At 60.1% G+C, this 56,085-nt stretch carries 59 protein-coding genes (2 of these 59 cut by a window edge); 24 read left to right on the plus strand and 35 right to left on the minus strand.

Annotation, left to right across the window (positions count from 1 at the left end; all coding sequences use genetic code 11):
• On the plus strand, positions 1-433 hold the 3' portion of the coding sequence (locus tag QEZ52_RS15835) for an alpha/beta fold hydrolase (RefSeq protein WP_406645420.1). 449 nt of this gene lie to the left of the window's left edge; 433 of the gene's 882 nt are visible here — the last part of the coding sequence; its start codon lies off the left edge, out of view; the stop codon is at positions 431-433.
• Positions 434-473: 40 nt separating this feature from the next.
• Here the strand turns inward: QEZ52_RS15835 and QEZ52_RS15840 are convergent, their stop codons facing one another.
• The 4 genes from QEZ52_RS15840 to QEZ52_RS15855 form a co-directional block, all read right to left on the minus strand.
• Entirely contained in the window at positions 474-1,244 is a 771-nt protein-coding gene (locus QEZ52_RS15840; RefSeq protein ID WP_406645421.1) for a hypothetical protein, read from the minus strand.
• A gap of 55 nt (positions 1,245-1,299) precedes the next feature.
• Positions 1,300-1,815, minus strand: a complete 516-nt coding sequence (locus QEZ52_RS15845; protein WP_406645422.1) for a DUF805 domain-containing protein — start codon at positions 1,813-1,815, stop codon at positions 1,300-1,302.
• 104 nt (positions 1,816-1,919) lie between these two features.
• Positions 1,920-2,528, minus strand: coding sequence for a carboxymuconolactone decarboxylase family protein (locus QEZ52_RS15850; RefSeq protein WP_406645423.1), 609 nt, complete (start codon positions 2,526-2,528; stop codon positions 1,920-1,922).
• A gap of 79 nt (positions 2,529-2,607) precedes the next feature.
• Positions 2,608-4,014 (minus strand): pyridoxal phosphate-dependent decarboxylase family protein, encoded by a 1,407-nt coding sequence (locus tag QEZ52_RS15855; protein WP_406645425.1) that lies wholly within the window; start codon positions 4,012-4,014, stop codon positions 2,608-2,610.
• A gap of 381 nt (positions 4,015-4,395) precedes the next feature.
• Here QEZ52_RS15855 and parE point away from each other — a divergent pair, with 381 nt between their 5' ends.
• From parE to QEZ52_RS15885, 6 genes are all read left to right on the plus strand, one after another.
• On the plus strand, positions 4,396-6,354 hold the full coding sequence (parE, locus tag QEZ52_RS15860; RefSeq protein WP_406645426.1) for a DNA topoisomerase IV subunit B: 1,959 nt from the start codon (positions 4,396-4,398) through the stop codon (positions 6,352-6,354).
• Entirely contained in the window at positions 6,351-6,917 is a 567-nt protein-coding gene (locus tag QEZ52_RS15865; protein ID WP_406645427.1) for a hypothetical protein, read from the plus strand. Before parE ends, QEZ52_RS15865 begins: the two co-directional genes overlap by 4 nt.
• Before the next feature lie 704 nt (positions 6,918-7,621).
• Positions 7,622-8,368, plus strand: a complete 747-nt coding sequence (locus QEZ52_RS15870) for a hypothetical protein (RefSeq protein WP_406645428.1) — start codon at positions 7,622-7,624, stop codon at positions 8,366-8,368.
• Positions 8,369-8,595: 227 nt separating this feature from the next.
• Positions 8,596-9,000: a PaaI family thioesterase gene (locus QEZ52_RS15875; protein ID WP_406645429.1), complete on the plus strand. Its 405-nt coding sequence runs from the start codon at positions 8,596-8,598 to the stop codon at positions 8,998-9,000.
• A gap of 18 nt (positions 9,001-9,018) precedes the next feature.
• Positions 9,019-9,681 carry a DNA-3-methyladenine glycosylase I gene (locus QEZ52_RS15880; RefSeq protein WP_406645430.1) on the plus strand — a complete coding sequence of 221 codons (663 nt, stop codon included), beginning with the start codon at positions 9,019-9,021 and terminating at the stop codon, positions 9,679-9,681.
• A gap of 67 nt (positions 9,682-9,748) precedes the next feature.
• Positions 9,749-10,441: a hypothetical protein gene (locus QEZ52_RS15885; protein ID WP_406645431.1), complete on the plus strand. Its 693-nt coding sequence runs from the start codon at positions 9,749-9,751 to the stop codon at positions 10,439-10,441.
• Positions 10,442-10,581: 140 nt separating this feature from the next.
• Here the strand turns inward: QEZ52_RS15885 and QEZ52_RS15890 are convergent, their stop codons facing one another.
• Genes QEZ52_RS15890 through QEZ52_RS15900 form a run of 3 tightly spaced genes read right to left on the minus strand, consistent with a single transcriptional unit; the run spans position 10,582 to position 11,859 of the window.
• A complete protein-coding gene (locus tag QEZ52_RS15890) occupies positions 10,582-10,989 on the minus strand; it encodes a cytochrome c (RefSeq protein WP_406645432.1) in 408 nt (135 codons plus the stop codon).
• Positions 10,986-11,405: a c-type cytochrome gene (locus QEZ52_RS15895; RefSeq protein ID WP_406645433.1), complete on the minus strand. Its 420-nt coding sequence runs from the start codon at positions 11,403-11,405 to the stop codon at positions 10,986-10,988. Before QEZ52_RS15895 ends, QEZ52_RS15890 begins: the two co-directional genes overlap by 4 nt.
• Positions 11,406-11,433: 28 nt before the next feature.
• Positions 11,434-11,859: a c-type cytochrome gene (locus QEZ52_RS15900; protein ID WP_406645434.1), complete on the minus strand. Its 426-nt coding sequence runs from the start codon at positions 11,857-11,859 to the stop codon at positions 11,434-11,436.
• Between the two features lie 140 nt (positions 11,860-11,999).
• Here QEZ52_RS15900 and QEZ52_RS15905 point away from each other — a divergent pair, with 140 nt between their 5' ends.
• Together QEZ52_RS15905 and QEZ52_RS15910 are read left to right on the plus strand one after the other, a co-directional pair.
• Positions 12,000-12,434: a DMT family transporter gene (locus QEZ52_RS15905; RefSeq protein WP_406645435.1), complete on the plus strand. Its 435-nt coding sequence runs from the start codon at positions 12,000-12,002 to the stop codon at positions 12,432-12,434.
• Positions 12,435-12,593: 159 nt separating this feature from the next.
• Positions 12,594-13,097, plus strand: coding sequence for a hypothetical protein (locus tag QEZ52_RS15910; protein ID WP_406645436.1), 504 nt, complete (start codon positions 12,594-12,596; stop codon positions 13,095-13,097).
• A gap of 115 nt (positions 13,098-13,212) precedes the next feature.
• Here QEZ52_RS15910 and QEZ52_RS15915 read toward each other — a convergent pair whose 3' ends face one another.
• Entirely contained in the window at positions 13,213-13,896 is a 684-nt protein-coding gene (locus tag QEZ52_RS15915) for an ABC transporter ATP-binding protein (RefSeq protein WP_406645439.1), read from the minus strand.
• Positions 13,889-15,175, minus strand: a complete 1,287-nt coding sequence (locus tag QEZ52_RS15920; RefSeq protein WP_406645440.1) for a lipoprotein-releasing ABC transporter permease subunit — start codon at positions 15,173-15,175, stop codon at positions 13,889-13,891. The genes QEZ52_RS15915 and QEZ52_RS15920 overlap by 8 nt, the downstream gene beginning before the upstream one ends.
• Positions 15,176-15,220: 45 nt before the next feature.
• On the opposite strand from QEZ52_RS15920, the gene QEZ52_RS15925 reads away from it, so the two are divergent.
• Both QEZ52_RS15925 and QEZ52_RS15930 read left to right on the plus strand, forming a co-directional pair.
• Positions 15,221-15,388 carry a hypothetical protein gene (locus QEZ52_RS15925; protein ID WP_406645441.1) on the plus strand — a complete coding sequence of 56 codons (168 nt, stop codon included), beginning with the start codon at positions 15,221-15,223 and terminating at the stop codon, positions 15,386-15,388.
• Between the two features lie 119 nt (positions 15,389-15,507).
• Positions 15,508-15,885, plus strand: coding sequence for a hypothetical protein (locus QEZ52_RS15930; protein ID WP_406645442.1), 378 nt, complete (start codon positions 15,508-15,510; stop codon positions 15,883-15,885).
• 27 nt (positions 15,886-15,912) lie between these two features.
• On the opposite strand, the gene proS is transcribed toward QEZ52_RS15930, so the two are convergent.
• On the minus strand, positions 15,913-17,319 hold the full coding sequence (gene proS / locus QEZ52_RS15935; protein WP_406645443.1) for a proline--tRNA ligase: 1,407 nt from the start codon (positions 17,317-17,319) through the stop codon (positions 15,913-15,915).
• A 170-nt stretch (positions 17,320-17,489) separates the two neighbouring features.
• Between proS and QEZ52_RS15940 the strand changes: the two genes are divergently transcribed.
• The 5 genes from QEZ52_RS15940 to QEZ52_RS15960 all read left to right on the plus strand — a co-directional run bounded on the left by QEZ52_RS15940 (position 17,490) and on the right by QEZ52_RS15960 (position 23,429).
• On the plus strand, positions 17,490-18,854 hold the full coding sequence (locus QEZ52_RS15940; protein ID WP_406650523.1) for an FAD-dependent oxidoreductase: 1,365 nt from the start codon (positions 17,490-17,492) through the stop codon (positions 18,852-18,854).
• Positions 18,851-19,828: an isopenicillin N synthase family dioxygenase gene (locus QEZ52_RS15945; RefSeq protein ID WP_406645444.1), complete on the plus strand. Its 978-nt coding sequence runs from the start codon at positions 18,851-18,853 to the stop codon at positions 19,826-19,828. Before QEZ52_RS15940 ends, QEZ52_RS15945 begins: the two co-directional genes overlap by 4 nt.
• Positions 19,829-20,043: 215 nt before the next feature.
• A complete protein-coding gene (locus tag QEZ52_RS15950; protein WP_406645445.1) occupies positions 20,044-21,117 on the plus strand; it encodes an AI-2E family transporter in 1,074 nt (357 codons plus the stop codon).
• Positions 21,118-21,798: an HdaA/DnaA family protein gene (locus QEZ52_RS15955; RefSeq protein WP_406645446.1), complete on the plus strand. Its 681-nt coding sequence runs from the start codon at positions 21,118-21,120 to the stop codon at positions 21,796-21,798.
• An 80-nt stretch (positions 21,799-21,878) separates the two neighbouring features.
• The gene (locus QEZ52_RS15960; RefSeq protein ID WP_406645447.1) at positions 21,879-23,429 is read left to right on the plus strand and encodes a Ppx/GppA family phosphatase; all 1,551 of its coding nucleotides are present in this window, start codon (positions 21,879-21,881) and stop codon (positions 23,427-23,429) included.
• A 13-nt stretch (positions 23,430-23,442) separates the two neighbouring features.
• On the opposite strand, the gene QEZ52_RS15965 is transcribed toward QEZ52_RS15960, so the two are convergent.
• The 7 genes from QEZ52_RS15965 to QEZ52_RS15995 form a co-directional block, all read right to left on the minus strand.
• A complete protein-coding gene (locus QEZ52_RS15965; RefSeq protein ID WP_406645448.1) occupies positions 23,443-23,823 on the minus strand; it encodes a hypothetical protein in 381 nt (126 codons plus the stop codon).
• Positions 23,824-23,868: 45 nt separating this feature from the next.
• Positions 23,869-24,879, minus strand: a complete 1,011-nt coding sequence (locus tag QEZ52_RS15970; protein ID WP_406645449.1) for an endonuclease/exonuclease/phosphatase family protein — start codon at positions 24,877-24,879, stop codon at positions 23,869-23,871.
• A gap of 1 nt (position 24,880) precedes the next feature.
• Complete coding sequence (locus QEZ52_RS15975; RefSeq protein WP_406645450.1) at positions 24,881-25,564, minus strand: DnaJ family molecular chaperone; 684 nt, start codon at positions 25,562-25,564, stop codon at positions 24,881-24,883.
• A 9-nt stretch (positions 25,565-25,573) separates the two neighbouring features.
• Positions 25,574-26,095 carry an N-acetyltransferase family protein gene (locus tag QEZ52_RS15980; protein WP_406645451.1) on the minus strand — a complete coding sequence of 174 codons (522 nt, stop codon included), beginning with the start codon at positions 26,093-26,095 and terminating at the stop codon, positions 25,574-25,576.
• Positions 26,092-26,694 carry a VOC family protein gene (locus QEZ52_RS15985; RefSeq protein WP_406645452.1) on the minus strand — a complete coding sequence of 201 codons (603 nt, stop codon included), beginning with the start codon at positions 26,692-26,694 and terminating at the stop codon, positions 26,092-26,094. The genes QEZ52_RS15980 and QEZ52_RS15985 overlap by 4 nt, the downstream gene beginning before the upstream one ends.
• Before the next feature lie 182 nt (positions 26,695-26,876).
• On the minus strand, positions 26,877-29,006 hold the full coding sequence (scpA, locus tag QEZ52_RS15990; RefSeq protein ID WP_406645453.1) for a methylmalonyl-CoA mutase: 2,130 nt from the start codon (positions 29,004-29,006) through the stop codon (positions 26,877-26,879).
• Positions 28,969-29,904, minus strand: a complete 936-nt coding sequence (locus QEZ52_RS15995) for a hypothetical protein (RefSeq protein WP_406645455.1) — start codon at positions 29,902-29,904, stop codon at positions 28,969-28,971. The genes scpA and QEZ52_RS15995 overlap by 38 nt, the downstream gene beginning before the upstream one ends.
• 177 nt (positions 29,905-30,081) lie before the next feature.
• Here QEZ52_RS15995 and QEZ52_RS16000 point away from each other — a divergent pair, with 177 nt between their 5' ends.
• On the plus strand, positions 30,082-30,525 hold the full coding sequence (locus QEZ52_RS16000) for a DUF4174 domain-containing protein (RefSeq protein ID WP_406645457.1): 444 nt from the start codon (positions 30,082-30,084) through the stop codon (positions 30,523-30,525).
• 4 nt (positions 30,526-30,529) lie between these two features.
• On the opposite strand, the gene QEZ52_RS16005 is transcribed toward QEZ52_RS16000, so the two are convergent.
• The 8 genes from QEZ52_RS16005 to QEZ52_RS16040 all read right to left on the minus strand — a co-directional run bounded on the left by QEZ52_RS16005 (position 30,530) and on the right by QEZ52_RS16040 (position 37,436).
• Entirely contained in the window at positions 30,530-31,054 is a 525-nt protein-coding gene (locus tag QEZ52_RS16005) for a hypothetical protein (protein WP_406645458.1), read from the minus strand.
• 4 nt (positions 31,055-31,058) lie between these two features.
• Positions 31,059-33,104, minus strand: coding sequence for an acetyl/propionyl/methylcrotonyl-CoA carboxylase subunit alpha (locus tag QEZ52_RS16010; RefSeq protein WP_406645459.1), 2,046 nt, complete (start codon positions 33,102-33,104; stop codon positions 31,059-31,061).
• A gap of 122 nt (positions 33,105-33,226) precedes the next feature.
• Positions 33,227-33,430: a hypothetical protein gene (locus QEZ52_RS16015; protein ID WP_406645460.1), complete on the minus strand. Its 204-nt coding sequence runs from the start codon at positions 33,428-33,430 to the stop codon at positions 33,227-33,229.
• 475 nt (positions 33,431-33,905) lie between these two features.
• Positions 33,906-34,262: a hypothetical protein gene (locus QEZ52_RS16020; protein ID WP_406645461.1), complete on the minus strand. Its 357-nt coding sequence runs from the start codon at positions 34,260-34,262 to the stop codon at positions 33,906-33,908.
• Positions 34,263-34,331: 69 nt separating this feature from the next.
• Positions 34,332-34,469: a hypothetical protein gene (locus QEZ52_RS16025; protein WP_406645462.1), complete on the minus strand. Its 138-nt coding sequence runs from the start codon at positions 34,467-34,469 to the stop codon at positions 34,332-34,334.
• Between the two features lie 226 nt (positions 34,470-34,695).
• Positions 34,696-35,067 carry a DUF6497 family protein gene (locus QEZ52_RS16030; protein WP_406645463.1) on the minus strand — a complete coding sequence of 124 codons (372 nt, stop codon included), beginning with the start codon at positions 35,065-35,067 and terminating at the stop codon, positions 34,696-34,698.
• A gap of 104 nt (positions 35,068-35,171) precedes the next feature.
• Positions 35,172-35,606, minus strand: a complete 435-nt coding sequence (locus tag QEZ52_RS16035) for a cupin domain-containing protein (RefSeq protein ID WP_406645464.1) — start codon at positions 35,604-35,606, stop codon at positions 35,172-35,174.
• Positions 35,607-35,903: 297 nt separating this feature from the next.
• Positions 35,904-37,436 carry an acyl-CoA carboxylase subunit beta gene (locus QEZ52_RS16040; protein WP_406645465.1) on the minus strand — a complete coding sequence of 511 codons (1,533 nt, stop codon included), beginning with the start codon at positions 37,434-37,436 and terminating at the stop codon, positions 35,904-35,906.
• Positions 37,437-37,619: 183 nt separating this feature from the next.
• On the opposite strand from QEZ52_RS16040, the gene QEZ52_RS16045 reads away from it, so the two are divergent.
• The 3 genes from QEZ52_RS16045 to QEZ52_RS16055 all read left to right on the plus strand — a co-directional run bounded on the left by QEZ52_RS16045 (position 37,620) and on the right by QEZ52_RS16055 (position 40,934).
• Positions 37,620-38,831, plus strand: coding sequence for a multidrug effflux MFS transporter (locus QEZ52_RS16045; RefSeq protein ID WP_406650526.1), 1,212 nt, complete (start codon positions 37,620-37,622; stop codon positions 38,829-38,831).
• A 70-nt stretch (positions 38,832-38,901) separates the two neighbouring features.
• Positions 38,902-40,290 (plus strand): short-chain fatty acyl-CoA regulator family protein, encoded by a 1,389-nt coding sequence (locus QEZ52_RS16050; protein WP_406645466.1) that lies wholly within the window; start codon positions 38,902-38,904, stop codon positions 40,288-40,290.
• 92 nt (positions 40,291-40,382) lie between these two features.
• On the plus strand, positions 40,383-40,934 hold the full coding sequence (locus QEZ52_RS16055) for a DUF4274 domain-containing protein (RefSeq protein ID WP_406645467.1): 552 nt from the start codon (positions 40,383-40,385) through the stop codon (positions 40,932-40,934).
• A 142-nt stretch (positions 40,935-41,076) separates the two neighbouring features.
• On the opposite strand, the gene QEZ52_RS16060 is transcribed toward QEZ52_RS16055, so the two are convergent.
• The 6 genes from QEZ52_RS16060 to QEZ52_RS16085 form a co-directional block, all read right to left on the minus strand.
• Entirely contained in the window at positions 41,077-41,316 is a 240-nt protein-coding gene (locus QEZ52_RS16060; RefSeq protein ID WP_406645468.1) for a YdcH family protein, read from the minus strand.
• 143 nt (positions 41,317-41,459) lie between these two features.
• Positions 41,460-43,115: a choline dehydrogenase gene (betA, locus tag QEZ52_RS16065; RefSeq protein WP_406645469.1), complete on the minus strand. Its 1,656-nt coding sequence runs from the start codon at positions 43,113-43,115 to the stop codon at positions 41,460-41,462.
• Positions 43,116-43,253: 138 nt separating this feature from the next.
• Entirely contained in the window at positions 43,254-44,714 is a 1,461-nt protein-coding gene (gene betB / locus QEZ52_RS16070; RefSeq protein ID WP_406645470.1) for a betaine-aldehyde dehydrogenase, read from the minus strand.
• A gap of 24 nt (positions 44,715-44,738) precedes the next feature.
• Entirely contained in the window at positions 44,739-46,247 is a 1,509-nt protein-coding gene (betC, locus tag QEZ52_RS16075) for a choline-sulfatase (protein WP_406645471.1), read from the minus strand.
• Positions 46,244-46,816 carry a choline-responsive transcriptional repressor BetI gene (gene betI, locus QEZ52_RS16080; RefSeq protein WP_406645473.1) on the minus strand — a complete coding sequence of 191 codons (573 nt, stop codon included), beginning with the start codon at positions 46,814-46,816 and terminating at the stop codon, positions 46,244-46,246. The genes betC and betI (QEZ52_RS16080) overlap by 4 nt, the downstream gene beginning before the upstream one ends.
• Before the next feature lie 140 nt (positions 46,817-46,956).
• On the minus strand, positions 46,957-48,165 hold the full coding sequence (locus QEZ52_RS16085; protein WP_406645474.1) for a BCCT family transporter: 1,209 nt from the start codon (positions 48,163-48,165) through the stop codon (positions 46,957-46,959).
• A 163-nt stretch (positions 48,166-48,328) separates the two neighbouring features.
• Here QEZ52_RS16085 and betI (QEZ52_RS16090) point away from each other — a divergent pair, with 163 nt between their 5' ends.
• A complete protein-coding gene (gene betI, locus QEZ52_RS16090) occupies positions 48,329-48,904 on the plus strand; it encodes a choline-responsive transcriptional repressor BetI (protein WP_406645475.1) in 576 nt (191 codons plus the stop codon).
• Positions 48,901-50,076, plus strand: coding sequence for a benzoate/H(+) symporter BenE family transporter (locus QEZ52_RS16095; protein WP_406645476.1), 1,176 nt, complete (start codon positions 48,901-48,903; stop codon positions 50,074-50,076). Before betI (QEZ52_RS16090) ends, QEZ52_RS16095 begins: the two co-directional genes overlap by 4 nt.
• Before the next feature lie 82 nt (positions 50,077-50,158).
• On the opposite strand, the gene QEZ52_RS16100 is transcribed toward QEZ52_RS16095, so the two are convergent.
• From QEZ52_RS16100 to QEZ52_RS16110, 3 genes are all read right to left on the minus strand, one after another.
• Complete coding sequence (locus QEZ52_RS16100; RefSeq protein WP_406645479.1) at positions 50,159-51,154, minus strand: DUF1036 domain-containing protein; 996 nt, start codon at positions 51,152-51,154, stop codon at positions 50,159-50,161.
• Positions 51,155-51,227: 73 nt separating this feature from the next.
• Positions 51,228-52,133, minus strand: a complete 906-nt coding sequence (locus QEZ52_RS16105) for a DMT family transporter (protein ID WP_406645480.1) — start codon at positions 52,131-52,133, stop codon at positions 51,228-51,230.
• A 109-nt stretch (positions 52,134-52,242) separates the two neighbouring features.
• On the minus strand, positions 52,243-52,851 hold the full coding sequence (locus tag QEZ52_RS16110) for a LysE/ArgO family amino acid transporter (RefSeq protein ID WP_406645481.1): 609 nt from the start codon (positions 52,849-52,851) through the stop codon (positions 52,243-52,245).
• A 92-nt stretch (positions 52,852-52,943) separates the two neighbouring features.
• Here QEZ52_RS16110 and QEZ52_RS16115 point away from each other — a divergent pair, with 92 nt between their 5' ends.
• Complete coding sequence (locus tag QEZ52_RS16115; RefSeq protein WP_406645482.1) at positions 52,944-53,828, plus strand: LysR family transcriptional regulator ArgP; 885 nt, start codon at positions 52,944-52,946, stop codon at positions 53,826-53,828.
• A gap of 129 nt (positions 53,829-53,957) precedes the next feature.
• On the opposite strand, the gene QEZ52_RS16120 is transcribed toward QEZ52_RS16115, so the two are convergent.
• The gene (locus QEZ52_RS16120) at positions 53,958-54,698 is read right to left on the minus strand and encodes a YebC/PmpR family DNA-binding transcriptional regulator (protein ID WP_406645483.1); all 741 of its coding nucleotides are present in this window, start codon (positions 54,696-54,698) and stop codon (positions 53,958-53,960) included.
• A gap of 121 nt (positions 54,699-54,819) precedes the next feature.
• Here QEZ52_RS16120 and QEZ52_RS16125 point away from each other — a divergent pair, with 121 nt between their 5' ends.
• Positions 54,820-56,085 carry the 5' portion of an SLC13 family permease gene (locus tag QEZ52_RS16125; protein WP_406645484.1) on the plus strand. Its footprint extends 507 nt past the window's final position, so only the first 1,266 of its 1,773 coding nucleotides appear in the window; its start codon is at positions 54,820-54,822; its stop codon lies beyond the right edge, outside the window.

Below are 56,085 nucleotides of genomic sequence, written 5' to 3' on the forward strand. Positions count from 1 at the left end.
CCTGCGCCAACCCGGATCCGAAGACATTCTGGCCGCCGACGGGTTTGCCAAGCTTCTGGACCTGTTTTCGGCCAATATGGATTTGTCCTGGCTCACCGGCGCGCGGCTCGCCAATTACCGACAGGCCTGGGGCGACGCCACTCAGTTGAATCGCATGATCAACTGGTATCGGGCCTCGCCACTGCGGGTCGCAAAACCCGGAGAACCGCTGACCGACCTGCCGGACTTTCCGGTGGATCGCCTGCAAGTGCGCTGTCCACATCTGTTGCTATGGGGCGACGCAGACACCGCGCTGCGCCCTGAAACCACTCAGGGGCTGGAGGCGTTTGCCGCCGACCTGACACGGGTCACCATTCCCGGTGCAGATCACTGGTTGCTGCATCAGAAGCCGGAACAGGTGGCCCAGGCGGTGCTGACGTGGGTGAACACCTGACCCACACCAGCGCCCCCGCACTCCGACGCTGCCCCGTGTGTCAATTGCATTGATCATACCGATAGTCGCCAAATTCGAGCCAATGGTCACCGCCATCCTGAAAGATCAGAAACTCGGACCTGTCCTGCCCCAGCAACGCAACCACAAACCCCTGTGGCGGTTGGGCATTTCCAAAATAGCTATAGGCCGTCATGGCTTTGGTTGTTTCCCCGTTGACGGTGACCCGAGCATCCCAATCGTCCGCCGGGTTCGCGAGGATCAGATATTCGATCTGACGCTTTACGCCGCCACCACCGCAATACACCACACCTTCGGGGGCTTCGTAGGCAACAGTCTCCTGCGGGCTGTCATCACAGGCCGAGCGCAGCGATTTGATCGCAGCCCCAGATCCGTTCAGGTCGAACAGACCATAAGACATCTCTGTTTCCTGCCCGGATAGATTGACGGACATATGCGCCGCCATCTGATCCATCACGAACGCATGGTCTGCCTTGTCCCACAGAACGATATCCACCACATTGCCGTCACCCACCCGCAGATCGGCATTGTCCTGCCCAACCTGAAAGGCCGCGATTTCAACGGCACCAGCCGTCAGGAACCTCAGGGACAGCCCCTGTTTGGCGGCGATGTCCTGAGTGGTCTTGTCGCCCGCAGGCGCAAAGCGGATGCGGTCACAGCCCAACTCCAGGGTCGACTGGCCGGCCTGAACAAACGCCATGGGACTGGGTCCGGCGCTGAACCTCCAATCCGCAAATACAGGAGATGAGAATGCCACGGTCAGCGCAACGGTGGTCAGAATACAGGTTTTCATGAGAATGCTCCGAACGAGATCAAATGGTCATTGGCGCGGGCCCCAGCCCCTTGGGTCAGACAACAGCGGGCCCATAGTCGTTGGCTCCCTCCTGTGATGGACGGGTCAGCCACCAGATCATCAGGATCGAAAGACCGAGTTGCAGTGCGAAGACAAGCCCCACGCCGATCACCACCAACATGCCTGCTGGCCCCGTCAAGGCGTCAGGCGTGTCGGCATATGGCCCAAACCCCGAAAGAACGACCAGGCCGCTGAACAGAAGGATCACCATCATGATACCCAACCCTGTCGGCAACAACAGATACCAACCGGGCCGCCCCGTGTCCTGCAGGCGACGCCATCCCGCGGCAAGCATCGGGAAAGCAACACCAAGCTGAAAAACCGGAGCCATGACCCGTCTCCCCTCCTTGGTTTCGGGATCCACGCCAAACAGCGCAGCGTCAAGCCCGGCCAAAACCGTGCTGATTACCAGCACGAACAGGACAAACCACCAATATTCAGACCGCACCGCCCGCCCTGAAAAGACGAAATACTTGCGAAAACAGATCCTGGTTGCATCAAAAACAGTCATTCCGAAATCCCCTCTGACAAAGCGGGGTATGACCCGCCCACTCCCAAATCGCGCCACCCACAGAATTGGTGCCACCGGACATCACCGGCCCCCTGCATCAGATCCTAACTGTGGCCCCAATCGTCAGGATCCTCGGATTTGTTTGGAGACAGCCCCAACACATCACCGGCCGTCGAACACCCCAACCCCAGAACCGTCCGGTTGGCATAACAGAAATAGGCGGTTACCTGGTTGATCTCCAGAATCTCGCCATCCCCCCACCCGGCATCACGCAGGGCAATCACATCGGCCTGCTCCATATCTTCCGGCGTGCGCGCCAATTTGGCGGCATAGACCATCGCCGCCTGTTCGCGTGCATCCAGCGGGGCCTGGGACGGGGTGTTGTGGCGGATTGCCGCCAGAATGGCCTGCCCGCGCGCCTCATCCCCCAGCAGCCTTTGCAGGCCTGCAAAATGATGACGCACGCAATAGTCACAGCCGTTGCGTTCCGACACCCAGACACCCAAGGTCTCCAGAAACCATTTCGGGATCGTATTGCCGGTGTGGTGCAGCACGTTCTTGTACAACACCATATGGCCTTCCATCGAATGCGGTCGCAGGGAATGCGCCATCATGATGTTGTCGACATTGTTGTCAGGGCCGGTGACCCGGGCATACAGCTTCTTCAGCTTGCCCGTGGCCTGTTCAAAGGGGATGGTTCTGATCCAGCTCATGCGTGGCTCCCTGATGGTTTGGGGGCCAGCCTAATCGACGTGCCCCGTCTGGCAACAGGAATGCCACGTCATTTGGCGCTCAGCGCGCGGCCAGATCCGCCACGGCCGCCAAAGCAGCTTCCACATCCGCAGCCCGGGTGCGGTGATTGGTGATCGCCGCCCTCAGCATGACCACGCCGTCCACCCGCGTCGTGGAAAAGACCGCTTCGCCGGTTTCCTGCAGGGTCTGGGCGATATCCGCGTTCAAGGCCGATTGCGCCGCCGCCTCCAGATCCGCACGCGCGGTGAACACACAGACATTGGACACAACCTGTGCCCCCATCGCCATCTGCGGAGCCGCCGTGACCCGGTCGGCCATATAGGCCGCCATCCGGCAATTGTCGGTAATGGCCGCCGCAAAGGCCGCCTCGCCATGCATTTCCAGCGCGGTCCAGACCTTGATCGCCCGATTGCCCCGCGACAGGTCGATGCCATAATCGCAATACCACGGGTCCCCCCCGGCCAATCCCCGATCCGCCCCCTCCAGATAGGCCGGCCGCGCCGCAAAGGCGGCCCGCTGGTCAGCGACGTTGCGGATCAGCGCAATGGCACAGTCATACCCGACATACATCCACTTGTGAAAATCCAACGCAATACTGTCGGCCCGTCCTAACCCATCCGTCAGGCTGTACCAGGGGTCCTCGGCAATCCGGGTCCAAGCCCCAAAGGCACCATCCACATGCAGCCAAAGGTTCTGTTCAGATGCCAGATCGGCCAACATGTTCAGATCGTCAAACAGCCCCAAATCCACCGACCCGGCCGTGCCCACCATCAGGAAGGGAACCGCACCGGCGGCGCGATCCTCGGCCACCATCCGGGCCAGCGCCCCGCCGTCCATCTGGCCGTCCATCAAAGGCACCAACCGCAGGTTGTCCGCGCCAATTCCCAGCAATTCCATTGCCTTGCGGGTTGCGTTATGCACCCCCTGCCCGGCATAGGCCGTCAGGCGCGTGCCCTGCTGCCCGGTCTTGCGCACCTCGGCCATGGCCCGCACCCGCGCCGCCTGAAATGCAATCACCGTGGCTTGCGAAGTCCCGGCCGTCAGGACACCGCCCGCCTGCTCGGGCATTCCCATCTTCGTCCGGGTCCAGTCGACAACCGCGCGCTCCATATAGACCGCCCCATGATCGCGCCCCCCGACATTGGCGTTGATCGCAGCCCCCGCCATGCCCGCAATCAGATCCGATGCCAATCCGCTGCCCTGGACCCAGCCCCAGAACCGTGGATGGATATTGCCGCCATGATAGGGCAGCACATCGCGGGTGATCCGATCCACGACATCGCCGCCTTCGCCCCGAATGGCATATCCCTGCTGCACGGACTCGGGCACTGGTTTCCACGGACGATCCCGCACCTGCTCCAACTGATCCAAAGACGCCTCCAGCATCCGATGCGCCTGCCTGCGAAACGCCTGCCAGTCTTTGGGGTCCATACCGTCCTGATCCACGCGCCTGTCCTCTGCCTGTGCCTATGGTCCCGCTGATCTAACGTGACAGCCGCGGGGATGCACCCCGGTTCGCAGCACCTCGCAGATTTTGCAGGCCTGTTTTCAAAAATTGAAATATCGCGACCATGGCCCCGCTCCCCCGCGCGCTCCCCTGGCGCGCACCCCCGCGCGCTCCCCTGGCAGGACGCGCAAACCGCTCCTGCATTCATCTTGCCAAAAAACTCCGGAGCGCGAGGCAGAGCCTCGCAAATGCCGACGCCGCCCGGGGCGCAGCCGCTCTGGGTCCGCAGGTTATCCACAACACCTCGCGTCCCCCTTCCCCCCACCCACGACACCTGCCATAATGCAGCTCAAACAAGATCCAACAATGAGCAGCCCGCAATGCCCGAAGATCTCCTGTCCGGAGCCTCCCCCGACACCTATGACGCCTCCTCGATCGAAGTCCTGGAAGGCCTTGAACCGGTGCGCCAGCGCCCGGGCATGTATATCGGCGGTACCGATGAACGGGCCTTGCATCACTTGGTTGCAGAGATCCTCGACAATTCGATGGACGAAGCGGTCGCGGGCCACGCCAACCGGATCGAAGTCGAGCTGCACGCAGATTACGCGGTCACCGTGCGGGACAACGGACGTGGCATCCCGATCGACCCGCACCCAAAGTTCCCCGGCAAATCCGCGCTCGAAGTGATCCTGTGTACCCTGCACGCGGGCGGCAAATTCTCGGGCAAGGCCTATCAGACCTCGGGCGGTCTGCATGGGGTCGGCTCGTCGGTGGTGAATGCGCTCTCTGATTCCCTTGTTGTCCAGGTGGCCAAGAACAAAGAACTGTTTGAACAGCGTTTTTCCCGCGGTGTCCCGCTGGGTGGCGTCGAAAAAATCGGTGCGGCTCCCAATCGGCGCGGCACCACCGTGACCTTCCATGCCGACGAACAGATCTTTGGCTCGCACCGGTTCAAACCCAAACGCCTGATGTCCCTGGTCCGGTCCAAGGCCTATCTCTATTCCGGCGTTGAAATCCGGTGGAAATCCCACATCGACGACGGCGAAACCCCGACCGAGGCGACGTTCCATTTCCCCGGCGGGCTCAAGGATTACCTCAGCGAAGTGCTGGGCAAGGCATCGACCTATGCCGTCGTCCCCTTCTCGGGCAAGGTCGAATTTCGCGAAAAATTCGGCGAAGCGGGCTATGTGGAATGGGCGATCAACTGGACGCCCGCGCGCGACGGGTTCATCCAATCCTATTGCAACACCGTCCCCACCCCCGAAGGCGGCACCCATGTCGCCGGCTTCTGGAACGCGATTCTCAAAGGGATCAAAGCCTACGGCGAATTGGTCAACAACAAGAAGGCCGCCCAGATCACCCGCGACGACATGTTGACGGGGGGCTGTGCGCTGGTCAGCTGTTTCATTGCCAACCCGGCATTTGTGGGCCAGACCAAGGACCGCCTTTCGACCGAGGCCGCCAACAAGATGGTGGAAAATTCGGTGCGCGACCATTTCGACAACTGGCTGGCGTCTGATACCAAATCCGCCGGGGCGATCCTCGACTTTCTGGTGTTGCGTGCCGAAGAACGTCTGCGCCGCCGACAGGAAAAAGAGACCCAGCGCAAATCCGCCACCAAACGTCTGCGCCTGCCCGGCAAGCTGACCGATTGCACCTCCAAGGATCGCGCCGGCACCGAATTGTTCATCGTCGAGGGCGACAGCGCGGGCGGGTCGGGCAAGGGCGCGCGCAACCGGGTCAATCAGGCGCTGCTGCCGCTCAAGGGCAAGATCCTGAACGTGTTGGGCGCGGCCAGTTCGAAACTGACCACCAACGCCGAAATCAACGACCTGTGCGAGGCCTTGGGCGTTGGTCTGGGCACCAAATTCAAGCTCGACGATCTGCGCTATGACAAGATCATCATCATGACCGATGCGGATGTGGACGGCGCGCATATCGCGTCGTTGCTGATGACGTTCTTCTTTACCCAGATGCGCCCGCTGATCGACGGCGGCCACCTGTATCTGGCCTGCCCGCCCCTGTTCCGCCTGACCCAGGGCGCGAAACGGGTGTATTGCCTGGACGAAGCCGAACGCGATGAATGGATGGAAAAGGGTCTGGGCGGCAAGGGCAAGATTGACGTTTCGCGCTTCAAGGGTCTGGGTGAAATGGACGCCAAGGACCTAAAAGAGACCACCATGGACCCCAAAACCCGGAAATTGATCCGGGTCACGATCGACGAGGACGAACCGGGCGAAACCGGCGATCTGGTCGAACGTCTGATGGGGAAAAAGCCCGAACTGCGGTTCCAATACATTCAGGAGAACGCGCGGTTTGTGGAGGAGTTGGATGTTTGAGTCACACCACTATTACCGCAACTCAAAACCTGATTGAGTTCAATAAGTTGGTTAATTCTCTACTAGGGGAACCTTGGCTTGCCATTGCCGAGTTGGCACTTGCCATTGCAATAGTAATTTTTGCCTATCGTCAATTTCGCATATCCAAAGCAGCAGTTGCGGTTTCGCTGTATGATAAACGGTTTAAAGTTTATGAGGCGTACATTCGCTTTTTGGATGAAGTAATTTGGCATAATTCTGTTTCTGATGAGTACTTCAGAGAACTTCAGTATCAGAAACATCACGCCAGGATTCTCTTCGGAAAAGAGATTGAAGAATTATTATCGGACGCAAGAGAAATCGGACGTAACTACAACACCGAATACAGTAGCCTGGCCAATGGCGGAGCTGAACTACAGAGGATGAAAAGTCGACGCGCAGATGAAAGTGAGATAGACAATTTCAACGCAGAATTGACTAAATATCGCAACCAAAAGCAAAACATCGAGGATCAGGCAAAGGAGCTGCAAAGTAGAGCTGTGGAAAAATTTGCTACATTCTTAGATTTATCCAACCTTTCCTGAATTAATTTCGACAACCTTTCTGAGAAGGAAAGAGGCCCGCGCCTGACCTTGGGGAGGCGCGAATGCGCCTTCCCGGGGGGAAGGTCAGGCGCGGGACGTGCCGCTGCGCGCCACGCCCCAGGTGGATTACTGCTAACGCCGCTATTTAATTTGCACTGTCGTGTGCGAAGGGCTCCGCCCGTCCACACTTCAAACCGTCCCCCGGACGGTTTGCCGCTTCGCGGACCAGTGTGAACTCCCGGGGGGAAGGTCAGGCGCGGGCCGGGCCACTGCGTGTCGCGCCCCAAGTGGTGCGGGTGATAACCATTCGCCCTCATCCACTCGGACGGCGCCCAATCTGCCCTCTCCGCAAGGCCCTCGGATCAACGCAGGCAACGCACGCTTCGTTAGCGCTTTGCTGACCTCTGGCGCGCAGGATCATCGGCGTTGCAACACCGGTCGGGACTGGCACCCCGGCCATTCATGGATACCGGGGTCTGCCTGATCGGCGGGACCTCCCGGATTTCGAAATCACGGGATGGGCTGACACCCCATCATTCATCCAGACCGGCGGCGCCGCCTTTTTTGCCTCTCCCCGCTCCCGAACATCTCCCCCCCGGCAGCCCATGGCTGAGACCGGGGCGCACCGTATGACCAAAAACCGCATACCCAAATTATTGTGAGCCCGGTTGCACATGCGCGCGCAATGCCGGAACATCCGGCACATGACATTCATTGCCAATAACCAACTGCCGCTGCTGTTGATGTTTTTCATCACCGGGCTGATCGGCACCGCATTTCTGTTTCGCAAACCCGCGGGGCATAAATCGTGGAAGCTCGCCGATCTGGTCTGGGTCGTGCTGGGCGGCTTTGGCGCGTTGGTGGCGGTGCTGGCGGGGCTCTACAAGGCCGACAGCTCGCGGCTAGACCGCCAGATCGACGTGGCCTATGCCGCCACGGCCGCCTTTGACCGCGACGCCGCCCGGTTTCGGTTGCGGTTTTGTGATCCCGCCTATGACGCCGATATCGCGGTGCTGTGTGACAAGGTCGAATTCCTGTCGGCCTCGACCGCCAAGAATTCCGAACTGCCGCTGTTCATCGCCGTGACCGACGAGGTCGCCCCATTGCAGGGGCTGACAATTCTGTTGAGCGGGTCAGATGAGGGCATGGACGATATGGAGGACATGGTTGCCGCGTTTGACCCCAATCAATTCCTGGTTTTCACCACGCTGGATGAACCAACCCAGGCAGCCGTCGATAATCTGCGTCGCAAGGTGCCAGCCATTGCCGGCGATTATATCATTCTGGCGCGCTCCTATGACGAACTGGTGATGCAGGTGGCCAAGCTCAAGGACGAATGGGAATACCTGCAGGACAACGCCCATATCCTGCTGTTGCAGATCATTGCCCTGTGTCTGGTCAGCTTTGCCGCGCCGTTTCGATTGGGAAAATCCATTGTCGAATTGCGCTGATCCCGCCAGTCGCCCCCAGACATTGCCAGCCGGCACAGCCACGCCCCCCCGTCCCAAAGGTGATTTTGCACGCTCTGAGCGCGATGGGGATAAATCCTTGAACATGGGTGGGGTTTTCTGCGACGTTGCAGGCAATCGCCAGACGCATACGGGACCACAGCAGCAAATCGCGGCACCAACGGCCAGCGGCGATAGGTGCGACAAGGCCGACAAGGGATGGGACACAGATGACACCACAGGATCTGCAAATCTTTCTGCAAGAAAATTTTGCCGCGTGGGTACAGGCGCTGGATCTCACCGTGACGCAGGCCACCCCCGAGGGTGTCACCCTGTCGATGCCGATTACCGACAGTCTTGCCCGGGTGGGGGGCATTGTCTCGGGACAGGCGCTGGCCGCGCTGGCGGACACATCCATGGTGCTGGCCGCCATCGCCCATACCGGCGAAGCACGCCCCATCGCCACCACCGATCTGCACACGCAATTCCTGCGCCCCGGTGTCGGATCTGCAATCGCGTGCCACGCCAAAGTGGTGCGGGCCGGGCGGGCCCTGATTTTCACCCGCGCCAGCATGAACAGCGCCGACAGTGGCAAACCGGTGGCCACCGCCACCGCCACGTTCTACGTTCCCTGAACGCGAGAGGCAGGATTGATGCGTGATTTTGACCAGATCTTTGCCATTTCGGCAGACCGCCACGGCGGGCCAGAGAGTCTGGAAGCCAAGCTGACACGCCCCCGCCCTGTCCAAGAGCTGGCCCAGTTGCCCGAGGCGCATTGGCTGGCGACACTGACCAAATGCGTGTTTCAGGCCGGGTTCAACTGGAAGGTCATCGAACACAAATGGGCCGGGTTCGAAGCCGCGTTTGACGGCTTTGACGTCGGGCGGTGCGCCTTTATGGATGACGAGAAATTCGACGCCCTGATCACGGACACGCGCATTGTGCGCAATGGCCCAAAGATTGCCACCGTGCGCGACAACGCCGCCTTGCTGCTCGAGTTGCGCGCCGAGGGCGGGGTCAGCGAGACCCTGGGTGGCTGGCCATCCGAGGATTACATTGGTCTGTTGGACATGCTCAAGACACGCGGGTCACGCCTGGGCGGCATGACCGGGCAATACGCCATGCGATTTGCCGGCCGCGATGCGTTTATCCTGTCACGGGACGTCACCGCCCGATTGATTGCCGAAGGCGTTGTGGACAAGCAACCGACGTCGAAAACGGCGATGAAGGCCGTGCAGAGCGCATTCAACACCTGGTGCGACCAGAGCGGGCGATCGCTGAGCGAAGTCAGTCGTGTACTGGCAATGAGCGTATGACAAACATATCCGTGTCTTTCATGTTCGACCTGGTCGCAGCCTGGCCAAAGGGTGTAGGGAGGCGCGCATGTTGATCCACCGGTCGCTGATCCTGTCGCTGGTCGTGTTTCTGGTCGTGTCTTGCGGTCGCCCGCTGACCGACAGCGAACGCGATTTTGTGACCAAGCTGCATGGCAGCGCGCTGGACATGGACCGGGTGCGTCTGGTCAAAGGCGCGCCTGTGGGCAGCGTCACCTTTCGGCGCAAACCCCGCCCACGGGTCACCTGTCGCGAGCGCATTCTTCCACCCAGCAAGGACGAGGTGGTCACCACCTCTCCCGCTGCCGTGGCGTTGTTCAACCGGATCCTGTTTGCCAAACACTGGTATACCGAAAACTATCTGCCTGCCTATCCGGACCGATTGTACCTGGTCGAAGCCATGTTGCTGGCCCATGAGATGACCCATGTCTGGCAATGGCAAAACAGAAAACAGACCGGATATCACCCGCTGCGCGCCGCCGCCGAGCACAGCGCCAGCGACGATCCCTATCTGTTCGAATTCTCCGGTGCCCCGGATTTCCTGAGCTATGGCTACGAACAGCAAGGGGCCATTGTCGAAGAATACGTCTGTTGTCGCGCCTTGGCCCCCACGGCCCCACGCACCCAGCGCCTGCACGACATGCTGCAAGGGGCCTTTCCGGTCTCAGATCTGCCCCAAAGCCGGGAAAACGATGTCTATCTTCCGTGGAAAGACGCCGAGGTCGACGGCATCTGCGACTGATCCCTGTTGCCTGTTGTCTGCCTGTTGCCCGGTGTCAGCCCCTGCACCTGCCAACACGCGCTCCCGCCCGCCTGAGGGGCATCTTGCGATGCCACACAGGCCGTTGGGCCAAGCGCCGAACAGGCGATGCCTGTCCGGCGTTACCCGTCGGCGACCTGTGCGCTTTCGAGATAGGTCAGCAATGCAACCAACGAGCGCGGCGTCGGCGTCATGACCCCGTCCACATCCAGCGGAATGGGTGGCCCGGACAGCAGCGCTCCGAATTCCGGCATGATTTGGGAGGTGTCATGTCCGCGCCCATAGCCATCAATGCGCGACAGGATCTCGGCCCTGGGGAAATCTCCGCCCCGCCGGGCTGCGATCCGGGTCAGATCCGGGGCGTTTTGTCCCCCAACCAGCTCGCCGCCCTGACCGCGCACACCGTGACAGGCCGCGCAGTTTTCCAGATACAGCGTTTCCCCTTCGGCTGCGGGTGGCATTTCAGCATCGCTACAGGCCCAGAGCCCCAGCGCCGCAGCACAGCACATCCATGGTGTCATCCGGTTCATGGTGCCTGTACCCCCTGCAGAAAAGCCATCAAATCGGCGATCGGACGGCTGGTCAGGATCGGCTGCCCCGCCGCAGTCTTGAGCGCCACATCGTCCCCCTCGAAAAAGGGGCCATAGACCGGCATCGGGCTGCCGTGGCTGACCAGCGGATCGCGCCCGTCAATGCGCATGACAACCCGCGCAGTGGGGAAAACCCCACCGTTGTTCGCACGCAGCGCCGTCAGATCCGTCGGTTTGATCACCATAACCCCCGCCATGGGACCGTGGCCCGTCGCTTCGATGCCGTGGCAGGTCGCGCAATGGGTCCGAAAGACCCCGGCCCCGGTATCGGCGTCCCCGACCGGTTCAGCGGCACCGGCCATCCCAGGCAAGGTTCCGGCCAGCACACAGGCAGTAATCTGCGCCATAAATCTCATATTCAACTCCTCCCGTCGAATTCACCCGTCACAGGTCCTGAAGCGTTTCAAGATAGCCCGCCAATGTCACCAAAGCGGTTGGCGTAGCGATCACCTGACCGTCGGCGGTTGTCCAGGGTTCTTTGGGGCCGTCCAACAGCCCGTCAAATTCTGGCATCAACCCCTGGACGTCCTTGCCGCGATAGCCATGCATGGTGGCGATCACACGCTCGGCCGGAAAAACTCCGTCATTTGCCGCGCTCAGCCCGCGCAGGTTGGCAGGAGGAACCGGCAATTGATCTGCCAATGGTCCGTCCCCGGCACCGCTGCGCCCATGACAGGAGACACAGTTCTGTTTGAACAGATCGGCCCCCGACCGCTCTGTCACCGGCGTACAGGCAATCAGGACCATCAAACACAGGCCCGGGACCGCCATCGCAATCCGAACAGTCACAGCATGCATGGAAAATGTCACATGGGATCCTTGTCGTTTCTAACGTGGTTTCTCAGGTCATTTCCTGGCATTTTCAGACTTGCCCCTGCCTGCCCGGACGGCAATGATCCAGATCAACCGACTATCCACATTCCCCAAGAGCACTGCAACAGGATCCTGACATGACACATTACGCCGCCCTCATGCTGGCCGCTGGAATTGGTATCCCGGTTCTGGCCGCACTGAATGCTGGGCTGGGTCGGTTCATCGGCTCGCCCACCACAGCCGGGGTGGTTCTGTTTGCCGTTGCTTTTGGGGCCTCGGCGTTGTTGCTGCTGTTCACCGGCCCGCACGCCCTGAGCAAGGTCGTGGAAGCCCCCAAGCATTTGCTGCTTGCAGGTCTTCTGGTGGCGTTCTACGTGCTTTCGATCACCCATGTGGCACCGCATTTCGGCGTCGGAAACGCCGTGTTCTTTGTGCTGCTGGGCCAGTTGATCAGCGCCGCGATAATCGACCACTTTGGGCTGTTTGGTGCCCAGGCCAATCCATTGACGCTGGCCCGATCCGCAGGAATTGGGTTGATGGCCGTCGGAGTCGGAGTGACCCAGCTGTCGTAATCAGGGTATGTTTTCGGCGCTGTTCGCAGCCAAAATCAGACCTTTGGCCCAGGGTCCGCTCCATGCACATCGCCAGGTGATACGCATTTTTTTGCAATTTGGACCAATTTGCTAGACGATTGCGTCTAACCTTCCCTTTTTTGTTTTCGGAAATTTGCCATGAAATCGACTGCTCCATATCTGTTATCCGCTGCACTTTTGTCTTTTGGGGGCCTTGTCCCGATGCAATCCGCGGCAAACGAAGCCGCGCATGAAACTCTCGAAGCTGAGAGCGGGCCCCATATTGTCGAGCTGTTTATCGGGTCTACTTACGCGGATCATCATGGGCACCGGGAACATGCCTTTTCGATTGGGGGGCAGTATCGGTATGCCCTGTCCCATCGGACGTCAGTCGGTGTTCTGGCTGAATATGCAACAGAGTCGCTGGACGCCTGGGTGGTCGGCATCCCTTTGGTCGTCAATCTCGGAGACACCCGATGGCAGTTGACCGCCATGCCCGGAGCCGAGATCGAAGGCGGCAACACGGAATTTCTGTTCCGGGCCGGCGTGGGATATGAATTTGAAATGGAAGGCGGCTATTCCATCAAACCGGAAATCAACGTCGATTGGGTGGACGGCGAAGCATCAGTCGTGACAGGACTGAGCTTTGGCTGGCGTTTCTGACGCACCTGCGGACATGCTACGGGTTGGGCAGTTTGCACACGCGCCCCCCTAGGTGCGCTGCAACCCGACCCAATGACCTGACCAACGGCCCGCATCACTGGAGAACACATGGACCTCAGGTGTTGACCAGGATCCCCGCCTCCAGCCGCACCTGCCGATCCATCCGGGCGGCCAGCTCGAGATTGTGGGTGGCAACCAGCGCCGACAACCCTGTCTCGCGTGCGAGATCCATCAATGCCCCAAACACCTGATCTGCCGTGTCGGGATCCAGATTGCCTGTCGGTTCATCCGCCAGCAAAACATGCGGAGAATTGGCCAGCGCCCGGCAAAAGGCCACCCGTTGCTGTTCGCCCCCCGACAAGGCGGCCGGGCGATGCCCTGCCCGTTCCGACAGACCCACACGGGCCAACAGGTCACCGGCGCGCGTCTGGGCCTGTGATTGGCTGACACCGTTGGCCAACTGCGGCAAGACGATGTTTTCTCTGGCCGTGAATTCCGGCAGCAGGTGGTGAAACTGATAGACAAACCCAATGTCACGCCGCCGCACCCCTGTGCGCACCCGGTCACTGCGTCCGGTGACATCCTGTCCGGCCACCCGGATTTCGCCCTTGTCGGGTGTGTCCAGCAATCCGGCGATGTGCAGAAGCGTCGATTTGCCCGCGCCCGACGGGGCCACCATGGCGACAACTTCGCCTGGCGCCAGGGTCAGATCGACCCCGCGCAGCACCTGGATTTCCGAACTCTGGCCGGAATTGTAGGACTTGCAGATCCCCTGCAATTGCAACACAGGCTCACTCATACCGCAGCGCCTCCACCGGGTTCATCCGCGCCGCGCGTCGGGCCGGAAAGTACGTGACAAAAAACGACAACCCCAACGACAGCCCCACCGCGCTCAGCACATCGTTCAGATGCAGCTCGGCCGGCAAGGCATAAATCCCGCGGATCGATGGATCCCAGACACCACCGCCCATGGCATAGTTCACAAACGAAAAGATCGGGTCGATATAGATCGCAAACAGGCTCCCCAAAACCACCCCCATGCCGGTGCCAATGATGCCGGTAAAGGCACCACAGATGAAAAACACCCGCAGAACAGACCCTTCGCTCAGACCGATGGTGCGCAGGATACCGATGTCACGGCCCTTGTTCTTGACCAGCATGATCAGCCCGGACACGATGTTCATTGCAGCGATCAGAACCAGGATCGACAGGATGATGAACATCACATTGTCCTCGACTTCCAGCGCCCGCAGGAACCCGCCCGAGGCGTCGCGCCACGTCCAGATCCGACCCAGGTCTCCGGCGGCCTCGAGCAAGGGCCCTGTCAACGTTTCGACCTGTTCGGGCTGGGCTACCATGACTTCGATCTCATCCGCGACGCCTTCGCGGTTGAAATAGCTCTGCGCTTCGGCAAACGGCATGTAGACACGGGTGCGGTCGATGTCATAGCGCCCTGCGGAAAAAATATACACCACCTCATAGGCATTGACGCGCGGGCTGGTGCCAAAGGCGGTTTTAACCCCATTGGGCGAGATCAGTTTGACCCGTTCGCCCACGCTGACGCCCAGCGCCCGCGCCACGCCCGATCCCAACGCGATCCCGTCCCCGAACCGGGACAGGTCGCCATAGGACTCCGCGCTTTGGGCAATGCCCGGCAGGGTGGCGATATCCTCGGCCTTGATGCCAAAGACCTCGACCCCGGCATTGCGTTGACGCAAGGAGGCCATCACCTGACCCTTGACCAAAGGCGCGGCCCGGATGACACCGGGCACTTGGGCCACACGGTCGGCCAGGGCGTCATAATCGTGAATCGTGCGGTCAATCCGTCCACCGTCCTGCACCACACCAACCGAATACACGGTGACATGGGCATTCGCGCCCAGGATGGTGCCGACAAATTCGGACCGAAACCCCGAGCGCACCGCCAATGTGGCGATCAGCGCAAAGACGGCCAGCGCAATGCCGATCAGGCTGATCCAGGTCATCACGCTGACCCCGCCCTCGGCCCGGCGCGCGCGCAGGTATCGCCAGGCGATCATCCATTCGAAACGGGAAAACGGGACGGGACTGCTGGCCATTTCGGCTCCTGCTCTGATTTTGGCGCAGAGTGGGGTGTGCGTGTCATGGGGTCAAGCCCCACCATCCCGGCCACCGCCGCCCTGCGGATCAACGCCTGTCGATTGGTGAAAGGCCCGGATCAGTTGCACACGGTTCTGGCCCATCTGAGCGGGTGCACACAGCCCGAAACTGTTGAAGGACCAGAAACATTGCGCCGTTTCAGCGCAAATTGACATCAATTCGCCACAGTAATTAACCAAAGTTAACAACAAATCATGACAAATCTGACAGAGCGCAGAATGATCTGTCAGCATGAACGAACTTGGGGGGGCATCAGGAATTGAGGTGCTCTATGGACACAAAGAAAACGTCGCAACTGGGTCCCGACCCGGCGCTGATCCAACATAACCGCTATAGCCCGGCGCATTTTGACTGTGAAACCGCCGTACTGCTGCGCTCGGTCCTGCTGCCGGTGTTTGATCAGGCGACCAGCTGGTCACAGCTGATCGACACGCTCACACCCAAGGGTTATCGGCTGATGTTTCGACAGGGACTCCTGTGCATCACCGACACCGAGACTGGTACACGTGTCTGCGGGTTGACGTTCCTCGGGTTGCAGATGCGCGACCTGGTGGCCCGTCTGGGACGCCCCTGTGTCATCGCACGCCCCGGATCACACGCAGATGGCGACCTGTTGCGCCACCCGCCTGTTCGTCAAACCCTGCACTAGGCCGTCACACACCCAGCCCTCAGGCCATTACAGCCAGGTGTGAAAGGCGTGTCCGGCCATCGGTTCGGGGTGCTGATCGCCGCCAGCACCGCCACCACGATGGGGCGCATAGATTTCCGCGACCTTCTTGACGGCCTCCTGCGGGCTCAGCTCGACGCTTTCGCCGCTGCGCCGCGAGGTCAGTTCGACCACCCCATTCTTCAATCCACGTGGACCCACGGTGATCCGCCACGGCAGACCGATCAGATCCATGGTCGCGAATTTGCCACCGGCGCGTTCCTTGCGGTCATCATACAAGGGTTCCAGGCCAACGGCGCTCAGCGCCTTGTACAGCTGGTCACAGGCGGCGTCGGCCTCTGCATCGCCCTGTTTGAGGTTGACGATCCCACAATGGAACGGGGTGACGCCTTCGGGCCAGATGATGCCCTTGTCGTCGTGGCTGGCTTCGATGATCGCACCCAGCAGGCGGCTGACGCCGATGCCGTGCGATCCCATATGCACCGGAACCGATTTGCCGTCAGGGCCCTGAACGGTGGCCCCCATGGCGTCGGAGTATTTGGTGCCAAAATAAAAGATCTGTCCGACCTCGATGCCACGCGCCACACGGCGACGCTCTTCGGGGATGGCATCGAACAACGCCGCGTCGTGGGTCTCGTCGGTGCGCGCGTATTTCGAAGTGAACTCTTCCAGGATCGAGCGACATTGATCGTGCGAGTCATAATCGATCTCGCGGTCACCAAAGGTCAAATCCGTAACAGCGCTGTCATAGAACACTTCGGATTCACCTGTGTCGGCCAACACCAGGAATTCATGGGTGTCATCGCCACCGATGGGACCAGAATCCGCCCGCATCGGGATCGCCTGCAACCCCATACGTTCATAGGTGCGCAGATAGCTGACCAGATGGCGGTTATAGGCGTGCAGCGCATCCTCTTTGGTCAGGTCAAAGTTATAGCCGTCCTTCATATAGAATTCACGGCCACGCATGACGCCAAACCGGGGACGGATCTCGTCGCGGAATTTCCACTGGATCTGATACATGGTCAGCGGCAGGTCCTTGTAGCTGCTGACATGGCTGCGGAAGATATCGGTGATCAGCTCTTCGGCGGTGGGCGTAAACAGCATGTCGCGATCATGACGGTCGGTGATGCGCAGCATCTCTTCGCCATAGGCGTCATAGCGCCCGCTTTCACGCCACAGGTCCGCCGACTGGATCGTCGGCATCAGCATTGGAATATGACCCGCGCGGATCTGTTCCTCGTGCACGATGTTTTCGATCTTGCGCAGAACCTTGAAGCCCAGCGGCAGCCAGGAATAGATCCCGGCGGCAGATTGCTTGATCATCCCGGCGCGCAGCATCAGCCGGTGGCTGACGATCTGGGCCTCGGAGGGGTTTTCCTTGAGCACGGGCAGAAAATAACGGGACAGGCGCATCGGACGTCTCTTTGATCAACTGAGTTTAAGCCGGTCTATGCCATCCCCGCCGAACTGGCAATTGGCATTCAATTGGCAACGTCTGTTTGCGCCATTTCATGTCGGGATTTTTCTTGAATGGCAATTCAAGATTCGCAATTGTCAGACAATGCGCCGAACGGGGAGACACCATAGTGGCCACAATTCTGGAACCAGCCCGCGAAATCGAAATTATCCACCGCACCGACGTTCTGGTCGTCGGATCCGGTCCCGGGGGCCTGTCTGCCGCGCTGGCCGCCGCCCGCGCCGGGGCCGAGGTCACGTTGATGGAGCGGTTCGGCTGTTTCGGCGGCAACATAACGGCCGTCGGCGTCGAAGGCTTTGCCTGGTATCGCCACGAACAGACGGTCGAAGCAGGTGGCATCGGCTGGGAGTTCGAAGAGCGCGCCAAGGCGATGGGCGCAGCGGTGCCGGAAAGCCAATCGCTCAGCTATGAGCTGGACAGCGAAGGGTTCAAGCTGGTGGCTGACCGGCTGGTGCAAGAGGCCGGAATTCACCCGATGTTGCACCGCCAGTTTGTTGCTCCGATTATGGAGGGCGATCGGATCACCGGCATCATCTGCGAATCCAAGGCCGGGCGCGAGGCGATCCTGGCCCGTGTCGTCATCGACGCCACCGGCGACGCGGATGTGGCGCATCGTGCCGGGGCCCCAACCCATATGACCGCCCCAGAAGAGATGCAGGCGGCCAGCGTCATGTTTCACATTGCCGGCGTCGACAAGCAGAAATTCATGGACGGGGTCAAGGCCGACCCGCAAACCTATGCCAATTGGTCCACCGGCGAATGGCAGGTGGAAACCGACGGCAAGGAAGACGACATGTTTTCGCCCTTTCTGGCCAAACCGTTCGCGCAGGCAATCCGCGACGGGGTAATTCCCGCGCATCTCAACACCATCGGCGGCACCTGGGGGGCCGTGCATGACAGCGGCGAGATGACCTATATGAACCTGGTGCATCTGGCCGGCATTGACGGCACCGACCCCGACAGCATGACCCACGGCGAGATCGAAGGGCGCAAACAGGCCATGCACGCCATAGACGCCCTGCGCGCCTATACACCGGGGTGCCAAGGTGCACGGCTGCGCAATTTTGGCATGACCCTCGGCATTCGCGACACCCGCAAGATCGACGCATATTACAACATGACCGAAACCGACGCCCGCCATCAGGGCCGGTTCGACGATACCATCGGCATCTATCCCGAATTCATCGACGGCTATGGCATCCTGATCCTGCCGACCACCGGGCGCTACATGCATATCCCCTATCGGTCGTTGTTGCCGCGCGGGATCAAGGGGCTGCTGGTTGCGGGGCGCGCGCATGGTTCCGACAAGGTGGCCCATGCCGCCACCCGCAATATGGCCGCCTGTGCGGTCATGGGTCAGGGCGCGGGCATCGCCGCCGCGTTGTCGCTGAAAAGCAACCGCGAGCTGGACGATCTGAACATGGCGCAGATCCATCAGGAACTGGACCGTCAGGGCGTGAGGTACACATGACACAGACCATCCCCACCATCGATATCTCGCCTCTGCGTAGCCCGACTTCACCGGACCGCGCACGGGTGGTGAGCGACATCCTGACGGCCTGTACTGACATTGGGTTCCTGTCCATCACCGGCACCGGCATCGCCCCGGACACTGTGGATAAGGTTCGGGAGTGTTGTCGGACAATTTTTGCCATCGACGAAAAATCCAAATGGGATCAGGCGATTACCCGCGACAACTATCGTGGATATATCCCGATGGGCTTCTTCACACCCAATGACGGCAGTGGCACGGCCGACAAATACGAAGGCTACAAGCTGCATTTTGAAACCGCTTCGGATGACCCGATAGTTGCCGATTGTCCGCTGTATGGCCCCAACCTGTGGCCGCGTGAAGTGCCCCAGGCCCGCGACATCATTCTGGGGTATTGGCGACAGCTGGACGCTGTGGCCGACCTGTTGATCGGCGCGCTCGAAGACGGGCTGCAGCTGCCTCCCGGCACACTGGTGGACGGGTTCACAAAACCGATGACAAACATGACGCTGCTGCATTATCCCCCGCAGGCCCCGGATGAGGCCGGGTTTGGCATCCACCCGCACAAGGACACCGACGCGCTGACGATCATTGCGCCAGACCCGGTGGGCGGGCTGGAAGTGCAGACCCGTGATGGTGGCTGGATCACACCCGATACGCCGCCCGGCGGATTTGTCGTCAATATCGGCGACATGCTGGAGCTGTGGTCCGGCGGGCGGCTGGTGTCGACCCCACACCGGGTGGTGAACACATCCGGCAAGGAGCGCTATTCTTTCCCCTATTTCGCCGTGCCGCGCCATGATGTGGTGGTTGCCCCGCTGTGCGCCCCGCGCGACGGGTTCGAACGCCCCGCCGTGCATTGCGGCCATTGGTCGGCCGAAATCTGGCGCACCAATTGGCCCGATGAAGAGGCCAGCGCCGACACCCCCGAATTGGGAACACTGCACAGCTGATATCTCAGGTTTTGTCCTGCCCACCCCTGTGGTCCATCAATACAGCAGGGACAGGTCGCTTTGGCGTCACCTTGGGGATAACATGGGGAAAACCCCGAAAACACAGGGATAAAACCGCGGATCCGACCCCTGCCCGGGCTGGAACGTAACGCTGCTCTTGCAACCCTGCCAGCAATCGGCAATGACAAATACAGACGAGCATTTCAGGGGCAGCCATGGCACTTCCAGTTCGCGATCAGGTGAAATATTGGGGCGCTGTCAGCGTCGCAATCGTCTTGGCATTGTGGTTCCTGGGGGATGTGCTGCTGCCGTTTGTCATCGGCAGCGCCATTGCCTATTTCGTCGACCCCATTGCCGACCGGTTGGAGCGTATGGGGCTGAGCCGCATGGCCGCGACCGGGGTGATTTCAATTTCAACCATCCTGCTGGCCGTGATCCTGACGCTGTCTGTCGTGCCGATGCTGATCACCCAGCTGATTGACCTGATCCAGTTCCTGCCACAACTGCTGCGCGATCTGCGCACGTTTATCGGGGAACACGTCCCGTCTCTGCTGGACGAAAAATCACGCATCCATATGGCGTTGTCCGCCATGGGAGAGACCCTGAAGGAGCGTGGCGTCCTCCTGCTGGATACGCTGGTCGGATCGGCCATGTCGCTCCTGAACGTGGTGCTGCTGATCGTGATCGTTCCGGTGGTGTCGATTTATATGCTGCTCGATTGGGACCGGATGATCGCCCGGATTGGCGAGCTGTTGCCCCGCGACCACGCCCCGACCATCGGACGGCTGGCCAAGGAGATCGACAAGACCCTGGCCGCATTTGTGCGGGGCATGGGGACCGTCTGTCTGATCCTGGGCACCTATTACGCCGTCGCACTGATGCTGGTGGGATTGAATTTCGGCCTGGCTGTCGGGTTCATTGCCGGGCTGGTGACATTCATTCCCTATCTGGGCGCATTGATCGGTGGGGTGCTTGCCATCGGTCTGGCGCTGTTCCAGTTCTGGGGGGATTGGGTGTCGATTGGCATGGTGGCCGGAGTTTTTGTGATCGGTCAGGTGGCAGAGGGCAATATCCTGACCCCGAAACTGGTCGGGAGCTCGGTCGGGTTGCACCCGGTCTGGTTGCTGCTGGCGTTGTCGGTGTTTGGGTCCCTGTTCGGGTTTGTCGGTATGCTGGTCGCTGTACCGCTGGCTGCTGCGCTGGGTGTGGTGGCCCGGTTCGCGGTTGAACAATATATGACAAGCCGCCTGTATCAGGGCAAAGCCTATATCGAACCGGAACAAGACTGAATGGCACAACAGCTCAGCTTTGATCTCCCGGCGATCCCCGCGCTGGGACGTGAGGATTTCTTTGTCGCGCCGTCCAATGCGATGGCGGTCGCGATGATCGACGCTGGGACCAATTGGCCCGGCGGAAAACTGGTTCTGACGGGGCCGGCGGGTGCGGGGAAAACCCATCTGACCCACGCCTGGTCCACCCAGACCCGAGCCAGGATCATTTCCGCCCGCGACCTGACTGACGACATGGTCCCCGATCTGGCCCGCGCGCCTGTCGCCGTCGAAGATGTGCCCGACATCGCCCAGGACCCAGCCGCACAGACAGCGCTGTTTCACCTGCACAATCTGGTGCTGGCCAATGGCCAGGCCCTGATGCTGACCGGGCGACCGGCCCCCAACCTGTGGCATCTGTCCCTGCCCGATCTGCAAAGCCGGATGCAGGCTGCGGCGCATGTCACCATCGAAGCCCCTGATGATTCCCTGTTGGCGGTTGTGTTGGCCAAATTGTTCAGCGACCGGCAGATCCTGCCGCGCCCGGATGTGATCCCGTATCTGGTGCACCATATGGATCGGTCGTTTCAGGCCGCTGTCGATATCGTGGACAAGCTGGACCGCCTGTCGCTGGCGGAATCACGCACATTGTCGCGCGCTTTGGCAATCCGGCTGCTGGCGCAGGAAAAAAGCGACGAATAGTCCTGACGCCTTGATCCACCGTTCAATTGACCCGCCGAATTGAATAAAGCATTCTGAGATCGGCATACCTGGGGATACACATGAATCTGACAACCGAACCTCCGGCTGTGGAATGGGGTCCCTTCGGACGCCCGCTGTTTGATGACCCCAGTGTGCGGGCCCTGTCCCGTGTCGGGGTGGTTGACGTAGGGTCGAACTCGGTCCGGTTGGTGGTGTTTGACGGCGCGGCGCGCTCACCTGCCTATTTCTACAACGAAAAAATCATGTGTGCCTTGGGCGCGGGCGTGTCTGAAACCGGCCTGTTGAACCCCAGCGGACGCAAACGCGCGCTGGCCGCATTGAACCGGTTCCAGCATCTGGCCCAGGGCATGGGTCTGCCACCGCTGTCAGTGGTGGCCACAGCCGCGGTACGCGACGCACAGGACGGGCCGGATTTCTGCGACGAAGTCCTGCGCGAAACCGGATTGAGAATCTGGGTGATCGACGGCGAAGAAGAGGCCCGCCTATCCGCCCAGGGGGTTCTGCTGGGCTGGCCCGGTGCCTATGGGTTGGTCTGTGACATTGGTGGCTCGTCGATGGAGCTGGCCGAGATCCAGAACGGTCTGGTGGGGCGGCGGGTGACCTCGTCTCTGGGGCCACTGAAGCTGCGCGATATTCCCGGTGGGCGACGCGGGCGTAAACACCACATCAAGGAAGTGATCCGCGGTCTGGAAGAACAGATGGGATCGCAACGTGATCGCCTGTTTCTGGTCGGCGGCAGCTGGCGGGCCATTGCCCGCATCGACATGGAGCGGCGCGGTTATCCGCTCAAGGTGCTGCATGAATACCGGATGAGCACCAGTTCGGTGCGCGAAACCATCAAATACATCGAAGGTTCTGACCTGAACGAATTGCGGGCGCTGACGGGCACATCCGCCTCGCGGATGTCTCTGGTGCCCTATGCCATTGACGTCCTGTCGCGGCTGATCCGGACCTTTAAACCCAAGGACATTGCGATTTCCAGCTATGGGATCCGCGAAGGGCTGTTGTATGAACAGATGCCGCAACGGCTGCGCGACCGGGATCCGCTGATCGAGGCGTGCCGCTATGCCGAAGTCAAGGACGCCCGGATGCCGGGCTTTGGCAAGACGCTGTATGACTATGTTGCACCGCTGTTCAAATATGGCCCCGAAAGCCACAAGCGATTGGTCAAGGCTGCCAGCCTGCTGCATGATGTCAGCTGGCGCGCGCACCCCGATTACCGGGCCGAGGTCTGTTTTGACAATGCCACACGCGCCAATCTGGGTGGGCTAAAGCATTCTGAACGGGTGTTTCTGGGACTGGCGTTGCTGTACCGGTATCGCAACAAACACGAAGGCACCGCGTTTGAAAACCTGCAAGGGTTGCTGGATGAACACGGCCAGAAACAAGCCCAGATTCTGGGCAAGGCCATGCGGTTCGGCGCAATGTTGATGGTCAATGATGATGCCCCGATCGGGTCGCTACGCTGGCAGCCACGCAAACGCCATCTGACTGTCACCCTGCCCGCGGCTTCGATGCCGCTGTTTGGCGAAGTCGCCGAGGCACGCCTGCAATCGCTGGTGCAATCGCTGGACGGGAATTACGAAATCCGGACCTTGCCTGCCGCCTGACCCTGCGCGCCCCTCAGATATCGGTGCTGCCCGTCGGCGCATCGCCATCCGGGGTGTTGTCCGGCGCGTCCGTGTCTGGTTCTGTGGGCTGTTTCTTGCGGATGATGATATCACCATTGGGCAGAATTTCCGGCGGGTGATACACGGACCAGTCTTTGACGTCCTCGGCCAGCTGCGCCAACGCTGGACCCATTTCGACCATAAACCCGCGCAGGGATGGCCCGAATTGTTCTGCCATGTCGCGCAGGTCATCCAGCGCCGGGGCCATTTCGTTGCGCAACCCTTCGAAAAACAGTTCAGCCCCCTGCTCCATCAGGCTGCGCTCATCCTCTTCGGCCAGAACCGGCGAAGAGACCATCAATAGGGCTGAAAACAATAATGCGCGATATGTCATGCCCCCAACATAGGACGCGAGATCGCGCCCTGTAAGAGGCAGAATTCAGATTTCGATATCCAGCGTCACCGGGAAATGATCTGACGCCGTCAGCAACGCATCGCAGAATTCCGCATCATTCCAACATTCGACATCATCAAACGGGTGCCAGATCCGCCAGGCCGGTCGCCGCGCCATCAGATCATCCGAGATCATCACATAATCCAGAAGCGCCTGAAAAAATCGTTTTGCCTCGGGATTGAAAAACCGCGCCGTGGTCGGCACCTCGCCTGCCCGGCGCGCAATCAGCTTGCCCGCGTGCGGGTCGGTCAGATCCTCGCCCAGCACGATTTCCACCGACGAACGGCCAAACAGATGTTCGTATTCATCCAGACCGGGGCCATCGTTCAGATCCCCCAGAACAATCACCGATTCATTCCGCGCCAGATGTTCGTCCACCCTGCGTCGCAGCCAGATCGCCTGTGCCAGCTGCTTGCGCCGGTTGGCAATGGACCGGCGGATCTGGGCATCGCGCGTGCGTTCCCCGTGCGGTGCCTTGGATTTCAGATGCACCCCGATCAAACGCAACGCCGTGCCGTTTTTGGTCAACATCGCCAGTTCCAGTGGGGGTTTGGAAAACACCACCTTGTCCTGTGTTGCGTCCACGTCCAGATCAATGTGAAACACGCCGTCAAACCGTGCCGATCCCTGGCCGGTTTCACCCACCGCCGGCCCCTGTGGGTCGTGGGCAACCTCGATCACATCCGGATCATAGAGCAACGCGATTTCCTGTTGGGTGTCATTGGCAAACCCGATCACCGACTTGCGCGTGCGCAGATCAAAGCGACCGGCAAAATGCTCAAGCGCCCGCACCGTGTTCTGTTTGCGCCCGGTATTGGGGGCCTCGATCAACATGATCGCATCGGCATCGACCCGCTGAAACACCTGCCCCAAAGCGCGACTCTGCTGACCGCGGGTCACGTCCTGACGCCCTGACCACCGGTCATCTTCCATCAGTTGGTCATTCTGGTCAAACAAATTGGCGAACCATTCCACATTGTAGGTCGCCAGCCGCATCTCAGGCCGCCCGTGCGTTGTTGATCTCTTCCCAGGCGCGATTGATGTCGATCATCTTTTTCTCGGCCAGGCGGATCGCCTCTTCGGGCACGCCGCGTGCGATCATCGCGTCGGGGTGGGTTTCACGGACCAATTTGCGCCAGACTTTGCGGATCTCGACCATTTCCGCGTCCGGGTCCACGCCCAACACCGTATAGGGATCGGTGGGCGCATCCGGCACAAACCGCGCCCGCAGCGCCCTGAACTGGGCGTCCGTCTGGCCAAAGATCCGCGCCACATCTTCGAGAAACTGGTTCTCACCCGGATGATAGAACCCATCTGCCATGGCAATGTGAAACAGACCTTCCATCAAATCGCACAGGGTGCCGGTGTCACGCGCAAACATGATCTGGATCTTGCGGGCATACTCCTGATACCCGGCGACATCCGTGCGCGCCATATTGAAAACTTTGGCCGCACCGGCTTCGTCGTTGCGGGCAATCTGAAACACCTCCCGAAAGGCGACCACCTCGTCCCGGGTCACCTGCCCATCGGCCTTGGCCATCTTTGCCCCCAGCGCAATCACCGCAATGGCAAAGGCCACGCTGCGCTCGGGCGGAGTGCGCAGGTGATCAAAGACATCCGCCAGGCTTTCCCCTTTGGTCAGAGCCGCCAATGCGTCGGATATGCGAGTCCAGATAGACATGGTACCACCTTAGCGTGTCGTTGGTGCCGTGTCAGGGGATCCCGGCCCGTGTTCGGATAGAATTTTCTGCATCAAAACCAGATCCAGCCACTGCCCCTGCTTGCATCCAACTTCTGGCAAACGTCCGACGTGGCAATATCCCATTGCCGCATGAAATGCGACCCCCGCCGCATTGGCGCTGCTGATCCCGGCGACCATCACATGTATACCGTCGCCGCGCGCGCGCGATTCCAGCGCCAATAACAATCTGCGCCCCGCGCCCTGCCCCCGTGCAGCCGGGTCCAGATACAGCGAATGTTCGACCGTTTGCACATAGCCCGGTCCAGACCGGAAACTGCCATATCCCGCAAAACCCACAACCTGATCACCTGTCTCGGCCACCAGAAACACCTGACCGCCACGGATCGCACCCGCAACCGCATCGACCTGTCGCTCGACCGTGGTAAAGGTGATCAGACTGTCGCGAATGACCTGATTGTGAATGCAACAGATGGCCTGCGCGTCCGCAGGCCGGGCCGCCCGCAGGATCACCGCAGGACCCGCCGGCCATCTGCGGTGTCAAACGTGGCTTCGAACCCGGCTGGTCCGACTTCGATCACCACCCGCGGATCCCGCAACCCCAACGCAGCGTCCAGGTCTGCCGCCTGTGGATGCGCAACCACCAGATGACGCAAATGACACCCTTGCTGCGTCAACAGAGGGGCCGGATGCGGGCTGTGCCATTCGATCAGGGCGGGGAATGTGTTGTCAAACGGCAGAACCCCGGTGTCCGGCACCGCCATCTGCCAACGCAGATCGCCACGCGCCAACGACAAAGGCTGTCCCGCATCAACCGACATGCCCGCCACCACAGCTGCCAGATCCGTACACCGGCAAATCCAGTTGCACAGGCGCGGTCCCCCCTGGAACCGGTCCAGATCGAACCAACGCGGTGATCTGTGCGGCCGCGCCGTGGGATCGGCTGCAATCGCTTCCAGATACAGCCCGTCCGACACCCCCAAAAGAAAATTATGCGTGCCGAACATCTCGTGGCGCCCGCCCGGCTGCATGGGAACCCCCAGCGCATCCTCCACATGGGCCACTGCCGCTTCCAAACTCTCGCCCGCCACGGCCAGGTGATCGAGTTCCATGTCTCCAAGACCTCCGCGTCCCCGTTTCTGCCAGCTTACCGCGCGCCCGCGCCAGCACAATGAAAAAAGCAGACGCTCCGGTTCCCCAAAAAGCCTGCTTCTTTCTGGTTCAAAATACCTCGGGGGGAACATTGCACCAGCAATGTGGGGGGCAGCGCCCCCCGGTTCCCGGGTACGCCGTTTTACCCCCGCGCGTCGCGGATCAGCTTCAGGATATCCTGGGCCGCCTCGGGGATATTTGTGCCGGGGCCAAAGATCGCCTTGACGCCATTCTGATACAGGAAGTCATAGTCCTGCTGCGGGATCACGCCGCCGCAGATCACGATGATGTCGCCTGCATCATGGTCCTTCAGCGCCTGCACCAACTGCGGAGCCAGGGTCTTGTGTCCGGCCGCCTGGGACGAGATACCGATGACATGCACGTCATTGTCGATGGCATCCTGAGCGGCTTCATCCGGGGTCTGGAACAGCGGACCGACGTCCACATCAAACCCGATGTCGGCGAATGCCGTGGCGATCACCTTGGCCCCCCGGTCGTGGCCATCCTGCCCCATCTTGACCACCAACAGGCGCGGGCGGCGGCCTTCTTCTTCGGCAAAATCCTCGATCGACTTCTGGATCGCGGCAAAGCCTTCGTCGCCCTCATAGGCGGCCCCATAGACGCCGGCCAGCGTTTTGACCTCGGCGCGGTGACGGCCGAATTCCTTTTCCATTGCCATGCTGATTTCTCCAACGGACGCCCGCATACGGGCAGCTTCGACAGCAGCTTCGAGCAGGTTGCCGCCTTCGGTCGTGCGGCGGGTCAACTCGTCCAGAGCAGCCTGACAGGCGGTCTCGTCCCGGTCCGCGCGCATCTGTTCCAGGCGGGCAATCTGTGACTCGCGCACCGCGTGGTTGTCCACATCCAGAATGTCGATCGGGTCTTCGCTTTCCTTGCGGTATTTGTTGACGCCAACAACAACTTCGTCGCCCCGGTCGACCATGGCCTGACGCCGCGCTGCGGATTCTTCGATGCGCAGCTTGGGCATACCGGATTCCACGGCCTTGGTCATGCCGCCCATTTCCTCGACCTCTTCAATCAGGGCCCAGGCCTTTTCGATCAGGTCATTGGTCAGGCTTTCGACATAATACGACCCCGCCAGCGGATCGACCACATTGGTAACGCCGGTCTCTTCCTGCAGCACCAATTGCGTATTGCGGGCGATACGGGCCGAAAAATCGGTGGGCAGCGCAATCGCTTCGTCCAGCGCGTTGGTGTGCAGCGACTGGGTGCCGCCCAGCACCGCCGACATCGCCTCGTATGCGGTGCGGATCACGTTGTTATAGGGATCCTGCTCCTGCAGGCTGACGCCCGAGGTCTGGCAGTGGGTGCGCAGCATCTTGGAGCGTTCGGATTTGGCCCCGAATTCGGTCATGACGCGGTGCCACAGGGTCCGCGCCGCGCGCAGTTTGGCGATTTCCATGAAAAAATTCATGCCAATGGCAAAGAAGAAGGACAGACGCCCGGCGAATTTGTCGACGTCCATGCCGGCATCAATCGCGGCACGCACATATTCGCGACCATCCGCGATGGTATAGGCCAGCTCCTGTACCAGGTTCGCCCCGGCCTCCTGCATGTGATAGCCCGAGATCGAGATCGAATTGAATTTCGGCATCTCGTTGGAGGTGTATTCGATGATGTCTGAAATGATCCGCATCGACGGCGCAGGGGGGTAGATATAGGTGTTGCGGACCATGAATTCCTTCAGAATGTCATTCTGAATGGTGCCTGCGAGCACCGATTTGTCATGGCCCTGCTCTTCACCCGCGACGATAAAGGACGCCAGGACCGGCACCACGGCCCCGTTCATGGTCATCGACACCGACACCTTGTCCAGCGGGATGCCGTCGAACAGGACTTTCATATCCTCTACGCTGTCGATCGCCACGCCGGCCTTGCCCACATCGCCGACCACGCGAGGGTGGTCGCTGTCGTAGCCACGGTGGGTGGCCAGGTCAAAGGCGACCGATACACCCTGCTGACCGGCGGCCAGGTTGCGACGGTAAAAGGCGTTGGATTCCTCGGCCGTGGAAAACCCCGCATATTGGCGGATCGTCCAGGGGCGACCGGCATACATGGTTGCCTTGACGCCCCGGGTGAATGGACCAAACCCGGGCATTGTGCCCATATGTGGCAGATCCTTGGTGTCGTCTTCGGTGTAAAGCGGCTTGACTTCAATCCCTTCCAGCGTGTCCCAGTTGAGATCGTCAACGGCCCGGCCACGCAGCTCTTTTTCAGCCAGTGCCCGCCAATCGTCTGTCTTCGTCGTCATAAGGTCTTCCTCTCGTCAAGTCTGTCCACGGCAGGTTCTGGCCCACCATTTTGTTGTCTGGATCCCGGGCCAGCCGGGCGAGACCATCCGCACCAGCGGTCAGCCACATAAGGTCATCGGCATAGGTTTCGCGCAGCGCCAATTGCTGGCCAGGCGTAAACGGTTGCCAGCGGCCGTCGCCCGCAGGCAGGGCGGCCATTTGTTCGGGGGCAACCAGGCTGCGCAACTCTGGCAGTCGCGGGGTCGCATTGTGCCACAGCCGCGCATGGGTGCGCGGGGCGGGCAGATGGGTCATGGCCTGCAGCTGGGCATCTGGACGCCCCGCATAGGTCTCAAACGGCAACACCCGGATCCGGGCTTCGGGGATGGCACAGGCCACATCGGTGATCACGTCGCGCCAACTGCGCCTGCTGGCGACCAACCGTTTCAATTCTGCCGGAGTCGGCAAGCGTCGCCCCCGGGTCACACTATAGCCCAAGGCCGAGGCCCAGTAGTACTCCAGCGACCGGATCGACAGAACCACATCTGTCACGCGCCCGCCAAAGGCCGCACCGAACCGCGCCATGCGTTCGCCAACACCGCAATACAGGTCCCCCATGCGCAAGTTGGCCCGGACCGACCCCAGCATGTTTTCATCGCTGACAATCAACTGTTGCACGCCCAACCCGGCACAGCGGGTCAGGTTCAATTGGACCCGCCCCTGGGCGCGGCGTTGTTTGTCGCGGCCGGTATTGACGCCCGGCGCGGGGACAATCCCGTTGAACAGACCTGACCGGGTGCGGCGCGGTCCCCAAAACCCGGTGCCCTGCACCCCCAATTGGGTTGCGTTCTGACGCAGATAGTCCTGAAACGTGGTGGTGGCGCAACGGTGCGCCCCGATATGCAGAAAAACATTCATCGCCTTGCCGTTCCTTTGGCGTGGGACCGCAATGGGCGGTCGAGGTGTCTGGAATGGCACGATCATCCCGCGCAATCCCTGACAAAGCGATTAACGTTCAATTTTTCACGACCCCGCCCCAAATCAACGGTCGCATTCCCCGCAACACAGCATATATTCAAAGCGACAGGAGAGATTATGAAACTGCTTCTAGCCTTTGTTTTTACAGCTTTTCTACCGCCTACTCTTGCGGCGCAAGAAACGGTGGAAACCACGCCCCCCGCATTGACCCAACCGGTCGGCGAGAGCGATTTGACTGAATTTTTATGGAAAAACCGGGTCATTGTGGTGTTTGCCGACACCTCCGCCGACCCGCGATTCCACGAACAGTTCGACCGTCTGGCCGATGGTGTGGACATGCTGGCCGAACGGGATGTGATCGTTCTGACCGATACCGACCCTGCGGCCCGCTCTGCCGCGCGCCAGAAACTGCGTCCCCGCGGGTTTTCGCTGGTCGTCATCGACAAGGACGGCGGCGTCAAGCTGCGCAAACCTGCCCCGTGGAGCGTGCGCGAAATCACCCGGTCGATCGACAAATTCCCCTCCCGGATCCAGGAGGTGCGGGAACGTCGTGGCAGCTGAGCCATCAGATGTTCCCCCGCGCATAAAAGATCCGCTCTCCGGCCCGGTCAAGAACCGCCATCACATTGCTGGCCGGGTCAAAGATCAGCATCGCCTGGTCCGAATGCAGCGCCGCCAGATAGGAGCGGGTCAGGGTGTCGTCCATGCACCCTTTGGCCGCGACCCCCGAGGATAAAACCCCCAGCCCCTTGGGCAGATCCGCCGTCATCACCGCTTCGGAGACCAATGTCGGGGTCTGCCCCGAAACATCAAATGCCACCGCGATGTCATGGCCCATCAGCAACAGCCCCTGGCGCACCGATCGTACGGTCTGAACCGGGGCCGACAGGTATTGCGATCCGGTGGCAAACACCCCGGCCGTACATTCCATCGTCGACTGAAAATAGGATGTGGCACCCAGTTCGACCCAGGTGTCCAACTGGGCGCGCACATCAGCTTCGCGATCCATGGCACAGCCCGCCAGCCCCCCAAGGGCCAGCGCCGCCAACCCCCGAAGGGCCGTCAGGCGATATGGCTGTGCCGCAAACATGGGGTTATTCGAACTCCATGATCACTTCGTCAACCGCGAGGCTGTCTCCGGCGCTGGCGTTGATCTTGGAGACCACACCTTTTTTCTCGGCGCGCAGGATGTTTTCCATCTTCATCGCTTCGATGGTGCACAGCGCCTGGCCGTCCTGTACTTCCTGCCCCACTTCGACGTTGATGTTCACCACCAGACCCGGCATCGGGCAGAGCAGCATTTTCGAGGTATCCGGCGGCAGTTTTTCCGGCATCAATTCGGCCAGTTCGGCCTGACGCGGGGTGCGCACGTGCACCTTCATGTCGGCACCACGGCTGCGGATACGGAACCCACCCGGAATCTTGCCGACCTTGAGCACCAGCGGATCCCCATTCACTGACAGGGTCGCCAGCTGATCGCCCGGTGTCCAGTCGCTGGTGACGCGGATTTCGCTGCCATCGGAAAACCTGACGGTCGAGCCGTCTGGATCGGCAGCGATCACAGTGTCAAACCGCTGCCCCTGCAGGGTCACGGCCCAATCGGTGCCGACCTTGCGTTCGTGGTTGTCCATGCGGCCCGACACGCGGGTGCGGCGAATTTCGGCCACCCGGTGCATCGCGGCACAGGCCGCCGCGACATTGCGCAATGTGTCGTCCGGCAGCTCGACGCCAACAAACCCTTCGGGGTATTGTTCTTCGATAAAGGCCGTTGTCATGTCGCCCTTGATAAAGATCGGGTGATCCATCACTGCGCTAAGGAATGGCAGGTTGTGACCGATGCCTTCGACTTCAAAGCTGTCCAGCGCAATACGCATAGCTTCGATTGCCTGATCGCGGGTTGGCGCCCAGGTGCACAGCTTGGCGATCATCGGGTCGTAATACATTGAGATCTCGCCACCTTCATAGACGCCGGTGTCGTTGCGCACCGCAACAGCGCCGGTCGGGGCATCGCCCTGCCATTTGCCATTGATCTGCAATGGACCAGCCGAGATCTCCGCAGGCGGACGATAGCGCGACAGGCGGCCAATCGACGGCAGGAAACCACGATAGGGATCTTCGGCATAGAGACGGTTTTCGATGGCCCAGCCATTCAATTGCACATCGTCCTGGGTGATGGTCAGCTTTTCGCCATTGGCGACGCGGATCATCTGTTCCACCAGATCGACACCGGTGATCAGTTCGGTCACCGGATGTTCCACCTGCAGACGGGTGTTCATTTCCAGGAAATAGAAATTCTTGTCGCCATCAACGATGAATTCAACGGTGCCGGCGCTGGCGTAATCCACGGCGTGGGCCAGAGCGACAGCCTGTTCGCCCATCGCCTTGCGGGTGGCTTCGTCCAGGAAGGGCGACGGCGCTTCTTCGACAACCTTCTGGTTGCGGCGCTGGATCGAACATTCGCGTTCGCCCAGATAGACGCCATTGCCATGGCTGTCGCACAGCACCTGAATTTCGATGTGGCGCGGTTGGGTGACGAATTTCTCGATGAAAATCCGATCATCGCCGAACGAATTGGCGGCTTCGTTCTTGGACGACTGAAACCCTTCGCGGGCCTCTTCGTCATTCCAGGCGATCCGCATCCCTTTGCCGCCACCGCCGGCCGATGCCTTGATCATCACCGGATATCCGACCTCGTTCGAGATCTTGACCGCGTCGTCTGCGTCCTCGATCAGCCCCATGTATCCGGGAACCGTCGAAACGCCCGCCTCCTGGGCGATTTTCTTGGAGGTGATCTTGTCCCCCATCTTTTCGATGGCACCAACAGGGGGGCCGACAAAGGCGACACCCGCGGCGGCCAGCGCCTCGGCAAATTTCGAATTCTCCGACAGGAAGCCATAACCGGGATGAACCGCCTGAGCGCCGGTGGCGCGGATCGCCTCCATCACATTGTCGATCACGATATAGGACTGGTTGGCGGGCGGCGGGCCGATATGTACGGCTTCATCCGCCATTTGCACATGCAACGCCTGTTTATCGGCATCCGAATAGATGGCAACGGTTTTGATGCCCATCTTGCGCGCGGTTTTGATAACCCGGCAGGCGATCTCGCCCCGGTTGGCAATCAGGATCTTGTCAAACATCAGCAGTCCTTTGGTTTGGTGTTTCGCAACGCAAAACGCCGCCCGCAGCCCGAAGGCCACGACCGGCGTTGCGCATGATGTAAAGCGACCCGCGACGGGGCCGTGTGATCAAAGCAGCGCGATCAGCACTTGCTTGGGTTTTCCGCGCAATAGATGACATTGGCAGCCGCGCCGACCGCGGCACCCGCAACCAGGTTGCCATCCAGCAGAGCCGATCCAACGACCCCAGCCCCTGCGCCATACAGCGCCTGTTCACCCGTGGTGTCGCCACATGCGCCCAGCGCGCCGAGCAACCCAACAAGGGCGCAAATTCTAAATGTGTGCATCCTGCCCATCCTTTTGTCTTATTGACTGTCGATGGGGTGGAGAGACGGTGAATTGTCGTCGCGGTCAAGCCGTCGCACACATCTGACGATGAATGCGCAGATCCTTGCTCACCTGGCAACACATTGAAAAAATACAAAAAAATGGGCAGGTCACAGGACGTCCTGTGCACCTGCCCATCCAGGCATAGGGTACGGAATAGATGGTCACAAAAGGTGGCCGCAGGAGTGCTGCCCCCTTTCAACGCGACGTTGCCCCAGGTTTTTGGGGGTTCCAAGCGGCGCGATACAGACACCGGGAATTGAGCCGGTTCTTGCCATTTTGCAAAACGACGAGGCGAAAAGGTGCCGACCTTTGCGCGGGTGGCAGAATCCCGCCGCCCGCGCAAAGCGCCAGAAGAGGTCGCACCTGCGCCGCACGGGTTACCCCGCGCGATCCGGTCCCCAAACGGGGCCTGATATGCGACCGACCCGTGCATCACCAACGGGTCCCTTCGAAGACGTCGGGAAAGGACGCACGGGCAATATCGACGTCGATGACCAGCAGGGCGTCATAGCTTGCAGGATCAAACGGATCCTCGGCCGCGACGACTTCGCGCCCGAACAGCCAGCTCAGCCGGCCGGCATCCAGATTACCCCGTTCAAAGGGCTGGTCGCCAAATTGTTCCCAAAGGGCCTGCATGAACCCGGCGTCTGCACGACGATCGGCCGGGCGTCGATCAGACCGCCGTTCCCGCCGGGTCAACGGTGTCACCCCTTTGGGGTTGGGTCTGCGAATAACGAATTGAAAGTCGGTACCGGGCAAACGGCCCGGGAATCCACGATGTTTGATCATGAGCGCGCCTCCGACCCGGCACGCTGCGCGGCAGAAGGGGCCGGCCGCAGGGCCGGGCCCCAAATGTTCTTACTTGAGTTTGCCGGTGTATGTCGGCTCGACCGAAATCGGCTCGACAATGACAAATTCTTCCTGAGGGCTGTTGTCGCACGCTGCGACGCCGGCCACCAATGCAACCATTGCAAGTAGTTTGATGCTCTTAGACATTGCTGTCTCCTGACTAATGTTTCGAAACCTGCAGGGGTTTTGCCCCCCGCTTGCCTCAACCTCGAGGTTACGGTTGCTCGTTGACAACCGGATCCAATAATAGTCGAAAACATGTCGAATTCATATCCGCTGTGGGTCAAATCGGTGGCCATGGCGCGCGGATGTGGTGCAGAAGCCTCAACCCCCGTATGAGGTGAAGATCGAACCGCAAGATGTTGTGGCTGCATCAGAACTCCTCCCAGATACAGCCAGCCGGATCCGGCTGATAGGCTTCGAAATACTGGGTCGCGGCGGGGTTTTTGGTGCCAAAGGGGACAACCTGGTCGGAAAAGGAAATGACCACACGCGCCGCGTCGATGTTGTGATGTGTCAGATACGGCAGCGCCAGCGACTCGCACAGGTGATCCATATCGGGGCCAACCTGATCACTGGCAACTGACCCGCCATCGCGCGCGATCTGAGGCGCGACAAAACGGAACCGGACCCACAGCTCGCCGGGGGCCTTGTCCAACAGCACTTCGTTCAGGGTAACGGTCTGCCCCGAAGGCACGGCAATATCAGCCGCGGCGGCCATGCCGGCAAAAACCAGAACCGACACAGCAAAACCGCAGCCCCGACCCCACCACGAATGGCAAGCTCCTCCTGCCGGGGCTGCAGGCGCAGCGCAATTTGCGCGCGCTGTTCTATGCCGGTCTGGGCGGATCATGGCGCGGTTTCATCCTGTGTGTCAAATGTTGCGGGCGAAATGATCTCGATCAGCTCCATATCGTCGGAATGGCGCAGCTCGCGATGTTTGATGCCAGGGGGTTGCAGCACACAGGATCCCGCGCGCAGCATCTGTTCCCCCTGCCCTTCGTATTCAAAGACCACCCAGCCTTTGGTCACATAAACCATCTGGAAATCCAGCGCGTGGGAATGCCAGGCACCGGGGCTTTCCATACCCGGAACGGCTCGGATCACATGGGCACCGAATTTGCCCTGGGTCGCAGCGTCGATGCCCAGATCCCGATACTGGAAAAACGCCCGCAACCCATCGCCCACAAACGGAGAGTTATCCGCATGGGAGATGGTGAAGGCCTGATTTTTCCAAATCGGCTTTTGAGGTTTCTTTCGCCAATGCTCTCTGACGAGAACCATTTCGACGACCTCCTCAGCAGGAGTATTCGATCGAACTTCAAGAAACTCCTTGGGTAGGTACTCCCCACGAATTCCCCAAAAGCCTCGATCCAGGTGTTCGAACAAGTCCGCAGAACGAAAGTTTTCTGAATCGCTAGAGTGATCTTCGATTGTGCGTCGAACTGTTGCTTTCCACTCCCTCGTCAGGTCACGTGCAGTGGTTCGTTCGATGAACAAGTAGAGTTCATCATAGCGTGCAGCGCCGCCTAGCGATCGCATCGCACGCAAAATCTCTTCCTTCCACTGCACGTTCTTACCTCACAACGGAATGTTGTCGTGTTTCTTCCACGGGTTCTTCAGCGACTTGTTGCGGAGGCTGGCGAACGCGCGTGATACACGGCGGCGGGTGGATTTGGGCTGGATCACCTCGTCGATAAAGCCCTTTTCAGCAGCCACAAACGGGTTGGCGAACCGGTCCTCGTAATCGGCTGTGTGCGCCGCGATCTTGTCCGCATCGGCCAGATCGGCACGGTGGATGATCTCGGTCGCGCCCTTGGCGCCCATCACCGCGATTTCCGCTGTGGGCCAGGCATAGTTGAAGTCGCCACGCAGGTGTTTGGACGCCATCACGTCATAGGCCCCACCGTATGCCTTGCGGGTGATCACGGTGACTTTTGGCACGGTGGCTTCGCCATAGGCAAACAACAGCTTTGCACCGTGTTTGATGACGCCGCCATATTCCTGACCGGTCCCGGGCAAAAAGCCGGGCACATCCACAAACGTCAGGATCGGGATTTCGAAACAGTCACAGAACCGCACGAACCGTGCCGCCTTGCGCGAACTGTCGATGTCCAGACAGCCGGCCAGCACCATCGGCTGGTTGGCGACAATGCCCACGGTCTGCCCTTCGAGCCGGATGAAACCGGTGATGATGTTCTTGGCGAAATCTTCCTGGATTTCGTAGAAGTCACCCTCATCCGCCACTTTGGTGATGAGTTCCTTCATGTCATAAGGCGTGTTTGGATTTGATGGGATCAGCGTGTCCAGGCTGTCCTCGATCCGGCCCGGTTCATCAAAGAACGGACGCACCGGCGGTTTTTCGCGATTGTTCAGCGGCAGGAAATCCACCAGGCGGCGCACTTCGGCCAAGGCTTCGACATCGTTTTCAAACGCGCCGTCGGCGACGCTCGATTTCTTGGTGTGGGTCGAAGCGCCCCCCAGTTCTTCGGCGGTGACGACTTCGTTGGTGACGGTTTTCACAACGTCAGGGCCGGTCACGAACATGTAAGAGGTGTCTTTGACCATGAAAATAAAATCGGTCATCGCGGGGGAATAAACCGCGCCACCGGCGCAGGGCCCCATGATAACGCTGATCTGCGGCACTACGCCACTGGCCATGATGTTGCGCTGGAACACTTCGGCGTATCCGGCAAGCGATGCAACGCCTTCCTGGATTCGCGCACCGCCCGAGTCGTTGATGCCGATCACAGGCGCGCCATTCTGCACCGCCATATCCATAATCTTGCAGATCTTCTGGGCGTGGGTTTCCGACAACGAGCCACCGAACACGGTAAAGTCCTGGGAAAAGACATAGACCATACGACCATTGATCGTGCCCCAGCCAGTGACAACGCCATCACCCGCAGGCTTTTGTTTTTCCATACCAAAATCGGTACAGCGGTGCGACACGAACATGTCGAACTCTTCAAAGCTGTCTTCGTCCAGCAGCAGCTCGATCCGTTCGCGGGCCGTCAGCTTGCCGCGCCCATGCTGTGCGTCGATGCGTCGTTGTCCGCCGCCCAGCCGCGCGTCGTTGCGGCGATCTTCCAGCTCGGAAAGGATGTCTTTCATGGCGTAAACCCTCTGTTGAATTTTGCCGGACCATATAGCGTCCCGGGGTTTCACCAAAGGAGATTTCGGCAAATTTGCAAAGTGATGCAAAATATTAGAATGCTAATTGTAAATTAGCTAATAAGTTGTCTTATTGCCTGGCTGGAATGGACACGCGCGATGACAAGGCATAAGTGCGACAATATGGATGCACCAGCCAACCGCTTTCTCAGCCGAAAGGGACCGCCGCATATTGCGACGCTGATCCTGTTGTCCGGGATGTCGGCGCTGGCAATGAACATCTTTCTCCCCTCTCTGCCCGGCATGGCCGCATATTTTCAGGCCGATTACCGATTGCTGCAGATGTCTGTCGCGATCTATCTGGCGATGAATGCCATCTTGCAAACCCTGATCGGTCCGGTGGCTGACATGATGGGTCGCCGGCCTGTCATTCTGGGTGGGTTGGTTCTGTTTCTGCTGGCGACACTGGGCTGTGTTCTGGCCCCGACGGCCGAAATCTTTCTGGTGTTTCGCATGGCGCAGGCCATCGTTGCGGTCGCCATGGTGCTGAGCCGCGCCGCGGTGCGTGACATGTTCCCCCCGGATCAGGCCGCCAGCATGATTGGCTATGTCACCATGGGCATGGCCGTGGTGCCTATGCTCGGGCCCGCCCTGGGCGGATTTCTGGAACAGATCTTTGGCTGGAAGGCCAACTTTTGGCTGCTGTTCGTGCTGGGCGGGATGGCGCTGGCGTTGACCTGGCTCGACTTTGGCGAAACCAAACACAAAAGCGGGCTAACATTGGTCCAGCAGTTTCGCGAATATCCCGAGCTGCTGCGCTCGCCCCGGTTCTGGGGCTATTCCATGACCGTTGGCCTGTCATCTGGTGCGTTTTTTGCCTATCTCGGCGGCGCGCCATATGTGGGCAGCGAAGTCTATGGGCTGGAACCGGCAAAGCTGGGCGTGTTCTTTGGCGCGCCAGCTGCGGGCTATGTTCTGGGCAATTTCATCTCGGGTCGGTTTTCCGTCCGGTTCGGGATCAACCGCATGGTGCACGGCGGTTGCTGGATCAACATGCTGGGCGTCGCCGTGTCCGTTATCCTGACAGCGCTGGGGCTGAGCAGTGTCTACACCTTCTTTGGTCTGATGACGTTGGTGGGGCTGGGCAATGGCATGACCATCCCCAATGCGACCGCCGGTGCGTTGTCGGTGCGCCCGCACCTGGCAGGTACCGCGTCGGGGCTGAGCGGGTCGATCATGTTGGGTCTTGGTGCAGCATTGAGCGCGCTGGCAGGCGCGGTATTGCCGGATGGGTCCGGCCCAATGCCCCTGCTGATCGTCATGCTGGTCACCGCGGTGGCGGCGCTGTTGTCGATCCTGCTGGTCATTCGGCGCGAACGCACGCTGGGGCTGTAACCGCTGCCCTTGCTCAGAGCAGTTTGCAATTCTACAATGACCCAATCATGAATTTGCAAAGACCCCTCTGATGGCCACACAGAAACTCTATGCCGGTGCCAAGCTGCGCGAGATGCGCAACCGGTTGACCCTGACGCAAAAGGACTTTGCCGCCAAACTGGGCGTGTCCTTGCCCTATCTGAACCAGATGGAAAACAACAACCGGCCGGTGTCGACCACTGTGGTTCTGGCGCTGGCGCAGGAATTCGGGCTGGATGTGACCGAACTGTCCACAGGGGACAGTGAACGTCTGGTGTCGGACATGCGCGAAGCGCTGGCCGATCCGATTTTTGCCGAAACCATGCCGCCATTGGCGGATCTGCGGCTGACCGCATCAAATGCCCCCGCGTTGGCGCGGGCGTTTATCGAATTGCACCGCGCCTATCGCCAGACCCACGAACGCCTGGCCTCGCTGGACGAGGCGCTGGGGCGCGAAGATGCCCGCATTCAGGCCAGCCCATGGGAGGAGGTGCGCGACTTTTTCCACTATTGCGACAACTATATCGACGCCGTGGACCACGCCGCCGAGAGCTTTGCCGCGCAGGGCGATGTTCGGCTCAGGGCGCTGGAATCGCTACGCGCCGCCGGGATCACCGTGGAATACACCGATATGGCGCAGATGCGGATTTATGATGGTGAGACCCGGACCCTGCATCTGTCGACGCGCACGGTCCCCCAGACCCAATTGTTCCAGCTGTTGCTGCAACTGGCCCTGTTGCGCCAGGACAAGCTGTTGGAGGCGACATTGGATTTCGCCCGGTTCTATAGCGAAGAGGCCCGCGCTATCGCCAAGATTGGCTTGGCCAATTATTTCGCGGGGGCTGCAATCATGCCCTATGGAAAATTCCTGAGCGCCGCGCAGGAATGCCGCCATGACCTTGAGCTGCTCTCGACCCGCTTTGGCGCGTCGATCGAACAGATCGCGCACCGCCTGTCGACCCTGCAACGCCCCGGAGCCAAAGGGATTCCGTTCTTTTTTGTCCGCGTGGATCAGGCTGGCACCATCACCAAACGCCATTCGGCCACCCGGTTGCAATTTGCCCGTTTTGGCGGTGCCTGCCCGTTGTGGAACGTACATCAGGCCTTTGAAACGCCGGGGCGCTTCCTGCGCCAGTTGGCCGAAACACCCGACGGTGTGCGCTATATCTCGTTGGCGCGGGATGTGTCGAAAACCGGCGGTGCATATGGATCCCCGGTGCGCCGTTATGCCATCGCCCTGGGCTGCGAAGTGCGCCATGCAGATCTGCTGGTCTATGCTGACAACCTGGATGTGGGCAATGCCAACGCCTATGAGCCCATCGGGATCTCGTGCCGGATATGCGAACGCAAGACCTGCCACCAGCGGTCTGTTCCCCCGCTGGAACGCCGCCTGACGATCAACACCGACGAACGCGGTGTGCTGCCCTATCAGGTCAGTTAAGGCATTTGCAGCTTGTGTCGGGTCCCTGAACCGGTCAGACCGACCTCAAACTTAACAGTTGTTTACGGTTTCTGGCCGTGAAAGGGATATTGATGAAGTATATGGATGCCTTGATGAAGTGGTGGGCTGACCCTGAAACCATTGTTATCCCGGCTGGCCAAGACAACCGTGTCATTGATTGGCTGGACCAGCAGAATGCAGACACCTGGCATCAGGTCGTGATGTCCTGGAACTATGATCATGGGTCCAAGGTTCTGTCCTGGATGTTGCAACAGGACAGATGTGACCAAGGCACCGCCGCCCAGGTTTTTCTGGTAGAGGGGGACGGTCACTGGCTGTGGGATGCGCTGGCCGATCCCAACAAACCCCAGGATGACTCCCATGTGTGCAGCGTCATCCTGAAGAACTGGGACCGCTACAAAACCGCAGACCTGCAACCCAAACACCGCGGTATCTCGGACAGGCTGATCGCACTGGTCGAGGAAAAGGGCAATCAGGGCCGGTACGCGAATACAGCTTTGCAGGACATCATGCGGTATACCGGCAAACGCCAGGCCGCATCGAGATTCGGATCAGAGGACGGTCAAATCGTGGTTGCGCTGGAGCATTGGGCGCACGCCAAGGGGATCGAAATAACGGCATAGGAGATACGACACGACAGGATGCCCCAGCAGTTGGCCGTGCGCATCGCGCGCAGAGCGGCAGACCGGTCATGACCCTGCGACATCCCCACAAAAAAGGGCACCAGCGGTGCCCTTTGTCATCGCTTCCCGGATCGGGTCCGGCTCAGGACTTGGACAGAATTCCCCAGATTTCGTCCTTGAGAGCGGCCCGTTTCTTGCGCAGGTCGACCTCGGCCAGTTCTTCGATCGGCTCCACATTGGTTTCAGCCCGGTGCACGGCGCGGTTGATCTCGTGATATTCTTCCGAAAGCTTGGCGAAATGGGCATCGGATTGTTTCAGCGCGCTGATGGCGTCGACTTTATCCGGGAATTCTTCGGCCAGCTCGTGGGGGGTGTGGGACATTGCTGTTCGCTCCTTCTTTCAAGTGTCGAACAAAGCTTAGGCAGCGGTGATCCCGCCCACTTTGACCCCGATCAAACCCGCATTTGAAACATTCGAATTTTCGCAGAAAAAAACCCGGCGGATTGCTCTGCCGGGTCGGTGGTTCAACGTTGCGAGGCTTGCCAATCCGGGTTGAACCACGGTTCGGCATTTGACGCGGGCAACCGGCGACCCAAAATGTGATCCGAGGCCTTTTCGCCGGTCATGATCGACGGGCCGTTCAGGTTGCCATTGGTGATGCGCGGGAAGATCGAACTGTCAGCCACACGCAGCCCATCAACCCCGATCACCCGACATTCGGAATCCACGACGCTCATCGGATCGTCAACGGCGCCCATCTTGCAGGTGCCACAGGGGTGATAGGCGCTTTCCACATGTTCGCGCAGGAAGCCGTCGATTTCATCGTCTGTCTGCAAGGCATCGCCCGGCTGGATTTCGAACTTTACATGTTCCTGCATCGCCGGTTGGGCAAAGATTTCGCGCGTCAGACGCACGCATTTGCGAAAATCGATCCAGTCCTGTTCGGTGGACATATAGTTGAACAGGATCTTGGGGGCGTCATTAGGGTCGGCGCTGGCCAATGTGACTTCGCCGCGTGATCCGGACCGCATCGGCCCAACATGGGCCTGGAACCCGTGCCCTTCGGCGGCCGCCTGCCCGTCATAGCGCACGGCAATGGGCAGGAAATGGTACTGGATATCCGGGTAATCCACGCCCTTGTCTGACCGAATGAAAGCCGCGCTTTCGAACTGGTTCGATGCACCCAGGCCCGTTTTGGTGAACAGCCACTGCGCCCCGATCATCGCCTTGCCGAACAGGTTCCAATATTTGAACAGGGTGATCGGTTTTTTCGAGGCGAACTGGAAATAGAATTCCAGATGGTCCTGCAGGTTCTTGCCCACGCCCGGACGGTCGGCGATCACTTCGATGCCATGTTCGGCCAGCTCTGCCGCCGGACCGACCCCCGACAACATCAACAGCTTGGGCGAATTCAGCGACGAGGCCGCCAGGATCACTTCGATCTTGGCGCGGATCACCTCGATCTTGCCGCCGCGTTCCACTTCGACACCCACGGCGCGGCCGTCTTCGATCACCACCTTGCGGGCCAGCGCGCGGATCATTTCGCAATTGTCGCGCTTCAGAGCCGGGCGCAGATAGGCATTGGCCGCCGACCAGCGCCGCCCCTTGTGCACGGTCATCTCCATCGGGCCAAAGCCCTCTTGCTGTTCACCATTATAGTCACTGGTGACCGGATACCCGGCTTGGCTCCCCGCATTCACGAACGCATCATGCAGCGGGTTGTCGCGGGGGCCGCGGCTGATGTGCAATGGGCCGTCTTTACCGCGCCAATCCGGATCGCCACCATGGCCGCCATCATGCCAGGTCTCCATGCGTTTGAAGTAAGGCAACACATCGGCATAGGACCATCCCTGCGCGCCGCTTTCGGCCCAGTGGTTATAGTCCCCCGCATGGCCGCGCACATAGACCATGCCGTTGATGGAACTTGACCCGCCAATCACCTTGCCGCGCGGGGTGACCAATTCACGCCCGTCCAGATGCGGTTCGGGTTGGGATTTATAGCCCCAGTCATAAAGGCTCATGTTCATCGGATAGGACAAGGCGGCCGGCATCTGGATAAACGGTCCGGCATCGGTGCCGCCATGTTCGATCACCAGGACCGATTTCCCGGCCTCTGACAGGCGATAGGCCATGGCGCATCCTGCCGAACCGGCCCCGACAATCACATAATCCGCGTTCATCTTGTCTCTCCATCCGGCCCCTGCCGGGCCTGTTCAGTTCCGCGCCGAACCGCTGGTTGCCCCTTTGGGCAACAGGGTGGGTGGGCGGGTGTTGACCAAAGGGGCAATCAGCCGCCCCAAAGGTCCGATTTTTGATCCTCAGAACGCCGCTTCCACGTCGCCCATGCGCACATAGACCGATTTGACCTGACTAAAGTGCTTGATCGCTTCCTTGGAATTCTCGCGTCCCACACCAGATGCCTTGACCCCGCCAAACGGTGCCTCGACCGGCGCGTCGTTGTAGGAGTTGATGAAACAGCTGCCTGCCTCGAGCTTGCCGATCACGCGATGCGCGCGGGTAAAGTCCTTGGTAAACACACCTGCCGACAGGCCGAACTCGGTGTCATTGGCACGTGCGATCACCTCTTCTTCGGTGTCGAAATCCAGCACCGACATGACGGGGCCAAAGATCTCTTCGCGGGCAATGGTCATCTCGTCTGTGACATCCGCAAAAACGGTGGGCTCCAGGAACCAGCCCGGCATGTCGGCGCGATTGCCGCCACAGATCAGACGCGCGCCCTCATCCTTGCCCTTTTCGATATACCCCTGAACGATCTGCATCTGGTTCTCGGTCACCATCGGACCGAAATTGGTCGCCTCATCCATCGGATCGCCCAGAACCGCGCCCTGACGCACCCTTTCGGCCAGACGGGTCAGGAATTTTTCCTTGATGCCCTTTTGCACGAACACGCGGGTGCCGTTGGAACAGACCTGGCCCGAGGAATAGAAGTTGCCGTTGATCGCGCCGCCCACGGCGTTTTCAACGTCGGCGTCGTCAAAGATGATCAATGGCGATTTGCCGCCCAGTTCCATGGTGACATGTTTCATGCCGGCGGCCGCGGCGGCATAGACCTTTTTGCCTGTTGGCACAGATCCGGTGAGCGACACCTTTTCGACACGCGGATCGGTGACCAGCGCGCCGCCCACTTCGCCCATGCCCTGAACGACGTTATAGGCGCCCGCTGGCAACCCGGCCTCGTGCAGGATCTCGGCCACTTTCAGCGCGCACAACGGTGTGGTTTCCGACGGTTTGAACACCATCGTGTTGCCACAGGCCAACGCCGGTGCGCCCTTCCAGCAGGCGATCTGGGTCGGGTAGTTCCACGCCCCGATCCCGACACACAGACCCAGCGGCTCGCGCACCGTATAGACCCAATCCTGGCCCATCTGGATGTGTTCGCCCGTGAGGCTCCCGGCCAACCCACCGAAATATTCCAACGCATCCGCACCGGATGTCGCATCCGCCACCAAGGTCTCCTGCAGCGGTTTGCCAGTGTCATAGGTTTCCAGCACCGACAGGTCATGATTGCGTTCGCGCAGCAAATCGGCGGCGCGGCGCAGGACGCGCCCACGTTCGGTGCCGGTCATCGCCGCCCATTCGGCCTGTGCCGCCTGCGCCGTGGTCAGCGCCATTTCCACGATTGCTGGCGTCGCTGCATACACCGTTGCGATCTGTTCGCCGGTGGCGGCATAGATCACCGGGATCGGTGTGCCATTGGTGTCTTCGACATATTCACCGCCAATAAAGTGGCTGGCGATGGGTTGGGCCGGATGGGTCATTTCAGATCTTTCAACAGGTTCGTGTCATTCGCCCCGGGGAAAGCGTTTGCTTTCTTCCAGGTTGTCGAGGTTCATGTGGTTACGCATGTAACGTTCAGATGCCTTTTGCAGCGGCTGGTAATCCCAGGGGTAATAGCCGCCCTGACGCAGGGCTTCGTAGACCACCCAGCGCCGGGCCTGGCTGGCGCGCACATCGGCGTCATAGCTGTCCAGATCCCAGCGGGCCTCGGATTTCGCCTTGATGGTGGCCAATGTCCCGGCATGGGCCGGATCATCGGCCAGATTGGTCAGCTCGTGCGGGTCATCATCGAGATTGAACAGCTGGTCGGGGTCCAGCGCACAGCGGTTGTACTTCCACGGGCCATAGCGCAGCGACACCAGTGGCGCATAGGACGCCTCGGCCGCGTATTCCATCGCCACAGGCGCGGTGCGGTCCACCCCATTGGCCAGCGGCACCAGGTCTTCGCCATCGGTCCAGGGCGCCAGTTCGTCCATTGACACCCCCGCCAGAACGCCCAGCGTCGGGGTCACATCCAGGGTCGAGACCGGCGTTTCGATCAGACCCGCGGGCATGTTGGGCGCTGAAATCATCAGCGGCACCCGGGCGGAGCCTTCGTAGAAGTTCATTTTGAACCACAGGCCGCGTTCGCCCAGCATGTCACCGTGGTCGGACACGAACAGGATGATCGCCTCTTGCCGGGTGGTTTCCAGCACGTTCAGGATCTCGCCGATCTTGTCATCCAGATACGAGATATTGGCGAAATAGGCGCGGCGCGATTTGCGAATGTCGTCTTTGGTGATGTCAAAGGCGCGCCAGTCGTTGGCGTCGAAAATCCGCTGCGCGTGGGGGTCGTGATCGTCATAATCCTTTGCCGGGATCTCGGGCAACAGGTGTTCGCAATCCTCGTAAAGATCCCAGTATTTGCCGCGCGCCACATAGGGGTCATGGGGATGGGTAAAGCTGACAGTGACGCACCAGGGGCGGTCGTCCAGCCCGCGCGACAGCTCGTACAGCTTGGCGGTGGCGTTATAGGCGACCTCGTCGTCATACTCCATCTGGTTCGAGGTCTCTGCGACCCCTGCCCCGGTGACGGACCCCATGTTGTGATACCACCAGTCGATGCGTTCGCCCGGCTTGCGATAATCCGGGGTCCAGCCGAAATCGGCCGGGTAGATGTCGGTGGTCAGACGGTCTTCGAACCCGTGCAGCTGGTCGGGGCCGACAAAATGCATCTTGCCCGACAGGCACGTGTAATAGCCCGCGCGGCGCAGGTGGTGCGCATAGGTCGGGATGTCGCTGCGGAATTCGGCGGCGTTGTCATAGACCCCTGTGCGCGACGGCAATTGGCCCGACATGAACGACGCCCGACCCGGCGCACACAACGGCGAGGCGGTATAGGCATTGGCAAACCGGGTTGATCGCTGCGCCAGCTTTTTCAGGTTCGGGGCGTGCAGCCAATCCGCGGGACCATCCGGGAACAGGGTTCCGTTCAGCTGGTCGACCATCAGGATAAGGATATTGGGATTGCTCATTGGCCGCTCCTCCGCAGCAGTGTCAACATGGCCAGCGCTTTGGCGGCCGCCTGGTCTGCGTTCGGGCGCTCCTCCAGCGCCGCCCGCAGATAAAGTCCGTCGATAAGGGCGGCCAATGTATCGGCCGACCCGGCAGGGTCCCGCACCTGTCCGCGCAGTGCGTGGCACAGGTTGGTGCGCAATCGCGCCTGATAAATCCGCCACAGTCGCAGCGCATCCGGTTGCGACTGCACCAGCCCGTAAAAGGTCATCCAGGCACTGATGCCTTCGGCAGTGAAACAGGATGTCTTGAAACAGGCGCGCACAATGGCGTCAGCCCGCGTGTCCGGTGTGGTCAGCGCCAGTTCTTCCAGAACTTCATCGCCAAAATCGCGCATCAGCTGGCGCATGGCCGCCAAAAAGATCTGATCCTTGCCGCCAAAATAGTGATGTGCCAACGCGCTGGACATGCCTGCCCGATTGGCGATCTTCGTCACCGTAACATCCAGTGACCGCGCCTCTCCGATCTCGGCAATCGTGGCACGCACAATCGCCTCCCTGCGGAGCGGTTCCATTCCGACCTTGGGCATCGCGGCTTCCTTCCTGTTGTCAGGAAAAAGCGTAGGAATGAGAGTTTGAACGGTCAATCAGGAATTCTCTTTGTGACTCAGGTTTCTGTATCAAGGCGTAAAAAGCCCCGGTCTCAGGGAGGAAACCGGGGCTTAGGGGCTTAGTGCACGGTTTCGATTTTCTCGAAGTCCAGACTGCGCCCTTCGGGGGAAGAGGTGATTGCCATCACTTCTTTGCGTTTGAACAGCACGATATACGCCAGGCAGGCGATGTAGATGCCGATCACCACGGTGCCGATCCACTGGATCTGCAACCACTGGCTTTGGAATGCCAGTGTCAGGGCAAACAGCACCACGGCATTGCCCAGAACATACGGCAACGTGCCAAAGCGTTTGACGGTCAGGTTCAGGTTGTCGGTGTACAGCCGGATCAGCGAGTCAAACGAGTTGATCACAAAGATGATGCCAACGACGACCATCGAAACGTTGATCAGCAGCGTGGTTTCGATGCTGTTCAGGTGATAATAGTACAGAACCGAGAACCAGATACCCAAGGGGATCGACGGGAACACCAACAGCGCGCCCAGCACCTGCCAGGTCCGCAACCCGCCGACAAAGCGCGAGGTGAACTGTCCGATCATGATCGACCATGCAAACCACCAGAACAGGTAGAATTCGTGGTAATCGGTCAGCGGCAGGATGAATTTGTGAATATTGGCGAAATAGCCGCCAATGTTGCCCGCGGTTGACGCGAATTCACCCATGCCCATGCCCGACCAGGCCCACATGCCAAAGATCAGCGCCAGGAACAGGATGGTTGATCCCACCGACAGAACCCGCACGTATTTGATGTCGGTCGACGAAAACGCCGCCACCAGGATCACCAGGAAGGTGATGACATAAAACGCCGGGATCACGGTTTCGCCGTCGCCCATGAAGGTCGCGTAATAGGGCAGATAGATCAGGAACAGCGCGCCGGTAAAGGCACAGGTGCCGATGATGACGATGTTGTTGATCAGCTTGACCAGCCCGATTTCGAAAAACTTCACCCGCGGTTCGATCACGCAGAAATAGAAGGTGGTCAGGAAGTAGAAGCCCCAGATCAGAAAGCCCCAGAACCCGAACTCCAGCGCCAGCGGGTTGGTAAACCCATAGGCCGGTTCAGCAGCCGTGTCCGCATACAGCGGAAAATCCCAGGCCAGCGGAAACATGATCAGCCCCACGTCCAGACCGGATGTGAACAGGATCGCGATAAAGGTGAACAGATGCACCGGGGTCGGCCCCACATTGCGCACGTTCCACCATTTGATCACGCAAAAGATCACCAGCGCGAACGCCATCAGGATCCCAGCGGAAATTACAGTCGTCATTTAGTCCCTCCCATGTCGCGCCTTAAAAGCGCCCATTTCTGACATGGAAGCGGTTGCTAACACAGTTTATGAAATACCCAAACTATTTTTTGAATGATGGATCAGGTTTTTGTTCGGAGCAACAGGTGTTGCAACCGTCACTCAACCAATTAAAGTCCCCCATATGGGCAGGAAACGTATTCGCGACATTCGCCACGAAGAATTTATCGAAGCTACAATCGTCGCCGTACACGCGCGAGGGTATGCTGTTGTTACCATGGCGGAAATCGCCAGGGAGGCCGGATCATCCGCCGCCTCGATCAACTATTACTTTGGCTCCAAGGAAGGTCTGATGGAGGCCACCATGCGCCATCTGTTGCGCCTGCTGCGCAATGCTATGGCCGCTGGCTATGCCGAAGCCAAAACGCCGCGCGATCGGCTGATGGCGGTGCTGGACGCGAATTTCTCTGATTCTCTGTTCTCGGTCGAAAAATGTTCGATCTGGATGCAGTTCTGGGCCAATGCGCCCTATTCCAGGCGCCTGTCTCGGCTGCATCGGATCAATCGGGCCCGGGTTCGCAGCCATGTGTTGTCGGAACTGCGCACTCTGGTGCCCGAAGATCAGGTGGAAACCGCCCGGCTGGCCTTGCAAAGCTACATGGACGGGGTCTGGCTCGAGGCGGCGCAATCCGCCAAACCCGTTGATCCCGCTGCCGCACGCACCGCAGCGCACAAGGTCATGGACCTGATGTTGCGGTGACCGGGAACACAGCGCCCCGCTCCGGGCACCCGCCCCTGCAAACAGTTTCAACCGGCATCGTCGTGGCCATCGTCGGGTTCTTCAGCTCGTTTCCGATCCTGTTACAAGGGGTTGCCGCGATGGGGGCGACCCCCGATCAGGCCGCTTCGGCCCTGATGACGGCGGCGGTGGCCATGGGCGTGACCGGTGCTGGTCTGAGCCTGTGGAAACGCCAGCCGATCAGCGTCGCCTGGTCCACCCCTGGATCTGCGCTCCTGGCCGTCAACGCCATGCCTCAGGGCGGCTTTGCCGAGGCCGTCGGCGCCTTTCTGGTCGCCGGGCTGCTGGTGGCCGTGGCCGGGTTCTGGCGTCCTTTGGGTCGACTGACGGCAATGATCCCCGGACCGATTGCCCAATCCATGCTGGCCGGCGTGCTGCTGTCCCTGTGCATCAAACCGTTTCAGGCCCTGGCCATCTCGCCCGCCCACGCGTTGCCAGTGATTGCGGCCTGGTTCCTGGTCGGTCGCGTCAACCGGTTGTTCGCCGTGCCCGCCGCAGTTCTGGCGGCGACGGCCGTCACAATCTGGGCTGCCGGGTTTCAAATTCCTGCTCCCCCATCGGTCCTGACCGCCCCGGTCTGGGTGAGCCCCCAGTTCTCCATCCCGGCGACCCTGAGCATTGCGCTGCCGCTGTTCATCGTGACCATGGCCACGCAGAACATTCCCGGCATCGCAGTCATGCGCAGCTATGGCTATCAACCGGACTCAAGGCCGCTGTTCACAACCGTTGGCGCAGCCAGTATGGCGTCGGCACCCTTTGGTGCCCCCGCCACCTGTCTGGCGGCCATCACCGCCGCCATGTGCGCCAATCCCGATTGTCACCCGGATCCCAAACAGCGCTATTGGTCCGCCGTGGTCTGTGGCCTGTTTTACACATTGTTCGGCCTGTTTGCCGGTATCATCACCAGCTTTGCCGGGCTGGCCCCCACCGGATTACTGGGCACTTTGGCCGGTGTTGCCTTGCTCGGCGTCTTTGCCGGCTCCGCCCATGCCGCGCTCGAGGACCCGGAATACCGCGAAGCCGCCGCCATCACATTTGCCGTGACCGCCTCCGGCGTAACCATCCTGGGGCTCAGCGGCGCGGTCTGGGGCCTGATCGCGGGTGCCATTGTCGTGATCGCGAAACGTCGCTGACGCGCCATCCCCCTGCTTCTTTCTGGTCCAAATACCTCGGGGGAGCAGCCAACGGCTGCGGGGGCAGAGCCCCCACCACGCCTCAGTCCAACTTGCGAAAGTCCTGGAACAAGCCCCGCGGCAGATACATCAGCGTCAAATCCCAATCGCCGACGTACTCAATGCCATAACAATAGCCTTCCCCGGTCTCTTCGCCCCGGGCATACAGGTACGGCCCCGCGCCCTCAAATTCCCCACATCGTTCCTGGATCGACAGATACTCCACACCCGTGACCTGTCCGTCATAGCTGTTTTCCCGCTCGCCCCCCAGAACGGTGAATTGTTCGTTGGGGTCAGACACGGAATACCAATGCCCCTGCAAGTGATCGAGCAGCCGGTCGGCCTCGCGCCATGGGCGCGGTTCGGCCTTGGTCAGGACGACTTCGGCGGTGGTGTCAAAAATGCCGGTCAGCTCCCCTTCGACATACAGCGGTGTGCCAGGCAGCAGCGCCCTCAACAGACCAAAGACATGCGGAGGTGTGCGCATATCATCATTGACAAAGAACTTGGTCCCGCCGCCGTGAAAGGTGCAATACGGATCGCCTTCGCCGAATATCGCCGGGCAGCTCTGAAAGGTCACATTGTCGGCATAAGGCTCGCCATAGCTGGTCTGCCCGCCACCGGGCTCCTGGGCCGCAAAGGCATAGCCCGACAGGAAATGCGTGTGCTGTTTGGCCGTGGTGCCGGTATCGATCTTGATGAACCGTCCGGTTTCATAGCCCCGCGCCTCACAGTTTTCGTCGCCCACGATGGTGAAGACCTCGGATTGGACACAAAACAGGATATTCTCATCGGCGAATTCCCAGCCATCACTCCGCGCCATCATATAGTAGTAGCGGTTCTTCAGATCGGACTGGATCGGGCTGCGGCACTCTTGGGCCGGAATGTTCCACCATCCTTCCGACACCCATTGATCATCGGATTTGTACCCGATCGCCACCGCCTGCTGTTCGGATGTGTCATTGCATATTTCCAACCCGGCCCAGGCCGGACCGGACAGCACAAGACACGTAAAAGCTGCTGAAAACAAAGACCTCATGCCCTGCCCCCCTGTCTCTTTTGAGGTCAGCTTATCCCCCATTGGGTTACGCTGGCAATGCTGACTGGCCGTGTTACAGTTTGGTCGCGGCGTCCGGCGGTGTGATTGCCCGGCGTTTCAATACCGCCTCGCGCCAGGTGATAAAGGTCACGGCCCCCAGGATCAGCGTGCCCCCCGCAACCACCCAGACATCCACGGCCTCGTCAAACACCAACGCACCCAACGCCGTTGCCCAGACCAATTGCAGGAAGGTGACGGGCTGTGTCACGGCCACCGGAGCCGCCCGGAACGCCAGCGTCATGCTGTAGTGACCCGCCGTGGCAAAACAGGCGACACCAAACAGAATGCCCAGATCAGACCACGATGGTGGCACCCAGACGGCCCAGGCAAAGGGGGCCAGCCCGATGGTGACCCAGATCGACAGCATCGCCACCACAACCGGCGGGTTGGCTGCATCCACGGTGAATTTGGCAAGCAGATAGGAGCCACCAAACAGCACCGCAGTGACCAGCATGGCCAAATGCCCGGGAGAGATCTCGCGAAAGCCCGGGCGCAGGATGATGATCGCACCAATCAGGGCCACGGCAATCGCCGCAATCCGCCGCGCCGCCAGGGTTTCCCCGAGGAACAGGGCCGCTCCGATCGTGACATAGACCGGCGACAGATAGTTCATGGCCGTGACTTCAGCCAACGGGATTTGGGTCATGGCAAAGAACCACAGGATCACCCCACCCGAATGAATGATACCGCGGCCAAAGAACAGCAGATGCATACGCGGGCTCAGCGCCGTATTGCGGATCGCCCCCAGCATCGGCAACAGGAACACCAGCCCCAGAAGATAGCGCAAGAACGCAGCCTGGGCTGGCGGCACATTTGTACCAAGGTATTTTACCAAGGCGGTCACGGCGACAAAGTTCAACCCTGTCACCAACATCCAGACCACCCCCATGACGGGGTTTGCATGCGTGTCGGGTTTCATGAGATCCCTTACACCGCCTTTGATCGGCAATGTCGAGAAGAGAAACAAGTTAACAACAGTGACCGTAGCAAAATGTGATGTCCGTTTGCCAGGCACCGCGCCCAGTGCCTCAGATCCAGATCAACCCCAGCGCAATGGCCCACATGGTCAGGCCGATCCCGATGTCCAGCACCTGCCATGCCCGTGGACGTGCAAAAACCGGTGCCAGAGCCCGGGCCCCATAGCCAAGCGAAAAGAAAAACGTAAAACTGGCCAGCGCAGCACCAATGCCAAACACCAATTGGCTGGGATATTGCGCCGAAACCGACCCCAGCAATACCACCGTATCCAGATAGACATGTGGATTCAGCCAGGTCAGCGCCAGCACCGTTGCCAAGGCTGGCCACAAGGCCGGTTCTCCGCCCGTCTGCGCCTGCGCGCTGGTCAGCGCCGCCCCCCCGGTCCAACCCGACCTGAGGTTCCGGGCACCATACACGATCAAAAACACCGCCCCTCCATACCGCATCACCTGTTCGAACCAGGGCCAGGCCATTGCCAGCGTGCCAAACCCGGTGACACCGGCCGCAATCAGCACGGCATCCGACGTGGCACAGGTCAAGCAGATCCAAAAGACATGTTGCCGCTTCAACCCCTGTCGCAAGACAAAGGCATTCTGCGCACCGATCGCCATGATCAGACTGAAACCAAGCGCAAAGCCGGCGATCAAAGATGGAGACATATGGACGGTTCCTGTGTGCGTGTTCAAAATTGACTACGGCCTCGCGTTTGCGTAATCAAATTAATTAATGTGTCCCCAGATTAGAGTTTCTTATGCAGTTTGACCCCCATCAGCTCGCTGCCCTGTCCGAAGTCCTGCGTCTTGGGTCGTTCGAGGCGGCCGCCGGTCAATTGTCGGTAACCCCTTCGGCGATTTCCCAACGGATCAAAGCATTGGAAGACCGAACAGGGGCCGCGTTGATCCGACGGGGAACCCCGTGTGTCGGCACGCCGCTGGGGATCAGATTGGCCAAACACGCCGAAGACATCGGCCTTCTGGAAGCACAATTGAGCCGGGAACTGTCCCTGGATGGCGGACCCGCGCCAGCCCGGCTGCGTGTGGCGGTGAATGCGGACAGCCTGGCCACATGGTTTGTCGCGGCCATGGAGCAGGTGCCCGATCTGCTGTTCGACCTGGTGCTGGACGATCAGGATCACAGCGCCGACTGGCTGCGACGCGGCGCGGTCAGTGCCACGGTCTGTGCCCGTGACAAGCCGGTTGCCGGATGCGACATGCACGATCTGGGAGTGCTGCGCTATGTGGCAGTCGCCAGCCCCGCGTTTCACGAACGCTGGTTTGCACAGGGTGTCACGCGCGAAACGCTGGCTCAGGCACCGATGCTGACCTTCAATGCCAAAGACGCCCTGCAGCAAATCTGGCTCGACACCTACATAGGCACGAAACTGGCCCCACCCAGCCATTTTCTACCGTCTTCACATGCCTTTGTGGATGCCGCCCGAGCAAACATCGGCTGGGGCATGATGCCGTTCGCGCAGATACGTGGACATCTGAAACATGCCCGGCTGATCCCATTGCTGCCCAAAGCAGATATTGGCGTGACCCTGAGCTGGCAGGTAAACAGAATTATGGCTCCGGCGCTGAAACCCGTAACACGCGCCGTAATCGACGCGGCAACAAAAGTGCTGCACAAGACCTGAGCGCAGCGCTCACCACCGAGCCAAGACTTTTCCAGGAAAGTCTTGGCAAAATTTTTCCTAAAAATTTTGCCGCGAGACATACAAAAGCCGCCCTGTCTGGGGCGGCTTTTGTTGACAGATGTCACGCGATCAAAGCTGTTCCATAACCTCGTCGGAGGCTTCGAAATTGGTTGTGACGCGTTGTACGTCATCGTCGTCTTCCAGCGCATCGACCAGCTTCATGAGCTTTTGCATGCCTTCCAGGTCCAATTCGGTTGTGGTGGTGGGCTTCCAAACCAATTTGGTCGACTCGGATTCACCCAGAGCGCTTTCCAATGCATTGGAAACATCGTTCAAATCGGTGTCCGCGCAATAGATGATGTGCCCGTCATCCGAGCTCTCCACATCTTCAGCTCCCGCTTCGATCGCAGCCTCGAACACCGCATCCGCATCACCGGCCTCAGCGCCATAAACCACTTCGCCCTTGCGATCGAACATGAAGCCAACGGATCCGGTTTCGCCCAGATTGCCGCCATTCTTGGAGAAGGTAGAGCGTACGACCGACGCCGTGCGATTGCGGTTGTCGGTCATTGCCTCGACGATCACGGCCACACCGCTGGGGCCGTAACCCTCATAGCGGATTTCTTCGTAATCATCCCCATCACCTGCGGTCGATTTCTTGATCGCGCGGTCAATCACGTCCTTGGGGACCGATTGGGACTTGGCTTCTTTTACAGCCAAGCGCAGACGCGGGTTCTTTTCCGGATCAGGATCGCCCATTTTAGCGGCGACGGTGATTTCCTTGGACAGTTTCGAAAACAGTTTCGAGCGCGCCGCGTCCTGGCGCCCTTTGCGGTGTTGAATATTTGCCCATTTGGAATGGCCGGCCATGGTGCGTTCCCATATTTAATTCATCTGACTGGCGCCCATATAGCCCCGAGCGCCCCCTAGGTTCAAGGCTCGCCACGATTGCAATGGTTGCCCATGCGCGCCCGCACGCTAAAGTGGCCGGATGACACAAGATCAAATCATTCTTTTCTGCCTTTTTGGTGCCGTTTTCATTCTGCTGCTCTGGGGCAAGTATCGCTATGATCTGGTGGCGTTTTCAGCGTTGATGGCGGGCGTCGTTCTGGGCGTTGTACCGACCAAGGAGGCGTTTTCAGGCTTTGGCCATCCCGCGACACTGGTTGTGGCGCTGGTGCTGATCGTTTCCGCAGGGCTGGTGCGCTCCGGCGCGGTGTTTCTGATCACCCGGACATTGGTTGATGCCTCTCGTGGGCTGGGCGCGCATATCGCGCTGATGGGCGGGATTGGTGCGGTGTTATCGGCGTTCATGAACAATGTCGCCGCCTTGGCGCTGTTGATGCCTGTGGACATGCAGACCGCACGCAAGGCCGGTCGGGCACCGGGGCTCAGCCTGATGCCGCTGTCGTTTGCCACCATTCTGGGCGGCATGGCCACGCTGATCGGCACGCCCCCCAACATCATCATCGCCGCCATCCGGGGCGAAGCGACCGGCACGCCCTTTGCCATGTTCGACTTTGCACCCGTGGGCGGCATTGCCGCGCTGGCTGGATTGGCCTTTGTGGCGCTGATTGGCTGGCGTTTCATTCCGGCGCGGGATGATTCCGGCGATAGCTCCAGCGCATTGGCCCAGTATATTGCAGAGCTGACCATTCCCGCAGACTCCCCGCTGATCGGCAAACGGCTGGCCGAACTGGACAGCGATGCGGAACAGGCCGATGTTGCCCTGCTGGGGTTGATCCGGGATGGTAAACGCCGCTATGGGCGCGCCGCCAACGCGGTTCTGCGCGCCGAAGACACGCTGGTGATCGAGGCGGTCCCCGAAGCGCTGGACGAATTTCGCGCCGCATTGTCGCTGGGATTTTCCGATGCGCAGCGGCAGGAAAAGGTGACGGCCGCAGGCGAAGGTCTCGACGTGATCGAGGTGGTGGTCCCGGAAACCGCCCGGATTGCCGGGCGCACGGCCCAAGGTCTGGGGCTGGCCTGGCGCCAAAGCACTGTGTTGATGGGAATTTCACGCCAGGGGCGGCGCATCACCAAACAAATGCGCAAAACAGAAGTGATGCCCGGCGACATTCTGTTGCTGTTGTGCCCGCGCGACAGGGGTCCGGATGTAACCGAATGGCTGGGCTGTCTGCCGCTGGCCGAACGGGGACTGGCGGTGACCGCCAATGAAAAGGTCTGGCTGGCGATCGGACTGTTTGCGGCGGCCGTTGCGGCGGCCAGCTTTGGGTTGCTGTATCTGCCGGTGGCG

The sequence above is a fragment of the Aliisedimentitalea scapharcae genome, from assembly GCF_045277565.1.
Lineage (GTDB): Bacteria > Pseudomonadota > Alphaproteobacteria > Rhodobacterales > Rhodobacteraceae > Aliisedimentitalea > Aliisedimentitalea scapharcae.

Bases quoted from the DNA above. Each gene is read 5' to 3' on its own strand.
- QEZ52_RS15870 (WP_406645428.1), top strand. From the start codon at position 7,622: ATGACATTCATTGCCAATAACCAACTGCCGCTGCTGTTGATGTTTTTC.
- QEZ52_RS16025 (WP_406645462.1), bottom strand. From the start codon at position 34,469: ATGTCTAAGAGCATCAAACTACTTGCAATGGTTGCATTGGTGGCCGGC.
- QEZ52_RS16055 (WP_406645467.1), top strand. From the start codon at position 40,383: ATGAAGTATATGGATGCCTTGATGAAGTGGTGGGCTGACCCTGAAACC.
- QEZ52_RS15975 (WP_406645450.1), bottom strand. From the start codon at position 25,564: ATGTCTATCTGGACTCGCATATCCGACGCATTGGCGGCTCTGACCAAA.
- QEZ52_RS16005 (WP_406645458.1), bottom strand. From the start codon at position 31,054: ATGTTTGCGGCACAGCCATATCGCCTGACGGCCCTTCGGGGGTTGGCG.
- QEZ52_RS15905 (WP_406645435.1), top strand. From the start codon at position 12,000: ATGACACATTACGCCGCCCTCATGCTGGCCGCTGGAATTGGTATCCCG.
- QEZ52_RS15875 (WP_406645429.1), top strand. From the start codon at position 8,596: ATGACACCACAGGATCTGCAAATCTTTCTGCAAGAAAATTTTGCCGCG.
- QEZ52_RS15945 (WP_406645444.1), top strand. From the start codon at position 18,851: ATGACACAGACCATCCCCACCATCGATATCTCGCCTCTGCGTAGCCCG.
- QEZ52_RS15950 (WP_406645445.1), top strand. From the start codon at position 20,044: ATGGCACTTCCAGTTCGCGATCAGGTGAAATATTGGGGCGCTGTCAGC.
- QEZ52_RS15970 (WP_406645449.1), bottom strand. From the start codon at position 24,879: ATGCGGCTGGCGACCTACAATGTGGAATGGTTCGCCAATTTGTTTGAC.
- QEZ52_RS16020 (WP_406645461.1), bottom strand. From the start codon at position 34,262: ATGATCAAACATCGTGGATTCCCGGGCCGTTTGCCCGGTACCGACTTT.
- QEZ52_RS15955 (WP_406645446.1), top strand. From the start codon at position 21,118: ATGGCACAACAGCTCAGCTTTGATCTCCCGGCGATCCCCGCGCTGGGA.
- betB (WP_406645470.1), bottom strand. From the start codon at position 44,714: ATGACCCATCCGGCCCAACCCATCGCCAGCCACTTTATTGGCGGTGAA.
- QEZ52_RS15895 (WP_406645433.1), bottom strand. From the start codon at position 11,405: ATGAGATTTATGGCGCAGATTACTGCCTGTGTGCTGGCCGGAACCTTG.
- QEZ52_RS16120 (WP_406645483.1), bottom strand. From the start codon at position 54,698: ATGGCCGGCCATTCCAAATGGGCAAATATTCAACACCGCAAAGGGCGC.
- parE (WP_406645426.1), top strand. From the start codon at position 4,396: ATGCCCGAAGATCTCCTGTCCGGAGCCTCCCCCGACACCTATGACGCC.
- betC (WP_406645471.1), bottom strand. From the start codon at position 46,247: ATGAGCAATCCCAATATCCTTATCCTGATGGTCGACCAGCTGAACGGA.
- QEZ52_RS16085 (WP_406645474.1), bottom strand. From the start codon at position 48,165: ATGACGACTGTAATTTCCGCTGGGATCCTGATGGCGTTCGCGCTGGTG.
- QEZ52_RS15930 (WP_406645442.1), top strand. From the start codon at position 15,508: ATGGACACAAAGAAAACGTCGCAACTGGGTCCCGACCCGGCGCTGATC.
- QEZ52_RS15850 (WP_406645423.1), bottom strand. From the start codon at position 2,528: ATGAGCTGGATCAGAACCATCCCCTTTGAACAGGCCACGGGCAAGCTG.
- QEZ52_RS15965 (WP_406645448.1), bottom strand. From the start codon at position 23,823: ATGACATATCGCGCATTATTGTTTTCAGCCCTATTGATGGTCTCTTCG.
- QEZ52_RS15845 (WP_406645422.1), bottom strand. From the start codon at position 1,815: ATGACTGTTTTTGATGCAACCAGGATCTGTTTTCGCAAGTATTTCGTC.
- QEZ52_RS15885 (WP_406645431.1), top strand. From the start codon at position 9,749: ATGTTGATCCACCGGTCGCTGATCCTGTCGCTGGTCGTGTTTCTGGTC.
- QEZ52_RS15960 (WP_406645447.1), top strand. From the start codon at position 21,879: ATGAATCTGACAACCGAACCTCCGGCTGTGGAATGGGGTCCCTTCGGA.
- QEZ52_RS15890 (WP_406645432.1), bottom strand. From the start codon at position 10,989: ATGAACCGGATGACACCATGGATGTGCTGTGCTGCGGCGCTGGGGCTC.
- QEZ52_RS15880 (WP_406645430.1), top strand. From the start codon at position 9,019: ATGCGTGATTTTGACCAGATCTTTGCCATTTCGGCAGACCGCCACGGC.
- QEZ52_RS16050 (WP_406645466.1), top strand. From the start codon at position 38,902: ATGGCCACACAGAAACTCTATGCCGGTGCCAAGCTGCGCGAGATGCGC.
- betA (WP_406645469.1), bottom strand. From the start codon at position 43,115: ATGAACGCGGATTATGTGATTGTCGGGGCCGGTTCGGCAGGATGCGCC.
- QEZ52_RS15995 (WP_406645455.1), bottom strand. From the start codon at position 29,904: ATGAATGTTTTTCTGCATATCGGGGCGCACCGTTGCGCCACCACCACG.
- QEZ52_RS15985 (WP_406645452.1), bottom strand. From the start codon at position 26,694: ATGGAACTCGATCACCTGGCCGTGGCGGGCGAGAGTTTGGAAGCGGCA.
- betI (WP_406645473.1), bottom strand. From the start codon at position 46,816: ATGCCCAAGGTCGGAATGGAACCGCTCCGCAGGGAGGCGATTGTGCGT.
- QEZ52_RS16105 (WP_406645480.1), bottom strand. From the start codon at position 52,133: ATGAAACCCGACACGCATGCAAACCCCGTCATGGGGGTGGTCTGGATG.
- QEZ52_RS16115 (WP_406645482.1), top strand. From the start codon at position 52,944: ATGCAGTTTGACCCCCATCAGCTCGCTGCCCTGTCCGAAGTCCTGCGT.
- QEZ52_RS15920 (WP_406645440.1), bottom strand. From the start codon at position 15,175: ATGGCCAGCAGTCCCGTCCCGTTTTCCCGTTTCGAATGGATGATCGCC.
- QEZ52_RS15915 (WP_406645439.1), bottom strand. From the start codon at position 13,896: ATGAGTGAGCCTGTGTTGCAATTGCAGGGGATCTGCAAGTCCTACAAT.
- QEZ52_RS15910 (WP_406645436.1), top strand. From the start codon at position 12,594: ATGAAATCGACTGCTCCATATCTGTTATCCGCTGCACTTTTGTCTTTT.
- QEZ52_RS16100 (WP_406645479.1), bottom strand. From the start codon at position 51,154: ATGAGGTCTTTGTTTTCAGCAGCTTTTACGTGTCTTGTGCTGTCCGGT.
- proS (WP_406645443.1), bottom strand. From the start codon at position 17,319: ATGCGCCTGTCCCGTTATTTTCTGCCCGTGCTCAAGGAAAACCCCTCC.
- QEZ52_RS16010 (WP_406645459.1), bottom strand. From the start codon at position 33,104: ATGTTTGACAAGATCCTGATTGCCAACCGGGGCGAGATCGCCTGCCGG.
- QEZ52_RS16000 (WP_406645457.1), top strand. From the start codon at position 30,082: ATGAAACTGCTTCTAGCCTTTGTTTTTACAGCTTTTCTACCGCCTACT.
- QEZ52_RS16035 (WP_406645464.1), bottom strand. From the start codon at position 35,606: ATGGTTCTCGTCAGAGAGCATTGGCGAAAGAAACCTCAAAAGCCGATT.
- QEZ52_RS16045 (WP_406650526.1), top strand. From the start codon at position 37,620: ATGGATGCACCAGCCAACCGCTTTCTCAGCCGAAAGGGACCGCCGCAT.
- scpA (WP_406645453.1), bottom strand. From the start codon at position 29,006: ATGACGACGAAGACAGACGATTGGCGGGCACTGGCTGAAAAAGAGCTG.
- QEZ52_RS16015 (WP_406645460.1), bottom strand. From the start codon at position 33,430: ATGCACACATTTAGAATTTGCGCCCTTGTTGGGTTGCTCGGCGCGCTG.
- QEZ52_RS16060 (WP_406645468.1), bottom strand. From the start codon at position 41,316: ATGTCCCACACCCCCCACGAGCTGGCCGAAGAATTCCCGGATAAAGTC.
- QEZ52_RS16040 (WP_406645465.1), bottom strand. From the start codon at position 37,436: ATGAAAGACATCCTTTCCGAGCTGGAAGATCGCCGCAACGACGCGCGG.
- QEZ52_RS16110 (WP_406645481.1), bottom strand. From the start codon at position 52,851: ATGTCTCCATCTTTGATCGCCGGCTTTGCGCTTGGTTTCAGTCTGATC.
- QEZ52_RS15840 (WP_406645421.1), bottom strand. From the start codon at position 1,244: ATGAAAACCTGTATTCTGACCACCGTTGCGCTGACCGTGGCATTCTCA.
- QEZ52_RS15925 (WP_406645441.1), top strand. From the start codon at position 15,221: ATGGGGTCAAGCCCCACCATCCCGGCCACCGCCGCCCTGCGGATCAAC.
- betI (WP_406645475.1), top strand. From the start codon at position 48,329: ATGGGCAGGAAACGTATTCGCGACATTCGCCACGAAGAATTTATCGAA.